Source organism: Shewanella baltica (assembly GCF_900456975.1).
GTDB lineage: Bacteria > Pseudomonadota > Gammaproteobacteria > Enterobacterales > Shewanellaceae > Shewanella > Shewanella baltica.
Genome location: NZ_UGYM01000002.1, coordinates 4,266,722 through 4,324,392, shown reverse-complemented (window position 1 = coordinate 4,324,392; position 57,671 = coordinate 4,266,722). Strand labels below are relative to the sequence as shown.

The following is a 57,671-nucleotide window of genomic DNA, read 5'->3' as shown; positions in this document are numbered from 1 at the left end:
GATAAAGTGGGGGTATTATGTGACTAACTGAAAGTATTAAAAAAAGATCCATTTTTCTCAAAAAAGCCCTTGCGGACTTTCTCAATCTCCCTATAATGCGCATCCACTGACACGGCAGACAGCGTAACGCAAGTTAAGCAAAGAAAGCCAAGCAGTTCATCGGTTAGCGAGCTAAACGATGAGTGTTGAGAAAGTTGAAAAAACTACTTGACGCACTAACGGGAATGCGTAGAATACGCAGCCCTGACCCGCTGAAAACTCAGTGTGTGGTCAACGCTCTTTAACAATTTATCAAGCAAATCTGTGTGGACACTCACAGGTGTTGAGTTAATCGAAACTGCTTAACCTTCGGGTTGGCAGTCAAAAATTTAAATCAATGTAACAATGAGTGTTCATAGCAATATGTACAGTTTGTTTCTTTAGCGAGAAACAAAAAATCAGAATTCATTGAGCCGCTGAAGTCGCAAGACGGAAGCAAAAAACTTTAATTGAAGAGTTTGATCATGGCTCAGATTGAACGCTGGCGGCAGGCCTAACACATGCAAGTCGAGCGGCAGCGGGAAGATAGCTTGCTATCTTTGCCGGCGAGCGGCGGACGGGTGAGTAATGCCTAGGGATCTGCCCAGTCGAGGGGGATAACAGTTGGAAACGACTGCTAATACCGCATACGCCCTACGGGGGAAAGGAGGGGACCTTCGGGCCTTCCGCGATTGGATGAACCTAGGTGGGATTAGCTAGTTGGTGAGGTAATGGCTCACCAAGGCGACGATCCCTAGCTGTTCTGAGAGGATGATCAGCCACACTGGGACTGAGACACGGCCCAGACTCCTACGGGAGGCAGCAGTGGGGAATATTGCACAATGGGGGAAACCCTGATGCAGCCATGCCGCGTGTGTGAAGAAGGCCTTCGGGTTGTAAAGCACTTTCAGTAGGGAGGAAAGGTAATAGTTTAATACGCTATTACTGTGACGTTACCTACAGAAGAAGGACCGGCTAACTCCGTGCCAGCAGCCGCGGTAATACGGAGGGTCCGAGCGTTAATCGGAATTACTGGGCGTAAAGCGTGCGCAGGCGGTTTGTTAAGCGAGATGTGAAAGCCCCGGGCTCAACCTGGGAATTGCATTTCGAACTGGCGAACTAGAGTCTTGTAGAGGGGGGTAGAATTCCAGGTGTAGCGGTGAAATGCGTAGAGATCTGGAGGAATACCGGTGGCGAAGGCGGCCCCCTGGACAAAGACTGACGCTCAGGCACGAAAGCGTGGGGAGCAAACAGGATTAGATACCCTGGTAGTCCACGCCGTAAACGATGTCTACTCGGAGTTTGGTGTCTTGAACACTGGGCTCTCAAGCTAACGCATTAAGTAGACCGCCTGGGGAGTACGGCCGCAAGGTTAAAACTCAAATGAATTGACGGGGGCCCGCACAAGCGGTGGAGCATGTGGTTTAATTCGATGCAACGCGAAGAACCTTACCTACTCTTGACATCCACAGAAGCCAGTAGAGATACAGGTGTGCCTTCGGGAACTGTGAGACAGGTGCTGCATGGCTGTCGTCAGCTCGTGTTGTGAAATGTTGGGTTAAGTCCCGCAACGAGCGCAACCCCTATCCTTATTTGCCAGCACGTAATGGTGGGAACTCTAGGGAGACTGCCGGTGATAAACCGGAGGAAGGTGGGGACGACGTCAAGTCATCATGGCCCTTACGAGTAGGGCTACACACGTGCTACAATGGCGAGTACAGAGGGTTGCAAAGCCGCGAGGTGGAGCTAATCTCACAAAGCTCGTCGTAGTCCGGATTGGAGTCTGCAACTCGACTCCATGAAGTCGGAATCGCTAGTAATCGTGGATCAGAATGCCACGGTGAATACGTTCCCGGGCCTTGTACACACCGCCCGTCACACCATGGGAGTGGGCTGCAAAAGAAGTGGGTAGCTTAACCTTCGGGGGGGCGCTCACCACTTTGTGGTTCATGACTGGGGTGAAGTCGTAACAAGGTAGCCCTAGGGGAACCTGGGGCTGGATCACCTCCTTACCTATACGACTAACTTAATGTTTGTTGAGTGTTCACACAGATTTGCTTGATAGAAGAAAGAGTAAAAGATAAACCTAATTAAATAGGTTCATCAAAGATGGGTCTGTAGCTCAGCTGGTTAGAGCGCACCCCTGATAAGGGTGAGGTCGGTGGTTCAAGTCCACTCTGACCCACCAATCCTTCCTTCTCAGCGTTGGAAAGTGACTCGTTTAGTAAACTAAACGTCGCCACTGTCCGCCTTGATAAGAAATGATTGGCAAACCAATCCTTTTAGAGGTTTGGAACATCTTACTTACTCGCACTGCATGTAAATGGGGCTATAGCTCAGCTGGGAGAGCGCCTGCCTTGCACGCAGGAGGTCTGCGGTTCGATCCCGCATAGCTCCACCATTTACACCTTATTCTGACTTTATTGCAAAGTAATAAGGCATATGCACTATGGATAGAGATGCCAAAGATAAACTTAAAAATTATCTTTGGCTTTTTTAAGCCCGCTCTTTAACAATTTGGAAAGCTGATAGTATTTAATTGCATGAGTCTGTCATGTAATTAATTACAAAACGTTCAATGCGAAAGCATTGAACATGAGTTCTCAAACACTTTATTAAGTGTCTTGAATATTCAAAAGTAAATTATTCTTTGCTGAATAGTTTACGTCTAAGGCGCGTCCACTTCTTTGGTCAGAAGTGAGACAAGTAAAACCAAGCTGGTCGCAATGCGACCCAGGTGAGTGAAACTCATTTGGGTTGTATGGTTAAGCGACTAAGCGTATACGGTGGATGCCTTGGCAGTCAGAGGCGATGAAGGACGTAGTAACTTGCGAAAAGCGTTGGCGAGCTAGTAACAAGCATTTGAGCTAACGATGTCCGAATGGGGGAACCCAGCAGCATAAGCTGTTATCGCAACATGAATACATAGTGTTGCGAGGCGAACCCGGGGAACTGAAACATCTAAGTACCCGGAGGAAAAGAAATCAACCGAGATTCCCCTAGTAGCGGCGAGCGAACGGGGATTAGCCCTTAAGTCAGTGGGGTGTTAGTGGAATGTGTTGGAAAGCACAGCGGCACAGGGTGATAGCCCCGTACATGAAAACTAACCATTGATGAAAACGAGTAAGGCGGGACACGTGACATCCTGTTTGAATATGGGGGGACCATCCTCCAAGGCTAAATACTCCTGACTGACCGATAGTGAACCAGTACCGTGAGGGAAAGGCGAAAAGAACCCCTGTGAGGGGAGTGAAATAGAACCTGAAACCGTATACGTACAAGCAGTGGGAGCGGTTCTTGAGACCGTGACTGCGTACCTTTTGTATAATGGGTCAGCGACTTACATTTTGTAGCGAGGTTAAGCGAATAGCGGAGCCGTAGGGAAACCGAGTGTTAACTGCGCGTTTAGTTGCAAGGTGTAGACCCGAAACCCGGTGATCTAGCCATGGGCAGGTTGAAGGTTGAGTAACATCAACTGGAGGACCGAACCGACTAATGTTGAAAAATTAGCGGATGACTTGTGGCTGGGGGTGAAAGGCCAATCAAACCGGGAGATATCTGGTTCTCCTCGAAAGCTATTTAGGTAGCGCCTCGAGCGAATACCATTGGGGGTAGAGCACTGTTAAGGCTAGGGGGTCATCCCGACTTACCAACCCTTTGCAAACTCCGAATACCAATGAGTACTACTCGGGAGACAGACGGCGGGTGCTAACGTCCGTCGTCAAAAGGGAAACAACCCAGACCGTCAGCTAAGGTCCCAAAGTACTAGCTAAGTGGGAAACGATGTGGGAAGGCTTAGACAGCTAGGATGTTGGCTTAGAAGCAGCCATCATTTAAAGAAAGCGTAATAGCTCACTAGTCGAGTCGGCCTGCGCGGAAGATGTAACGGGGCTAAGCTAGTCACCGAAGCTACGGGTGCATTTCATTAGAGATGCGCGGTAGAGGAGCGTTCTGTAAGCCGTTGAAGGTGAAGGGGTAACCCACGCTGGAGGTATCAGAAGTGCGAATGCTGACATGAGTAACGATAAAGGGGGTGAAAAACCCCCTCGCCGAAAGACCAAGGGTTCCTGTCCAACGTTAATCGGGGCAGGGTGAGTCGACCCCTAAGGTGAGGCCGAAAGGCGTAATCGATGGGAAACAGATTAATATTTCTGTACTTCCGCTAACTGCGATGGAGAGACGGAGAAGGCTAGGCTAGCGCGGCGTTGGTAGTCCGCGTTTAAGGTGGTAGGTTGATTTCTTAGGCAAATCCGGGGAATCGCACTTTAGTGTGCAGACTGAGAGCTGATGACGAGGTCCTAAGGGACTGAAGTAGTTGATGCCATGCTTCCAGGAAAATCTTCTAAGCTTCAGGTTAGTGGGAATCGTACCCCAAACCGACACAGGTGGTCGGGTAGAGAATACCAAGGCGCTTGAGAGAACTCGGCTGAAGGAACTAGGCAAAATGGTACCGTAACTTCGGGAGAAGGTACGCTCCTGTTGGTGATGAGACTTGCTCTCTAAGCTGACGGGAGTCGCAGATACCAGGTGGCTGCAACTGTTTATCAAAAACACAGCACTGTGCAAACTCGCAAGAGGAAGTATACGGTGTGACGCCTGCCCGGTGCCGGAAGGTTAATTGATTGGGTTATCGCAAGAGAAGCTCATGATCGAAGCCCCGGTAAACGGCGGCCGTAACTATAACGGTCCTAAGGTAGCGAAATTCCTTGTCGGGTAAGTTCCGACCTGCACGAATGGCGTAATGATGGCCACGCTGTCTCCAGCCGAGACTCAGTGAAGTTGAAATTGCGGTGAAGATGCCGTATACCCGCGGCTAGACGGAAAGACCCCGTGAACCTTTACTATAGCTTGGCACTGAACATTGAACCTACATGTGTAGGATAGGTGGGAGACTTTGAAGTTGTGACGCTAGTCATGATGGAGTCGTCCTTGAAATACCACCCTTGTAGTTTTGATGTTCTAACCTAGGTCCCTTATCGGGATTAGGGACAGTGCCTGGTGGGTAGTTTGACTGGGGCGGTCTCCTCCCAAAGAGTAACGGAGGAGCACGAAGGTTGGCTAAGTACGGTCGGACATCGTACGGTTAGTGCAATGGCATAAGCCAGCTTAACTGCGAGACATACACGTCGAGCAGGTACGAAAGTAGGTCATAGTGATCCGGTGGTTCTGAATGGAAGGGCCATCGCTCAACGGATAAAAGGTACTCCGGGGATAACAGGCTGATACCGCCCAAGAGTTCATATCGACGGCGGTGTTTGGCACCTCGATGTCGGCTCATCACATCCTGGGGCTGAAGTCGGTCCCAAGGGTATGGCTGTTCGCCATTTAAAGTGGTACGCGAGCTGGGTTCAGAACGTCGTGAGACAGTTCGGTCCCTATCTGCCGTGGGCGTTGGATGATTGAAGGGAGCTGCTCCTAGTACGAGAGGACCGGAGTGGACGAACCGCTGGTGTTCGGGTTGTCATGCCAATGGCATTGCCCGGTAGCTACGTTCGGAATCGATAACCGCTGAAAGCATCTAAGCGGGAAGCGAGCCCTAAGATGAGTCATCCCTAGGAATTTAATTCCTCTAAAGAGCCGTTCGAGACTAGGACGTTGATAGGCATGGTGTGTAAGCGTTGTGAGGCGTTGAGCTAACATGTACTAATGACTCGAGAGGCTTAACCATACAACCCAGATGGGTTTTACTGAAAGCCTTAGACAGAATATCGACACTTGATGAAGTGCGAACTCAAACAAAGCAAATCAGCTTTCCGAATTATTATTAACGTGGTCCAGAGATGGACACGGTAATAAACAGAATTTGCTTGGTGACAATAGCCTTGTGGAACCACCTGATCCCATCCCGAACTCAGAAGTGAAACGCAAACGCGCCGATGGTAGTGTGGGGTCTCCCCATGTGAGAGTAGGTCATCGCCAAGCGCCTAATTTAAATAATCTTAATTGATTAGTATAGAATTGCTGATATGGCTCAGTCGGTAGAGCGCATCCTTGGTAAGGATGAGGTCCCCAGTTCGATTCTGGGTATCAGCACCATTACAATCTAGTGTCATTTCCTAGAATAAAAAATTTGCTTGGTGACAATAGCCTTGTGGAACCACCTGATCCCATCCCGAACTCAGAAGTGAAACGCAAACGCGCCGATGGTAGTGTGGGGTCTCCCCATGTGAGAGTAGGTCATCGCCAAGCGCCTAATTATCTCATTGAGATGTAACGAAGCCAGCTGAATAAGCTGGCTTTTTTGCGTCTGCAATTTGTAAAATTCAGCCTGTTCTTCAATTCATTAGTAAGTCTTTCTCCCGTTATTCTCTCCATAACACCAAATGTGCTGATTTAGTCCCCATAGCTATCAATGACCAGATACAAAAAAGCAGCCATAAGGCTGCTTTCTTCAATTGATACACAGCTATCGCGAGGTCTAAGCTTCTTTAAGCCACTGTGCGGCACGTTTAGCGAAGTAAGTTAAAATACCGTCTGCGCCTGCGCGCTTAAAGCAAAGTAGAGATTCCATGACGATGGCTTTTTCGGCTAACCAACCATTTTGGATGGCGGCCATGTGCATGGCGTATTCACCACTGACTTGATAGGCGAATGTTGGCACGGCAAGTTCAGTTTTAACGCGGTGCACTATATCTAAATACGGCATGCCTGGCTTAACCATAACCATGTCGGCACCTTCTTGAATATCGAGTGCGACTTCATGCAGAGCTTCGTCACTGTTTGCAGGATCCATCTGGTAGCTGTGTTTATTGCCGCCTTTGAGATTGCCTGCTGAGCCTACTGCGTCACGAAACGGGCCGTAGTAGCTTGAAGAGTATTTTGCTGAGTAAGCCATGATTTGGGTGTTTACGTGGCCTGCTGCTTCTAAGGCTTGGCGAATAGCGCCTATGCGGCCATCCATCATGTCCGACGGTGCAACTATGTCTGCACCGGCTTCGGCGTGTGACAATGCTTGCTTCACTAAGATCTCGGTGGTGATGTCATTTAGGATGTAGCCAGTCTCATCTATGATGCCGTCTTGACCATGAGTGGTGAAGGGGTCCAATGCTACGTCTGTCATGATGCCAAGCTGTGGAAAGGCTTTTTTAAGCTCACGTACAGCACGCTGCACTAAGGCATCGGCATTATAAGCTTCTTCTGCCATTAAGGTCTTTTTCTCTGCAGGCGTCACAGGGAAGAGCGCAATTAATGGGATGCCTAACTCAACCAGTTCTTCGGCTTCTTTTAGTAGTAAATCGATTGAGTAACGTTCAATACCTGGCATAGAGGCTATCTTTTCACTGCGATTGGTGCCCTCTAGAACAAACATGGGATAAATCAAGTCATTGACCGTTAGTTGATTTTCGGCCATGAGACGACGGCTAAAATCATGTTTACGCATGCGGCGCATTCTACGCTGAGGGAAGGCACTGGTAATGATATTCACATTTGACTCCTAATTAGGTACTGGTCCTGCTTAAACTGATGAAAATAAGCTGACTTGATTACGTCCACCATTTTTCGCTTGGTAGAGGGCTTTATCCGCTTGTTCTAATAATTTGGTGCTGTGCTGATCGTTAGTGACGATATCGGCACTGACTCCGATACTGATAGTCAAAGGTATCGCTACACCTTCCCATTCGAAATGGAGAGAGGCAACTGCGTCTCTTATCGTTTCAGCGACTTGGAGTGCACCATCTTCTGCTGTATTAGGCAGGATGATAGCAAACTCCTCGCCTCCATAACGTGATACGAGATCCGTTGGCCGCTTTAAATGTTGCTGTAATGTTTGGGCTATGGTTCGTAAGGCTTCATCGCCTGCAAGATGGCCAAATCTATCGTTGATCAGCTTGAAGCGATCGATATCGAGCATCAACAGGGCTATGGGTGTTTCTTGCCTGCGGCTGATCCGGCTTTCAGCGATCAAACGTTTATCGAAAGCACTGCGGTTTTTAACCCCAGTTAAACTGTCGATAGTGCTTTGTTCGGTTAGCTTTTGGTTTACCTCATGTAATTCTCTGAGGGTGATTTCAAGTTCTAAGGTGCGCTCTTGCACCATTTGCTCGAGTTTCTCATTGCTCTCGGCTTCCGCTTTTAGGGCTTCTTCCCGCGCGCTGCGAATTTTCTGTGCTTGCTTCAAGGCCTCTTGCTGAATACGTAGCTTAGCTTTGCGTTCATCGTTATAGCGGATGGCTAGCACCAAAGACATAAAGATGATTTCAAATGTCAGGCCGAGCATGACAGGCGTTTGCGGTTTTAAATTGAGGTCAATCACGCTGAGATACAACAAGCTACTGATGCAAGCTCCTGTCAGCATACTCACCCAGCCAATAGTGTACATACGTGCCAGTTTATGGCCATTGATGGCCTGAGTAATAGCAAAGACCATCAGTACCAGGCTGAGCACTGCAACGGAAATGATCTCGATATAGAGCGCAGTTCCATATTGGATAAAAGGCGTGGCGAGTCCAATACATAGGATATACACAGCGCTATAGCGACAAGTCAGCAGCATGCGGCGGTTTAAATATTTGAGCTGTAATATTTTTTCGGTAAACATCAGCGCAAATGCCATAACGATTGGTAGTAAAAACGGCACCATAACTTGCTGTAATATTGGCCAATTTGGCCAGAGGAATCGAAAGGCAAAACCGTTGATGGTAGCGACGAGCAAGGTCATGCTCAGGACGTAGCCGGAATAATAGCTGTAACTGAATGAGCCCGATGCAATCGCAATAAAGAGGCTAAAGATACCAATCGCGGCCAGTACGCCGAGTTGGAAACCATGTTCGACGGCGGTTGATTCAGCAATCTTGGCTAAGTCGTTAGATGACCAGAGATTCAACGATACCGCAGCGCTGCCTTCGGTCTGAATATGCAAATAAAAAGTATGGGTATCATCCATGTTGAGTTTAAAAGGATACAGGAAGATATTGCTCAAAAATGGCCGTTCGTTATAGGGAAAGGTGTCGCCCATAAGCACAGTTTTAGCGAGCTTATTATTGACTAAATGATAGATAGTCACCTTGTCTAACAAGGGGTTATCTAACGCTAAAATACGTGAAAGTGCATCGTCTGGGCTGGTTAAGCTGAAACTCAGCCAAAAATCATGGCCGCTGAGTTTTTGAATGTCTTTATTGGTGAAGTTATGCCAATCCGTTTTTGGCAAGGCTTGGATCTCGGTAAATTCCTTCGCCGAAGTGGGGTGGCTCACCATCAACCAAGGCGTAAGGTTTAACGGGGTCGCCGTTGATTCATCAATGCTTAATAGGGTTGCGAATGAAGGTGTTGAACACATCCATAGCCACAGCAAGAGTATGAGTGACGAGTTTCGTTTAAGCATGGACTCGGTCCAAATTAAAAAAAGCTACGCTATTCTGGTAGCAACGCGCTGCAAACTCATCAGCATTTTCACCGCGCAAGTTTGCAATATAACTCGCGATGTAGGGGAGATATTCGGGCTTGTTCTTACTCGATTTAGGCTTAGGCCTCATGCTGCGAGGCAATAAGTACGGGCTATCGGTTTCGATTAAAATGCGGTTCTGCGGAATAAATGGCACGAGTTGCGCTAACTCTTGGCCACGTCTTTCATCGCAAACCCAGCCTGTAATGCCTAAATGCAAATCGAGGTCGATATAGGCTTCCATTTGGGCGTGAGTGCCAGTGAAACAATGTAAAAGCGCGCCACTAAGCTGTGGGCGATATTCCCGCAGGATAGCAATAAAGTCTTCGTGAGCTTCGCGCTCGTGCATCAGTACGGGCATTTGCAGTTCAACGGCTAAGGCGAGTTGGGCAATAAATGCTTGGCGCTGGATGGGGCGAGGAGATAAATCACGATTGTAGTCTAAGCCACATTCGCCAACGGCAACCACTTGCGGTGCTTGGCAGAGTTCGGCTTGTTGCTTGCTTGAGTCAGCTTGCCAGCCACTGGCATGGTGAGGGTGTACGCCAGCAGTGCAATAAAGTTGATTGGGATATTGTTGGCAAATCGCGATGGCAGCTGCACTTTCAGTTAAATCGCTGCCAATAACAATTAACGGCGAAACCCCTTGGTCCGCCGCCGCTTGTATTATCGATGCTGTGTCTGGCTCGAGTGCGCTGCCAAGTAAATTGACAGCGATATCTATGTATGAGGGCATTAGTTTAGGCGTTTTACCCGTGCCTTGGCATTGCGCTCATCAGTGCCCATTAAGAAAGAGCCTAGGGCTGCTTTTTCAATGTAGACTTTTTCGCCTTGCTTTAAGTTGAACTTACGGCCGTCGGTTTGTTTCCATACCTGACCATTAGTGAATGTTACTTTGATAGCACCGTAGGGATCTTCAGTCATAGACTGTACTTCAAGATAAATCTTATCGACCGTATTTTCTTGAACGCGCTTAGCTTCCATCCCAAAGTCATCGACAATATTAGCGGCTGGTGCTTGGGGCGCGGTGGCCGCTACTGCTACAGCAGTCGGGGCTGCAACGGTTGCTACAGTCGCAGGCGCAACTTGAGTGCTCGCCAAAGCTGGTGTTACGCTTTTGACGTTTTCTGCTAGCTTGTCATAGCAAATCAAGCGGTCGAGTTTATCGGCTGTTGCTGCACATTGGGTTAACTGTTGTTCAATGCTGGCATTTGCTTGGACTGATACCAGCATAATTGCTGCTGCCATAAGAGTTAAGCGCATGAGAATGTTCCTTATTATATTATTCCCCTAACGCCATCGAGGACGTTAGTCGTTTGTTTGTTCGCTATCTTCGTCTGACTCGTCGTCACCTTGCTTGCTGTAGAAACGAGCCGCTAATAAACCGCCTTCGAACAATAACAGCATTGGTACGGCAAGCATAGTCTGGGAAATTACATCGGGTGGGGTTAACAGCATGCCCACAACGAAGGCGCCTACGACGATATAAGGACGTTTTTGCTTAAGTTCTTCAGGTGTTGTCACACCCGCCCAGCAAAGTAAAACAACGGCTATAGGGATTTCAAAGGATAGACCAAAGGCAAAGAACAGCTTCAGAATGAAGTTAAGGTAACTGGTAATGTCGGTCGCAACTTGAACGCCCTCTGGGGCATTGTTAGCAAAGAAGCCAAAAACGACGGGGAATACTATGTAATAAGCGAAGGCGATACCGAGATAAAACAATAAGGTACTGCTAAATAGCAGTGGCATCACTAAACGTTTTTCATGTTTGTATAAACCCGGTGCGACAAAGGACCAGATCTGGAACAACACATAGGGCACAGCCACAAAAAACGATAATACTAGGGTCAATTTAAAAGGCGCGAAGAAAGGGGCAGCGACATCGGTCGCAATCATGCTGCCACCAAGGGGTAAAGACTGCATTAAAGGTATTGCCATGTAATGGTAGATATCATTTGCCCAGTACACGCTGCAAATGAACACTGATAACACGCTGGCAATGGATTTTAGCAGCTTGGACCTAAGTTCAAGCAAATGGCTGATAAGTGGCTGCTGTTGCGACATGAATTATCCGTTGGCTTTCGGGTTAGAACGGGTATCCGCGCCCTGAGATGGCTCACTTGGAGTAGCGGGAGATGCCGACGTTGGACTCGCCTCTACAGTGGCAGTCGGATTAGCTTGGCTCGCTTGAGCTGGACTAGTGTGAACCTGGCTAGTTTGAACTGTGCTCGAAACTGGAGAATGTATTTGATTCTCTGGCGCAGGCGTATCTTTTACCGGATCCTGAACTTGATAAGGACGGTTCACCGACTGTGCCGCTTGCTTCAGTTGTTCAATAGACTCTTTGAGTTCAGGTGAGAGGTTAGATAAACCTTTGCTCTCGGCTTTTTTAAGATCTGCATGTAATTGCTCGATCTTCAGCTCCTGCTCAAGTTCTTCTTTTACCGAGTTAGCCATGCGTTTCATCGCACGGATCCAACTCGTTATCGAACGCACCGCAACCGGTAGACGTTCGGGGCCAAGAACCACTAGCCCCAAAACACCGATCAGCAGCAGCTCCATAAAGCCGATACCGTCAAACATAAAGAGTTACGCCTGTTCTTTGTTAGACTCAGGTTTCTTTTCAGTCGCCTGTTGAGTCGTTTGTGCTGTTTTAGCCGCTTCGGTGTCTTCTAATGCCTTTTTATCTTCTTCTGAAGACATGGCGTTTTTGAAGCCTTTCACCGCACCACCTAAATCACCGCCTAAAGAGCGTAATTTTTTAGTTCCAAACAACAAGACAACGATTAATGCAACGATAAGAAGTTGCCAAATACTAATACCACCCATGAAGGTATCCTCTTAATTGATATCGGTTCTATTATGAACCTATGATTTATTAGTGCTAGCTAAAATTTGCGATTCTTTGGCCTAGATCGCCATCCGACAAACCACAATATAATGCCTGAAACTAGACAAACATAAGGGGTCCATAGTGTAGCGTCTCTATTGATCAATAACGTGCCACAGATCAATAAAACTGCAGAAGTGATAAGCAAGTAGTTACTCTTGTGAGCCTGCTGCTGGTATTTCAAATACTTATCTAGCATTTGTTGCTGAGAACTCAGCAATTTCCTGCCTAACTTAAGGTTATCGTAAATCAGTTCAGGGAATTCTGGTAGTTTATCAGCCCAATATGGCAGTTTTGTGGATACCTTTTTAAACATAGCCTTAGGACCTACTTGGTCGGCCATCCACTGCTCTAAAAACGGTTTAGCTGTTTGCCATAAATCCAACTGCGGATACAGCTGACGACCTAAGCCTTCGATATAAAGTAAGGTCTTTTCCAGCAATACCAACTGCGGTTGTACCACGATATCGAAGTGGCGTGCAGTGCGGAATAATTCCAGTAACACATGACCAAAGGAAATCTCGTCGAGTGGCTTGTTGAACATAGGTTCGCACACTACTTTGATGGCCTGTTCAAAGGCCTGTAGATCGGTTTTTTCAGATACCCAACCTGATTCAATATAGAGCTGGGCAATTCGGTGATAATCGCGATTAAAGAAGGCGAGGAAATTCTCGGCGAGATAGCGTTTATCGACTTCGCTGAGTGTGCCCATAATGCCGCAATCGAGCCCAATGTAATAAGGGTTCTCTGGATGATCGCGGGAAATAAAGATATTGCCCGGATGCATGTCGGCATGGAAAAAGTTATCGCGGAACACTTGGGTGAAAAACAGCTCTACTCCGCGCTCAGCTAATAACTTAAAGTTGGTGCCTTGCGCTTTAAGGGCGGCAATATCCGAGACCGAAATACCGTAAATTCGTTCCATCACCATTAAGCGCGGATAGCAAAATTCTTCATACACATAAGGCACATAGAGCGCATCTGAGTCGAGGAAGTTGTTGCGTAACTTGACTGCGTTTAATGCTTCGAGCTTAAGGTTTAACTCACCTAAAATGGTCACTCGGTAATCTTCGATCACTTCGGCAGGGCGCAGGCGGTTGCCTTCACCGAGGAGGTATTCAATCAACTTGGCGGTTTGCGACATCAACTGCAGATCGGCCTGAATCTTGGTTTCTACATTCGGCCGTAGCACCTTAAGTACGACGTCTTTGCCGTTAGATTTTAAGGTCGCTGTATGCACTTGAGAAATAGAGGCTGATGCCAGCGGGGTTTCATTAAAGTCATCGAATAGGGATTCAATCGGCGCTTTTAGTTCAGCTTCAATCGCTTGGCGGGCGAGCGCACCATCAAAGGGCGGCACCTTGTCCTGTAGCATGGCTAATTCACTGGCCCATTCATCGCTGAGTAAATCGCGGCGGGTCGAGAGCATTTGCCCAAGCTTGATATAAACGGGGCCCAGTTCCTGCATCGCCAATTTTAAGCGTTCGCCACCGGGCTTATTTTTATGCTTATTGCGGATCCAGAACAGGCTATTACGGGCGAGTTTAAAGTACCAAGGTGTCATCTTTGGCGGCAATACGTCATCTAACCCGTACTGAAGCAAGGTCTTGATGACATGGTAACCGCGGCGGATACTGGCAAGGGTCATGGCTTAATTTGATCTCTTAATTGGGCAATCCGTTGTTCAATCGCGCGGGTATCGGCAACTAAATCATCCATTTGATCGCGAAAATGAAGTAACTCAATTGGGTGCGGTGCGAGGCGATACTCTTCAACGGCGAGTTGCCCTAAGTGGGAGCGCGTTTTACGCAACACTTCGAGTGCAAAACCCTTTGCCTGATGGCCTGTGCTGATGAGCTTGTGGGTGGGACCATCGCCTAAATAACGCGAAATTGGCTCGGCAAAATCAAACTCGATGCCGCGTAGATATTGGCTAAAGCTTTGTAATAAATTGAGATCGCCCTCAAGCTTGAGCTTATCTTGCTTGATAAGTTCAGTCAGGTTTGCGCCTTCGGACACGCGATAAAGCGTGGTCGCATCGGCATGCAGACTGACATCGACATCGCCTTCATAGCGGCTCAGTACTTGGATCTCTTTGGCAAACACCAAATAGAGTGGCCAGCTGAGCTGCGACAATTGGATGCGGAACACTTTGCCATGCAACTGGCGCTGGCGCGAATAGTAGTCACCCGCTTGAGCCTGAAGTTTTTTCAGGCCCGTTTCAATTGCGGCGCAGACAAGCAGCACAACTTCTTGCGGCATCATTAGAATTTATAACCGCGGTGCAATGCGACAATGCCGTCGGTCATGTTGGTGTAGTCGACTTGTTCAAAGCCTGCATCTACCATCATTTGCTTTAATGTGTCTTGATCTGGATGCATACGAATCGATTCAGCCAGATACTCGTAGCTGTCGGCATCTTTAGTTATGAGCTCGCCCATCTTAGGTAAGACTTTGAAGCTATATAAATCATACACTTTGCGCATAATTTCATGCTGAGGCTTAGAAAACTCTAGCACTAATAACTTGCCACCTGGCTTAAGCACGCGGTTCATTGAACGCAGCGCCGCATCTTTATCGGTCACGTTACGCAGACCAAAGGCGATGGTAATGATGTCGAAGTGGTTATCGGGAAACGGCAGTGCTTCGGCGTTGGCTTGCACATAACTGACATTGTTGACTATGCCCTTATCGCGCAACTTAGTGCGACCGACTTTCAACATGGAATCGTTAATGTCAGCTAAAACCACTTCACCTTTATCGCCCACTAAGTGAGAGAATTTTGCGGTTAAGTCGCCGGTGCCGCCAGCCAAATCGAGCACTTTCATGCCAGGGCGTGCGCCAGATACTTCAATGGTGTAACGCTTCCAAAAACGGTGAATGCCGAAGGACATCACATCGTTCATTATGTCGTACTTAGCGGCAACAGAATGAAACACGCCGGCAACGAGTTCGGCCTTTTTATCGGCCTCTACGGTTTTGTAACCAAAGTGGGTACTTTTAGATTCGCCCTCAGACATCAATGTGTTCCTATTGTTTTGCAATGTATTAGTTGCGAGTGTAAGCCATCGCCTGCATTTGCTGAATCTTTGATCTATCACTCTGTGATCGAGCTAGTAAACTAACTGCAATGCCTTAGCTTGAGGCACACCCTAACAGTCGTAGGATTAAGTGCTTGTCGACCACGTAAAATGGACTGGCATTAGACCACAATATCAGGATTTGGTGAATAGCTTAGCGCCCAGTTGGCTATAACTGATGGCGCTCATTGCGCCAAAAACTGTATTCGAGCCTGCACATAAGCGTAGATAAGCTCGCTGAGGCTTTGGCCAACATCCCTAAATCCAGCTTCAATTCCCGCTTCGTGGCAACTTGGCGCGGCCTCGGCTAAATGCAAATATGCGCAAGGGCAGTGGCGGGCGATGTAACTGACATAATGCGCCGCATCGAGCAGCGGTACCCCCGCTGCCGTTGAGGCGCTACTGGGCATTTTAGCGATAGCATCGACGTCGAGCTCAAGTCCTACGGGCAAACCTGAGTCATTCAGTTTGGCGGCGATCTCAAGCAAGGCTTGGCTGAGGCGGATTTCGCGGCGAATCCAAATTTGTTGAAAACTATGCCAAGTGCCGCCAAATTCAGTAAGTTGGCTTAAGTTTACTTCGCTGTTTTTTAACTCGTGTAAACCCAATACATGGTAATAACCTAAGGCGCCGCGATCGGCCGCGTAACTAAAACCATTGCCGCTGTGACGACCTTCAAGCAGACGAAAATCCGAATGAGGATCGAGATTCACTGCGGCCACTTGGCGTTGGTAGTGGCCGTAGGTCGCCATCAATAAACCATAGGCATTGTTGTGACCGCCGCCGATGAGTATGGGTTCTAAACCCGCTTTCAAAATCGCACTAACGATACGGATAACGCGCTCATCGAGTTGCTCCACCGCATCGCGTAATTCATCTAAGGTGACGTTAGTGTTAGCTGTTGTATTACCCGCGGTTTGTTGCTGCAGATCGGCGGTGTTCACTTGGCCTAATACTAGGCATTCGGCACCGGAAAGAAAGCGATTAGATTGCAGATTGAGCCATTGGCGCATGCTGGTAGTGAACGCATCGGTCGCGCCGCCGCGGCCCAAATTGGCGCGTGGGCCGATATCTTCGCCAACGCCGAAAATGGCAAAGTTTGCCCCGTGGGCTTTGGCTGTCGCAAGTATGGTCTCTAACGTATGTTCGTGATTAGCCAGATGGACGCATTGGCCTAACTTAGTTTCGCCGGTTCTTGGGCTGACTAATGAGGCAATATCTGTCTGGGTAAAGGGAATAAATTCAGGCATAGATTGATATTCTTATTCGGCCGGAGTCGAGCTATTGTGGCCAGTGTGGCGCGAGGATTCAATGGGGAAACGCTGAAAATAGTGAATAAAAAAGCCAGCTTAGCTGGCTTTCTTGGCTGAACAGTGAGATTACTCAATGTCGAGTGGTTCAGGTGATAAAATCACACCTGTGTTATCAGCATAAATGTGATCGCCGGGTAAGAAAGTCACACCGCCAAAATTGACCGGAATTTCCACTTCGCCCACTGAATTGCCATCAGCACCCACTGGAATTGAGGCAAGAGCCTGAATACCAATGTCTAACTCTTCCAATGCATCCACATCGCGTACAGAACCGTAAACGATAATGCCTTCCCAGTTGTTGCTAACCGCAAGTTCAGCGATAGCACCATCGATCAGCGCACGGCGTAATGAGCCACCGCCATCAACGAGTAAGACTTTACCTTGACCATCCTCTTGTAGGACTTCGGTGATTAGGCCGTTGTCTTCAAAGCACTTGATGGTGCTAATAGAACCGCCAAAAGAGCTACAACCACCGTAGTTACTGAACATGGGCTCGACTACATCTACGACATCTAAGTACATGTCACATAATTCTGAGGTGTTGTATTCCATATTTACACTCCTATTGATCCGCGTTGCGTACAGTTTAGCGAGTTTACGCCAGTATAAAAGGGATTCTTGAAAAGAAAAGTGTTATCAATCACGGTATTGTTGCCATTGGGCTGTTAACACATCTGTAGTAAATTTTCGTCGCACTTTAGAAGTTATGCGGTAAAACTTGATATTAGTCATTAAATAACGGTTTTTTATTACAACTCTGTTGCGTGCTTTGGTATTATATCCCAAGTTTAAATTAACTTACTTAACTTAATTTGCTTTAGGGGCATGGACCCCCCGTTACGCTTATGGACGGTAGAGGGCCTTCGAGAGGTGCCTATGGAAGCTGTAAATACGATTGAAATTATTGGTTATTTTGCCTCTGTAATGGTGGCGATCTCTCTAATGATGAAGAATATCATTTGGTTGCGATGGTTGAATTTTGTGGGATGTACCCTGTTTGTTGTTTATGGGGTGTTTATTTCTGCTTGGCCTGTGGCCGGTATGAATGCGTTTGTTGCTTGTATTAATATTTACCATTTGACGAAAATTTACCGTGCTAAGGCAAATACTCCCGCCGCAGCCTAAGTTTATTTGATTGTGTTGCTCTTGGAATTCACGTTTAGAGCAACACAATATCCTGTCTCAGTCCTATCACTATTCCTAAATAAATCCCTTAGCTCCAGCATAACCTCCCTAGAATCCTTCTAGATCAAAGCCCAAGCCATGCTTCTTGTCATAAAACCTTCGAGCAGATGTCACTTAGCCGTCACAGGTCTTTCTTAGTCTCAAGTTATCTAATAGTGCTTTAGCTAATTCGATTCGGGTTTGACCATTAGCAAACTTTAAATTAGCCAGCAAACGGTAAATAACGAATTCAATCGTGAGTAGGGCCTTGGTGAGTCGGTTGTGTGATACCAAGCACTCTAAGCGTCGTCGAGAGAATGCACAGATTAACATCGCAGTAAAACTCGCTGGCATGCCAGCAAGGAGCCTGTTTTATGTTGAGTTACGTTGCAGACTTAGATAAGCGAATGTTTTGTCATATCGTGAGTTTCACCCAACGTCATGGTTTATATGCCCATGCAAAGCGGGTATCAGCGAGTGGCGATGGGCATGTGTATTTATATTTGTCCGTGGGCTTGATGCTGACACATGCTCAAGGGCAAGTTTTATTCAACTTGATGTTAGCGAGTTTTTTGGTTGAGTTGCCGCTGTATTTAGTGTTGAAAAATAGCATTCGCCGTACACGACCCTGCCATGCGCTAGTGGGATTTGAGAGTGGTTTTGAACCATCTGATCGCTTCAGTTTACCGTCGGGACATACGGCCGCCGCCTTTGTGATGGCAATGAGTGTGGCGCAAGTTTATCCCGTTGCGGCTCCTATCGCGTTTTTATGGGCTTTTAGCATAGGGGGCTCACGTATCGCACTCGGCGTGCATTATCCCTTAGATATTTTGGCGGGAGCCTCATTGGGGAGCGGGGCGGTATTACTGGTTCATCCGGTGATTTAATTCAAGCAAGCGCACGTTAATCATTTCATCTCATTAGTTGGAATTCTCCTTCACTCATCAGTTTAAGGATACGTAATGCGAATACTCTACGGAGTTCAAGGCACAGGGAATGGCCACTTAAGTCGTGCACGCGTCATGGCTAAAGCACTGATGAAACAAGATATTGAAGTGGACTTTTTATTTTCGGGGCGTAAGCCTGATCAGTTTTTCGATATGGAATGCTTTGGCGATTATCGCGTACAAGCGGGCATGACGTTTGCGACTCACTCTGGGCGCGTGAATGTGCCGCAAACGGTTCGGCAGAATTTGTCCTTGTCGTTATTTAAAGATATTAAAGCCTTAGATCTCAGTTGCTACGATCTCGTGCTCAACGACTTTGAGCCAGTATCGGCTTGGGCGGCGCGGCGCCAAGGCGTGCCATCCATTGGCATTAGCCATCAGGCGGCGTTGACTCATCCTGTGCCGAAACTCGGTAGCACTTGGTTTAATGAAATGCTGCTCAATAACTTTGCCCCTGTGGATATCGCGCTGGGTTGTCATTGGCACCACTTTGGTTTCCCTATCTTGCCGCCTTTTGTCGAAGTGGATGCCAGCCCATTCGAACACACGCATCAAATCTTAGTGTATTTGCCATTTGAGGATGCGGATGTGATTGCCCGTTTCCTGTCGCATTTTAGTGACTATCAGTTTTTGGTGTATCACAGCCAACAGCCGACGGGACAAGTTGCGGAACACATTAAGTGGCATGGCTTTAATCGTGAGGGCTTTAAGCAACATCTTGCCAGCTGCGGTGGTGTTATCGGCAATGCGGGCTTTGAGCTTGCCAGCGAAGCATTAACCTTAGGTAAAAAGTTGTTAGTGAAACCACTGATTGGCCAGTTTGAGCAACTATCGAATGTGGCGGCGCTGCAACTCTTGGCGGCCGCAGACAGCATGATGAGTCTCGATGTGAACGTCGTTAAGCGCTGGCTGAAAACCGCATCACCTAATCCGATTGCCTATCCTCAGGTTGGGGATGCGCTGGTTAAATGGATTGATGGCGGCGATTGGCACGATAGCCAGCCGCTATGTAAAGAGCTGTGGAGCCAAGTTACGCTGCCTGATACTTGGCGTTAAATCAGCTCATAAGCTGTGGTGAAAAGCGATTTAGGCACTAGCTGGGTCAATGGGGTTAGCGTATAATTTCGGCACTTTTGCTGTTAGCCCCTTTCAGCACGTCTATTTTGGCCTAGCTTGGCCGTTAATTATGTTGTTATAAATGAGCCTGAAAAAGTTTACCCAGTACAAGTTACTGTTTTTAATGTTGTTGTCGCTTTGTGTCTTACTCCCTTTTATTCCTGATCAGGCTTACCACATTCCCGGCCCAGATATCGCGAAGCAAAACTTCCATGTGATTGAGTTTAATGATCAAGGCCAGCCCCATGACGAAAGGCAATGGCAAGGTCTAGAGGCGCGCATATCCCAGCCTGAGCCTGCTCAAATCCCTGAACTATTGATCTTTGTCCACGGCTGGCACCACAGTGCAGAGCCTAAAGATGAAAACTTTATCGCCTTCGAGCAGTTTTATCAGCAGATGGCGGCGTCAGATACGCAGCGCAACTTATTGGGTTTGTATATTGGCTGGCGCGGCGATAAATACGATCCCTTTTGGCTCGATGGCTCAGATGATGCGAAAAGCTGGATTGAACCCTTAGATTTTCCTACCATTTTACAGCGTAAACGGGTTGCTAAACGCATAGGTCAACTAGGTTTATCCCAACTGCTTGATAAGCTCGATGGCTTAGTCGCCGAGCATAAACTGCTGCGTTATACCGTGATTGGTCATAGTCTTGGCGGGGCAGTTGTTTTGCATGCCAGCAAAGATCGCATCAAGGCGGCTATCGATCATCAGCAGGATAATCCTAATTTATTCTTACTGTTAAACCCTGCCGTGCCCGCTAAGGAGTATCAGCCACTCGATACCTTGGTGAGCTTAGATAGGCAAAAACCGAGTATGGTGGTATTGCAGTCGAAGGGCGATTTTGCGGTGAAAGAAGCCTTCAATTACATCAAGGATGGCGAGCGTGCTGTCGGTAATTCTTGGGCGATTACCCACGATATCGACAAATGCTCAGGTGGTAATTGTACTACGCCAATGAAGATGCCGTCGGCTTTGATGGCGCATGATCAAATCCCTGGCTGTATGATGACCTTGCCCCATTCTGGCTGGAAAATTCGTGCTCGTCTGCAGGCCCGTCGTACCGTGCAAACCTGTCCCGATGCCAATATGCAGGCCGTGTGGGTGCTGGCGGTGTCGGATGAAATCGTCTCAGGACACAATGGTATTCTGACGCCGGATCATGCCAAAGCCTTGTCTGAAGTGATGAGTATGATTGATTTGTATCGAAATCAATTACCTAAACATGCGGTGGAAAGTCCCGCCAACCAAGATCTCGGTACTTTAGCCCCAGAGTCAGAAGCTGCAACATCCACACAAGGTGAAGCGCCTGTGCCACAAGAGCCGGTGATGATTGTCGAGCCTTTACCTGAAGAACAAGGTTCACCGACGCCTAAGGTCAACGCACCATTGCAGGAACCAAACGTATCACAGGAACAAGCTAAGTCTGCCGTTACTGAGGTACCGCCCTCGCCAATCAAAGCGCCAGAACTAGAATCAAAACCAGATGCCAAGCCAAATGACGGCGCAGAGTCTCAACCTAAGGTTGAGACTGAAGGTATAAAGTGATCGGTAGTGCTGAGAAGCATGTCGAATTCAGCTAGTGATGTTACTTGCTATGCAGAGCCCTCAGGGCATTTTCTTGAAACCAAAATTGGCCGAGCTTAGAAAGCAATAGGCATATACATCAAGTGTTGTATGTCATTGGAAATAATAAGCTGGCCAATATACTTTGTGAGTCAATATGAGAGCTGAGTTAAGAGCAAAAATCATCACGGTTTGTCATAAAAAAATTGAGACTAAAGGCGATAATGTCGGTGTCTCATTTTACGCCTTCTTTGCGAACAAGAATGATAATCCAGAGTTGCTTATGGAAGCGGCGACTTGGTGGATTCAAACTCATCGCTTAGATCATTTTGTTAAGGCTCATAAGGTGATAGAAATAATCCAAAAGGAATCGGAAGAATAGATCCTAAATCGCTTACTGCGGATTTTTGGTTTGCCACCTTCGCCAAGTAAAAGTGATTAGCGCGGCGAGTATAAGGCTGACAATGGCCCATGTGGGGTATTTGTGCTGGTGGTAAAACGTCAGCATAGGAGCAATTTCATCGCGGATTAACACTGGGCCTAACCCAAAAAGTGCCACCCAAATGCTGGTGGCTAGGGCATTACCTATTACAAATTGCTTAAGTGGCATTTTAGCCAAGCCGCAGCCGATAAACATAAATTGTTTTAATCCCTCAACAAAACGACTCAGCACTAAGGCTGCAATACCATATTGGCCAATAACGCCATGGATTTTGTCTTCCAATTGCGGTTTTATCCAGCCCTTCTTAAGCAATACATCACCAAAGCGCCAACCGATAAAATATCCCAAGCTGTTACCGCTGAGTGCAGCGCAAGCTGCGACGATCAACACCAATGGCAGTGACATTTGCCCTGCAGCAGCTAATAAACTTGCAACAATCAATAAGGATTGCCCTGGCGCTGGAATGCCAAAACCCTCGACGGCAATCGCGACAAATAGCAGCACATAGCCGTATTGCTGCAGCCAAGGAGTGAGTTCGGTGATGATATGTTGTAGCGCTTCTGGCATGGATGAAAGTGATCAAATCAGTGTGACGATTGGCCCATCATACTCGCCAACTTCTCTGGCTGGATAGATTTATGAGCAAAGTTTCATGCCTGTTTTAGTTAGCGGCGGTGAATAGGCGTAAGGCAGGGGTTAAGTTTTTACCTGAAATATAAAAAAGGCCGAACTTAGTTCGGCCTTAATATCAGTACTACTGTCGCGACGATAAAACGACTATGCGAATGCCGCTTGTAACTGTGGAACGACTTGTTTCTTACGGCTTAATACGCCGTCTAACCAGACTTTGCCATCGACGGTATCTTTACCGTAGGCGCGTTGGGTCAGGTCGCTATCGTCAGATACGATTAACAGCTCTGAGCCTTCTTTCATGATATCAGTCAGCAGTAACAATACGCTGTGGCGATTGCCTTCCACTTTCAGTGCTTTGATATCGGCTTCTAACTCGGCCTTGATATCGTCAAATACTGACAGGTCGATCACTTCTAGCTGGCCGATACCGACTAAGTTACCGTTCATGTTGAAGTCTTTAAAATCGCGCATAACGAGGTCGCGTGCTGGCGTGCCTTGCACAGCTGATTTCACTTTGAACATTTCCATGCCCAGTTCTTTGAAATCTTCAACGCCCGCGATTTCAGCTAAAGCTTCAACGCAACGAATGTCGGCAGTGGTACAAGTCGGTGATTTGAAAATCACGGTATCGCTCAGAATAGCGCACATCATGATGCCAGCGATATTTTTAGGGATAGCGACTTGGTAAAAGTCGAACATCATCTTGATCACTGTGTTGCTGCAACCTACTGGGCGGATCCAGCACTCTAACGGGGTATCTGTGGTCAGATCGCCAAGTTTGTGGTGATCGACAATCCCGACGATCGTCGCTTGGGCGATATCATCCGGTGCTTGAGTCAGTTCTGAATGGTCAACGATATACACTTGCTCGCCAGCGTAGCTGGTTTTGTATTCCGGTGCTTCGAAGCCGAAACGTTCCAGAATAAAAGCGGTTTCGGGTGACAATTCACCTAAACGTGCGGCAATGGCTTCTTCACCGATTTGGTTTTTTAAATAGGCTAACGCGATAGCACCGCAGATTGAATCAGAATCGGGGATCTTGTGACCGACAACGTAAATAGGCATTTCAGGGACTCTCCTTTAAATTTGTGACAATTTTAGCAATATTTGGCTCGGATCGGAAATAGCCAAAGCGCATATCACTGCGCGCTTAAGACGCTATAACGCTAAAAATCCCGAGCTGAGGTTCGGCAAAAATTGCTTAAGGGTTAGATCTTTACTTTTATCACGACTTTACGCACTGCTGTGGCGATATCGCCCGTGCCAGGCATATGCATGTCACCGGGGAAAAATAGCGCAAACATACCCGCTTTGAGTTGCACAAAAGAGGCATTGGCTTTGTTTACCTCGTAATCAAACTCGGCGTAATCGTGTTTGTCAAAATAGGGTTTTGAGGGTGTTTGGCCCGCTAGTGGTAAGTAACCAAACTCTTCTTCACCACTGAACACATATTGCACATCAATATATTTTTGATGCACTTCAAAGGGTTCTGTCGATCTATGCTTAGTGTGGTAGTCGTTGACTATCACAAAAATGTTGTCGCCATCGAGGGGATAATTGCCCACGGGCAGCTGACTAAAATCTGTGGTGGCAAGATGTTCTAATGCTGTGGCAAGCCGAGGGCTTAGGGATTGATAAATATGGCGGTTTGCTAAGGTATCGACGATCATCGGTTACTCGACATGGCGGATGTGAATGAGTGAATTGTAAAGATTATAATCAGATAGCCGCCGTTAGGACATAAGCTTTAGACATAAAAAAACAGGCCATTGCATGGCCTGTTTTTATATCAAGTGTCACTTTGTTCGCTAAGACTCGCTTAGTAAGTGTATTTAACTTCTAAGAAGTAATAGCCACCATTAAAACCAAACGGGGTGTTGGTTAATGGGTAGACGAAAATGCCTCCGAAGTTATTGTCCTCAGGGCGTTTTTCTGGATATACATCAAACAGGTTTTGTACCCCAGCGGTGAAACTTAGCGCATCGGTTGCCGCGTATCTCACCGACAGATCCATCACCCATTGATCGCTGTAATTCACATCGCCCGTTGAATAGCCGACAGTGTAATCACCAAAATAGCTGAGGCGAATATTGGTCTTAAAGTCGCCTAGCTCATGGGTCAAGCCCAAGTTACCTGTGTTATGCGGCGTCGCCGAGGTCATGCGAGTTTGTTCAATGCTATCGAATAGCTTTTTGCCTAACCCATCTAAAATTTGTGGGAAATGAATATCTTGGATTTCAGTCTTATTGTAGGCATAGGCTAAGTTAGCCCGTAAATCACCCCATGAGCCGATATCAAAATCTTGGCTCACCACAAGGTCTACGCCACGGGTGCGGGTATCGACGGCGTTGATAAAGAAGCGCGCCGATTCTGCATTGGTGCCCGCTAACGCCGCCGCTACGGCGGGCGAATCATTAGGCGTCACAGAGCTCGACAGAATAATGCGATCATCGATGGAAATTTGATAGGCATCTAATGTCAGTGCTAAGCCCGTGTCATTGGTGTACACCAAGCCTAAGCTAAATGATTGGGATAGTTCGGGATCTAACTCATTAATACCCAGTGCTTTGGTCACTGGCGATAGGGTGTTAAAAGTGCCTGACTCAATAGGCACCAGCTGACCAGTCACAGGATCGGGATTAAACAGCGTCGAGATATTGCTGAAGTACAGTTGTTGTACGCTCGGCGCTCTAAAGCCAGTGTTGATGGTACCGCGCAGGGCCAAGTTATCGGTGAAGTCGTAACGGCCCGCTAACTTCCAACTGGTGTTGCCACCAAAGTCAGAATAGTTTTCATAACGCAGCGCCGCCGCCCAGTAAAACTCATTGGTTAACTGGTTTTCGAGTTCCATATAAACGCCGGTGTTATCACGGGTTTCATCCACTTGCGACTCAGGGGTAAAACCGGTGAAACCTTGGCTACCCGCAGCGCGGTTGTCGTAACCCCCATTGATGTATGAACCCGTTTCGCCAGCTTCAATTTGATAGCCGTTTTGGCGCCACGACACACCCGTCGCAAACAGGATTTCAGAGTCATTGGCAAAGGCAAAGTAGCGCGAGGCATCGAGATTAAGATTGGTTTCACGGGTCGTGAGTGTGCCCGCGTCAAACTCGGTTGGGCTATCTGGGCCTAAAGAGGCGTTTAAGGTATTAACAATATTGTAGTTAAATGAGTTTTCACCATGACCAGCCGAAGTATCGATATTCCACTCGCCTAGGCTGAATTCATACCCCAGCACTAAGGAAGCATCGATAATTTTAGGATTGATCTGCGGCAAGAAACCATCTGGATAGATTTCAGTTAAGTTACGGGCGTCGAGTGCGCGGCGGTAAAAGGCGCCTGACTTAGTTTCACGTTGGCTGATGCCACCAAACGCATAGAGCTTGCCATCTTTTGTGATGGGCTGGGCAGCGTTGATGAATAGACCTAAGTTGTCATATTCGGCATCGCCGACCTGGTGACTCTTACGGTTAAATGTGGCTTCGCGGGGATCGGCTGATCCATCGGGTAAATCATTATATTGTTTACGCTCATCTAATCCGGCTCGGTTAGTGCTGTCTTTATGATGGGCTTCTAGTGAGACATTCACAAAGCCATCGTCACTTAAGCTGATGCCGTGGTTTACACCCACACGCCACTGCTCGCCATCACCTATGTAGGTCTGCCCTGCTTGAGCCGAGAGGCTACCGCCTTGGTCGCTGTCCTTAAGCACCACGTTGATAACGCCAGCAATGGCATCCGAGCCGTATTGTGCCGAGGCACCATCACGCAGGATTTCGATACGCTTAATCGCCGTCATAGGGATAGCGTTTAAGTCGACGTTAGATGAACCTTTACCCACAGTGCCACTTAAATGCACTAGCGCTGAGCCGTGACGACGTTTGCCGTTAACGAGTACTAAGGTGTGGTCGGGTGACAGGCCGCGCAAACTCGCGGGGCGCACCGCATCTGAACCGTCAGTCACTGAGGAAAATGGGAAGCTGTAGCTTGGCGCGGCAAATTGCAGTGCTTTAGCGGTTTCAGTCATGCCAGTCGATTCGAGCTGCTCGGCAGTGATAATGTCTACAGGGGCAACACTGTCAGTTGCCGTGCGCAGCGCTATGCGTGAACCTATGATCTCGATTTTCTCGAAGCCAGGCTGTAGTTCTTCAGCTTGAACAGCTGGAATGGCCTGTGTGGATGACACTGCCAATGCGATAATCCCTAGACGCATAAAAACCTCTCAATGATGTTTGTAACCCGATACTCGAATTAGGAGTGCAGATTAAAGATAACGTAACAATTCAATGTGGAGAAGGTTATCACTGTAACAATTGTTACATCTAGACATAAATGTGCTAACTCAGAGCCGAGTGTTCTAGTTAATGTTTAAAATGCAGTTGAATATATGGATGAAACCTTGTTATCGGCAGATGTGCTTTGGGTGTTTTGAAGACTTAACTCGCTCGCTATATATTTATGGCGAGCGAGTTAAGTCAATGATATGAATTGTTTATTGACGTGCGCCATTGTGGTTTAATGCGTTATTTCGCTTTGATGGCATTTGTTTGAAGGAACACAGATTTGTCAGCGTTACGATTTCTCGCGGGAGCAACGGCATTTAATACCTTGGCAGAACAAGGTCTTAAATCTGAACATTTTACCCAGCTACTTGCCGCCTCTGGTGGACCCAAATGGCTTGGTATCGCTGGGTTAGATAAGTATCTGTTTTCTGAGTTTTTCAAAGCCAGACAAAAGCCGCTTTATACACTCGGCGCGTCTTCTGGGGCGTGGCGTTTAGCGTGTTTGGCGCAGCAAGATCCCTTTGCAGCCTATGGCCGCTTAGAGGATTTTTATATTGGTCAGCGTTACGACAGCATGCCAACCCCGCAGGAAGTCAGTGCACAAGTTAAAGGCGTAGTGCAGGGGATTTTAGGCGCCAGTGGTGGTAGTGAGATCGTCAATAACGCTCATATCCACAGTCATTTAGTAGTGTGCCGCGGCAAACATTTAAATCGTTTAACGGCTAAGTTACCTCTCGCTGCCGGATTGGCGATGACGGCGGCGACTAACTTATTGAGCCGCCGAAGTTTAGGCTGGCATTTTGAACGTGTGGTCTTTAGTCAACAAGCTGCAGCATCCCCCTTTTTGCAGCTCAATGATTTACCCAGTCAGCAGGTCGAATTAACCGAGGCCAATGTCGATGCTGTGATGTTAGCAACGGGGTCGATTCCTTTGTTGCTAGCCCCAGTGCCGCAAATTGAGGGCGTTGCCGATGGGCAATATTACGATGGCGGCATTACCGACTATCACTTCGACTTGCCTTTATCCCACGCAACCGGCTTGACGCTGTATCCACATTTTTATCCAACGATCAGCCCAGGATGGTTTGATAAATCCTTGAAGTGGCGTCAAGGTCGAGCCAATTATCACAATGCACTCGTGTTGGCGCCAACGGCCGAATTTGTGGCTTCATTACCCTTTGGCAAAATCCCCGATCGCGAAGATTTTAAACAACTGGATACGGCGCAGCGGATGCAATATTGGCGAACAGCTGTGGCCTTGAGTGAACGTCTGGCCGAGGAGTTTGCCGAGGTTGTTGCTAAGGGAAATGTGCTGGAGCGACTAGAGTGCTTTTAGTTTTAAGTGAGGTGATCCAGAAAACGGGCTTTAAAATGGCTGGTTTGAAATGACGGGTTTGAAATGCCCTGATTTAACATTGTTGGGTCGCTAATTTATTTTGCACTCAAGGGCTTCAGGAAGGAAATTATTCCACCTGCTACACTCTAAGGTAATAGGGAATACGAATGCATTGATGTTCGTTTCCTTTTATTTGAGGGGCAGGAGGTTGCTATGCAAACACGAGAAATGGCGTTACTCATGCGCGATGCCTTGTTGCTGCCACAGGGACGGGTAGAAGTTCGTGTGGTCGACCCCGGTCATCTGCGCATGGTGGCCGATGTCTTTAAAGGAAAGTATGCGCTCGCCTTTGCCACCATCAGACCCCGCGGCAGTCCGCCCTGTTATCCCACCGCTACCCAGTGCGACATTATCGATTTTAATCAGCTAGAAGACGATTCACTCAGCATAGTGCTCGAAGGGCGCCAGCGCGTCAGTATCCTCTCGGCGGCGCAGGCCAAAGATAAGTTATGGATGGCGCGCACTTTACCCTGCCGTAACTGGCAAGAAGAGCCGATTAAAGGTGAATTTGAGCTAATAAGCGCTGCATTAGAGCAGTTTTATGAGGTGAATCCCGATCTGTTTGAGCTCTATTCTCAAGTGCATTTAGAAGATGCTGCATGGGTAAGCCAACGCTGGCTCGAGGTTTTACCCATGTATAATAAAGACAAATTAGTGTTAGTGAATCAGCCCGATTGCCACAAAACCTTGGATTTCGTGCTGCAACTTATCAAGTCCCATGTGGACTGAAAAACCACAAAAAGGCTAGAATAGCGGCTTTCTATAGCCGCTTTTTTTGTGATATGACTGCATCTGCCCGCGCCGCCCAACCTTCTTACATAGTGCTCCCTGTGAATGTCACAGATATACCCACAGTGTTTGCCTTTCTCGCGCAGCATTTTGCCCGCATAGGTGAAGATGTGTGGCGTCAGCGGATCCTCGATGGAAAAGTGCATTGGCGCGATGGCAGTTTGATCGCCTTGGACACCGAATATCGTCCTGCAGCACGGGTGTATTACTACCGTGAAGTGCCGGTCGAAGCGAAAATTCCCTTTGAAGAACAGATCCTATTCCAAGATGACAATGTCATTTTGGCCTATAAGCCACACTTTTTACCTGTGACTCCAAGCGGTAATTATGTGAACGAATGTCTGGTACATAGACTGAGATTACGCACCGGCATAGACACTATCGCGCCTGCTCATAGGCTTGATCGTGAAACCGCAGGGGTGATCTTGATGACAGTCGCTCCCGAAACCCGCGCCCTTTATCATCAATTATTTATCGACGATGCTATTCGTAAAGACTATCAAGCGATTGCCAAGCTGACACCTGAGATTATTGAACAATATCAACAGGGAAACTTAACGTTACCCCTGCATTGGACGGTAAAAAATCGCATGCAGCCGAGCGACCCGAGTTTTACCATGAAAATCGTTGAAGGCGAGGCAAATACCCATTCCGAAATCAGTCTGGTGGCCATAAAAGGCGATCTTGGTTTGTTCCACCTGAGCCCAATTACCGGCAAAACTCACCAGTTGCGGGTGCATATGCAAAGCTTAGGTATGCCATTGTTAAACGACAGATTTTATCCAAGCTTATTACCCAAAGGGCCGGATAAATTTGCGACGCCTCTTAAGTTGATGGCGCAGCGTTTACGTTTCATTGACCCTGTGAGTGGGATCCATCACGACGTGCAATGTGAGGGTTTTGCGTTTTAGTCAGCGGAAAGCATTATTTCCAGTCTGCTTGAAGGAAATGATCGGGTGCAATTGTGCGCTTGGCCCTGTGATGGTATGAATACAAGCTGCAGTATCTGAGTCTCTGCCATAGGGAGCCATATTACGATTGTTTGAAGGAAGTCCATTATGACCAAATCTGCGATGATCTCTATCTTACTTTGCGCTGCGGTATTGGTGGCGGCCATGTTTTTTGGCGACTGGACGAAACAACCTTATTTGAAGGATATTGCCGCTGAGATCCGTAAGGGGGCTGCGGTGATTGAACCGAAGAAACCGAGCTCGTCTGCTGCATCGGTCGTTGAGGCTGATGATGTGGACCAAGACTCGAAGGTGATTTGGGATCAAATGGTACATGAGAAACCAGCAGGTAAGCCGCAGTCAGAGGCGTTGATTTTCAATCAAGTACAGCCGAAGAAAGTCGAAACCGATGAGGTATTATCTAAAAATATTCCACCGCTGGATTCGGGTTCGGGCGCCACTCAGCCTGAGACGGTTAAACATAATAAACCTGTTTAAGCTATTATTCCTGTTTGGGAGGTTCGAACAAGGTTTCGCTCATATCACCATGTAAAACAGCAATTTTTGTTGGCGCACCATCATCCGCAAGTTCCAAAATCCCAATACCGCTTTTATTCACTAAACGTTTGCTTGGTGCACCATTCGGTCGTCTACCGCGCAGCGACATACGTTTTCGTTTTGTCAGTAAATTCAGTGGCGAAAAGTGGCCGTAAAACCAACCGTTGAGTTTATCGAAAATCGGTAACAACTTCTCGGGGAAGTGATTTTTAATGCCGCTGCAGGTGATTTGGTAGATGTTAGGACTGCTGCGCCTAAAGCGAATACTAATGTCGTAACTAAAGGAGTAATGCACATCGCCGGAGAGGATCACAAATTCCTCAGGGGTTTTACGGTGCATAAAAATACTCAGTAGTGCATTGGCGGCACCGGGGTGGGCCATCCAGTTTTCGGCGTCCACCAACAAAGAAGCGCCCATCAGCGTGGCTGTACGCTGCACAGCCTCAATCAGTTTGACCCCAAACATAGGGGCAGGCGAGACGATAATGACCTTCGACTGGCCGAGCAATTCTTGCTGCAAATCCATTAACGCCTCCCAATCCATTAAGCCGGAAGGTTTTGCGAGATTGGATTCACTGCGCCAGCGGCGGGTGCGGGTATCGAGCACCACAAGTTTGGGCGAGGTCGCTAAGGTGTAATGCCATTGCTCAAATTTAAGTAATTCGTCGATGAGCAGATCCTGACTTTCACTCTGTGGCTGTGCAAAAAAAGCATCGAGCAGCGGGCGGATTTCATCAAAAAATTTATCGGGCGCATTGCCAAGCCCTTGGAATAAGGTATAGCCAATCAGTGCATTACCTATAATGCGTTTCGAAAATGCATGCTCGTAGGCAGCGAGTTCCCATTTGGCGGTGAGGTTCCAGTCGTCGGTGACGTCGTGGTCGTCAAACATCATGTAAACGGGAATGTGCGCCATAAAGCGCCTCACCTGCGTCAGCCCAGCTTTAAAGCCGAGCAAATGTTGCCATTCATTCTGCCAGCGGGCGTTATTGGCGGGTGTTAAGCCATCGACATCCTTGGGGATATTGACTAATTCCCACAGCTCTGGCGACCAAGTAAGTAAATACAAGGCGATGATTTCATTCAGGCTGACAAGATGATTCTCAGCGATGGAGGAAGTGAAAATCGGGTGATTGCGATACCAACGCCATAGCGCGGTTTTAGCTGGATATTGAGTGTGCGGCAGCAGGTTTTTATGGCGCTGATACAAATCGGCCGGTTGATAATGCAGTGCCTCACTACTGGCTATGTTCGCCCCTTCAAATTGTTCATGCTGAAGGCCAAGCAAGTCGATGACTTGTCCTATGGCGTTTAACATAGGGCCTGCCACATCATCGATATACACTTGATCGCCACTCATCACGATAAGTGCGGGGCGATCGTCCGCTACACCCGTGTCGATTATTTGGGCTAAATGGGTATCGGCGGCGACGAGCGCATCGTCACTGTGGTGATGCGGATTGCGGCAAGAACCATGAAATACTTGGGTTAATTCTGGGGTAAAACGCACACTTGGTGTTGATGCATCGCCATAGTTCAACTGATGGATAGCGGCAAAAATATCCCCATGTTGGGCGGCGGAAACTTGGTAATTTGTGACTCGATTCGGCGTGAGTAACTCTGGTCGCGACAGCATGATCAGATATTGATGGGCGTGCTGTCCGAGTGGCACATAATGCACATCGGCATCCTGCAACGGAAACTCATGTTCCCCTAGACGCAACATAAGCTCAGTTAATGGCTCACGACTCACAAACCACAAGGTAAGATGGGTGGCATCGCAGTGGCGCAGCATAGGGCCTGCCAATATCAGAGGAAGTGTCGGAGTCAAATTCAGCCTATTGGTGCTCAGGTTAATCTCAAGTGAGTTAACCCTAAGTAAGTTTGGTTTAAAAGAGTAAACAAGTGCGTTGAATATGAAAAGCTTTTAGAATTGTCAGCCATATACATGAGTTGAAACTGAATGGGGCAATATGGCTAAGGTCATGGTAACTGGCGCGACAGGGCTACTCGGCCGAGCTGTCGTAAAACAGCTTGAATTAACGGGGCATGAGGTTGTGGCCACAGGTTTTAGCCGCGCAAGTGAGCGAGTGCATAGACTCGATCTCACAGCCCCTTTGGCTGTCGAGGCATTTATCGCCCGCGAACAACCGCAAGTCATAGTGCACTGCGCCGCCGAGCGTCGCCCCGATGTGTCGGAGCAAAATCCGCAGGCGGCATTGGCACTTAACTTAACTGCTAGCCAAGCCTTAGCTATGGCAGCCAAGGCCAATAATGCTTGGCTTATCTATATCTCCACCGACTATGTGTTCGATGGCACTCAGCCTAAGTACGCCGAAGATGCCGCCACTCATCCGGTTAATTTTTATGGAGAATCTAAGCTAAAGGGAGAAGAAATAGTGCTCAACACTCGTGCTGATTTTGCCGTGCTACGCTTGCCAATCCTTTACGGCCAAGTAGAGAAGCTGAGTGAATCTGCTGTGTTAGTGCTGATCAATCAACTGATTGAACGTAGGGCTAAGGGTGTCGATCATTGGGCCGTGCGAAGTCCAACCTCGACCGCCGATATTGCCCAAGCCATAGACAAGATGATCGCACAGCATATTGAAGCACCTATCGTGCAGGGGATTTATCACTTTAGCGCCGCAGAGACCATGACTAAGTATCAGATGCTGCTGACCTTAGGGGAGATTCTCCAACTCAGCACGGCACACTTAACGCCTGAGTCGACACCGACGGATAATGCCAAACGGCCAAGCTTGAGTTGTGCACGTTTAGCGGTGCTCGGTATTCGCTCCGATATTGATTTCGCCACTGGCGTGCGCCAAGCATTAACGCAATCGAGTGGTGCATTGGCCGCACTCGGACTCACTCTGTAGGAATCGCCATGGCTAAGATCTTAGGGACCAGTCTACAGGCTGCCGACCAAGTCGCATTACTGCGAACCTTAGGTTTGCTGCTGCAAATAGGCTTAACCACGTTTGCCGCCGATACTTTTGGTCTTAGCCTGCAAATGGAGCCGTTAGTGCATGTGTTAGTGCTGGAGGTGTTATACCTGTCACTCACATTGGCGCTACGTAAACCTTTGTTTGCCAAGGAGCGTGGCCTCTTTATTGCGCTTAGTTTAGACACGCTGTTTTGGATCTCTTGGCTGCACTTTTCCGGCGGCGCGACTAATGCGTTTATCTCGTTATTACTGTTGCCGATTGCACTTGCGGCTGTGACTTTGCCAATCTGGGCGCCTTGGGCGCTGACGGCTATTTCAACTCTTGCTTACAGCTTGATGATTTTTACTGTGCCCGAATCCCCCATGCAGCACCACGGTATGGACATGAGTTCCCACTATTTAGGCATGTGGTTTAACTTTGTGATTTCAGCTTTGGTGATGACAACCAGCGTGGCGCTGATTACTAAACGTATGCGCCGCCAAGACGCGCAGTTAGCTTATATGCGCGAAGGACAATTACGTCAGGAACAACTTTTAGCCCTAGGTACGGCATCGGCGCAGATGGCACATCAATTGGCCACACCGCTTTCGAGCCTGAGGTTGTTACTCGATGAAGTCAAAGAAGATATGAGCGGCACTTCGATAACGGTTGTCGAGATGGAGACTGCGTTAGGCCGCTGTGAACATACGCTCACCGAGCTGCGATTAGCGACAGAGTCGATCCGCGATCGCCGCCAGCGGCCACAAAAGATCGCTGAGCTGGTGGACGGTTTAAAGCAGAAAACCTTACTGCTCATGCCGCAGACCGAACTGAACTGGCTGTTTACCTGTGCGCCTGAGCAACTGGCAGAGCAAAGCATTCTGACTGATATGAGTCTAACGCCTGCGATCATGGCTTTGATTGAAAATGCCGCCCGCGCCAGTGTCGAAACTCTAGGTGCGCCGCAGGTGGGTATCAGCTTAGATATCGCGCCAAGTGAAGCTCAGATCTACTTGCAGATCCGCGATTATGGCGCTGGTATCGCGCCTTCTTTATTACCGCAATTGGGCACCTTATTAATTGAGAGTCCCAAGGGCTTAGGGGTTGCGCTGCTGCTCAGTCACGCCAGCCTAGAGCGTTTGGGCGCAGAATTAATTCTGGCCAATCATCCCCAAGGCGGTACTGTGGCACAAATTCGCTTTACGATTCTAAAGGACAATGCGGCATCGTTATCGCCCAAGACTCAGGCCGCTGACGGAGTCAGATCATGAAACGTTTATTGATTGTCGAGGATGATCTTTCTCTGGCGAGTATTTTAGGCCGACGGCTCACGCGCCACGGCTTTGAGTGCCGCCTAACCCATGATGCCAGCGATGCCCTGCTGGTGGCGCGGGAGTTTCGCCCTAGCCACATTTTGTTGGACATGAAGCTGGCCGAAGCTAACGGCCTAGGGCTAATTGTGCCTCTACGTAACCTGCTGCCCAAGGTGACCATGGTGTTGCTCACAGGCTACGCCAGTATTGCCACTGCGGTGGAAGCGATTCGCCTCGGCGCCGATAATTATTTAGCTAAACCTGTGGATACTCAAACCTTGCTCGCCGCGTTGGAAATGGAAGGGCATTCCCATACCCTTCAAGAAGATGAAGTCGATGACTCGCCCCTCAATCCTAAGCGTTTGGAGTGGGAGCATATTCAGCAAGTGCTTAATGCTAACCAAGGCAATGTGTCCGCCACCGCCCGACAACTCGGAATGCATCGCCGCACCTTACAACGTAAGTTACTCAAAAAACCTGTGGGTGAAAGTGGACATTTGAAGTAACGCTTTATTTTCATAAGTTGGCAAGTGACGCCGACTCAAGCACATGAAATAAGGATACTAACGGGATTGAGGCCGGCTTAGTGCGCCGCATTTGAGCATAAAAAATGCCACTCAAAAAAGGCTGAGTGGCATTAACAAGAAACGAGAAGTTTATCGATAAATTGGCGCTAGGATTTTACGCTAGCGCCACGATACGATTATCTTATGCGATTAAAAGTTAACGGTTTCTTCGTTTGAGCAAGGGCCGTTAGTTTCACACACTTTATAGCTGAAGCTAGTGCCAGCTAGGTCGGTGAAACGGTCAATAAACGATGAATTGCTTGAAGTACCGACAGCAACGCCGTTACGGAAGATAGTGTACTCATCAGCGTTATGGCCTTCCCATGCGAGTGCAACACGAATGCTACCGCGACGAGATTTATTAGCGTTTTTCACTGTCATTTCTAACGCCACTTCTGGCACTTCAACTGCAAATTCTTCAGAAGTGCTTGCTGTTGCGCCATCGTTGTCAGTCACAGTCAATGTCACTGTGTAGTTGCCTGACTGAGCATACTGATGATTTACACTTGCGCCTGAAGCAGTTGTGCCATCACCGAAGCTCCAGCTCCATGCAACGACATCACCATCGCTGTCAGTACTGGTGCTAGTGAAGCTACCGTTACCGTTGGCAAAGCTTGCCGTAAAGCCCGCTGTTGGATCTTGGTTTGGTATCTCATCGCCACCGTCATAAGCACCCACTAGGCTCACACCTGTGTAGCTGCTATAGCCACTGACCATGACCCAATAAGTCCCCGTTTGGGCTGGATCGATAGGGCAGCTTTCGGCATTACCGGCTTTGTATGGACGGCAATCATAGCTACTAGAGGTAGGAGCTTGGCCGAATTTAACATACATGTCCGCATCACCCGTGCCGCCTGACATATTAAAGCTCAGGTTAGTTGCACCGTTTGCTACGTCGAGTTTGTAGTATTGTTTGCTACCAGATGCGCCCGCTAAACCCGTCACAGCGACACCGTTCGCGAGTTCAGTCGCTTCTGGTGGTGGCGGTGGTGGTGGCGTTTCACAAGGTGTGATACCCACAGCAGCAAAGGCAGTAACCACATCGTCAGCACTTAAGCCTAAGTCAGTTGCCGCAGATTTAACGCCACATGCGCCTTGCCAGAACAAGCTGTCAGCCGTCCAATATAATTGGTTAGCAACCACAAATGTTTGGAATGCTTTGCGTGTATCCCAACCCGGTAAGTTTGCGAGTGTGTAGAAGGCTTTATTGAAGACACCTGAACTGTGGTGTACGTCGATGCCATCATAGTAATCGTCAATATGACCGATTGAGATACCGTCTAAGGTTGGATCTGCCATATAACGCAGTGCGCCATTGCCTTTAAAGATATCTGCACCGACTAACCAGTCGTTCGTGCCGTGCATGTAAAATTCAGCAGCTTCACCCGCCATATCTGAGAAGGCTTCGTTCATGCCACCAGATTGAGCATCGTAAATCAGGCCTGAGTTTTGCTCAGTGAAACCATGGCTCACTTCGTGTGCCGAGACATCTAAGCTCACTAATGGGTAGAAGGTCGTTGCGCCATCACCGAAGGTCATAGCACTGCCGTCCCAGAAGGCGTTTTCGTAGTTGCTGCTGTAGTGAACCCGCATGGTTAACTGGAACGTTAACGGCGCAGTGTTGTACCACTCGCTATACATGTTGTAGATCACGTTACCGAAATAGTGCGCATCGTTTAATGGCGAGTAAGCACCGTTGATCTCTTTAACTGTATTGCGTGGGCAAGTATAAGAGAAGGCTGTTGCGCCTGATGTGGCACCGTTTAAGTTAACGGTTTTTACGTTAGGTGAGTTCATGGTGCAGGTGTCACCGCTCACTTCAACGTCTAAGTAAGAGAAATCTGTACCGTATTCGTATTGGCCAGTCTTGATGTTACCGCCTGGACCTGTACCGCTCGCTGCGTGGTTAATCCCTTCCCAACGCTTGAGCACTTCACCTGAGTGCGCGTCAATCATAGTGAATGGACGGCTTGGCTCATCGCCATATACCACAAAAGACGTCACATAAACGAGGCGAGTTTTAGCCGCATCATCAAGGTAAAGCCATAATTTAGCTTGTTTGTTTTCAGCTTTTAGGCCTGTAACAGCTTTCTCAGACTTGCCACGAATGGCAATATCTAACGCTTTGTTAGCCGTTAAAGTGGGTTTGACAAAATCAGCCGACTTTTCAATATTTTTTAATACGCGGCCAGACATGTCGCTGTAGAAGCCCATGCTTGATTGTGACGTTGCAACAGAGAAACCATAAACAGGCACGTCATGGAAATATTGTTGTAAACGTTGCTTCTGCTTGCCTTGACCTAGGTCGAGTTTTTTCTCGACTTTGAGTTGGCTACCTGCGTCTAAGTTGAACTGAGACACTAGATTATTGCTTGAAGACGCACTTCTGAGTGTACCGACATCGACAACATCAGCAGCAAATGCTGATGTGCCTAACGTAGCCGACACTGCAATGAAGAGTAGCGACAGTTTTTTGTTTAGCATCATGCTTAAAATCCTTTTTCCGTTTGTCATTAACGTTGGAATGCCATACTGCTTAACTGGCTCGGGCGAGCGTTTTTTATTGTGATTTCTACAGGGTCGTCGGCATACCTCTGCCATGGCCGAATAGAATGAGCTGTTGCTCAGGCGGAAATTCTCAGATTTTTATTCTGTGTAAAGCGTGAATGACCGCATGACCTTAGATGTTATTTAAATGTAAAATTGTTAACAATCGTACAAAGGAACTATCTTCAGCGTTCATTTAGACGCTTTTAAATCTGAATTAGGACTTTTGGGTAATAGCGATTTAGCCTAGTCAAATGGCGGGTTTTGTGAGTCGTAAAAAGTACTTTATTGATTGATTTTCATTGGGTTAGGTTGGAGCCAGTGGCGAGGTTAAGCGGGTGTTTTTAGGCGAGTGATTTTTTAAGTTGGTAGATTTAAGGATTAGCGGGGCTTCTGGGCATAACCCTTTTTTAAGGGCAAAGATCCATAGCTTTGCCGGATTCATTTTGAAACGCCCTTTGAAATATGCATTTTGCAAGAGCCCTCCCGCATCGCGCTATTAGGCTCACTGTTTAACTCATTTCACCAAGGTAACTCAGTGCCATCGTAGGCGAAAAAGCACCCTGTTTGTGCGGGAGTGGCATTAGCAATGATGGGCAGCAAACAGTTGGCGACATACTCAGGTGTAAACAGTTTGTCTTTAGGTACACTCTGTTGAAAGGGCTGAGACAATGGCGTGTCAGTTGTGCCCGGATGCAGGGATAACACCACGCAGTGTTTCATGTTCCGCTGCCACTCAATCGACAGTGTTTTGAGAAACATATTCAGCGCGGCTTTTGAGGCGCGATAGCTGTACCAACCACCTAATCTATTATCGGAAATACTGCCGACTTTCGCCGATATCACGGCAAACCTTGCCGAGCTACTTTGTTTTAAGGCATGGCAAAAGTGTTTAGCCAGCATGACACTGGGTAGGGTATTGAGCGTTAAATTGTGCTGGAAAAAGGCGATATCTAGTGACTGTAGGCTTTTCTCTGGCCCTTTATCTTGGGTGTGTAAAATCCCGACACAGTTAATCAGCCAATCTAATTCAGTGAGTTGTTCACTCAACTGTTTAATCTCGGCCTCATTGGTCACATCTAACTGATGCCATTGGATATTATTCTGCCTGTCTTGTGGAAGATGATGCCTGTAGGTGGCGTGCACAGTGGCGTTGGGATATGCCTCTTGGACTCGCTTAACCATGGCTTGGCCAATACCTCCACTCCCGCCGACGATAAGTACTTTCATAGCAAACTCTCCCTATCCAAATCTCTATATCAAACTCTCTATATCCAAGAGTCACGCTTAGGCCCAGTACTAATGCTAAGTACTAACAATCAGTACTAATGCTAAGTACTAACAATCAGTACAAATGCTAAGCACTAACACTCAGTGCTAATGGTTCAGCTATAAACGGTTTAGATGAACGAGGTTGTGTTCGGCCGTGGCTAATATGGCGTGCCTTACGGACTCGTCCATCTTGTCCCAAGTCTGGTACAACATGCCGATCCTTGGGTTTTGCGACAATTTTGCGCGGTGTTTGTCCATAAAGCGCCAATAAAAGCTATTGAACGGGCAGGCGAGTACGCCGCTGCGCTCTTTTATCTTGTAATGACAGCCGCTGCAGTAATCACTCATTTTATTGATGTAGGAACCGCTAGCGGCGTAGGGTTTAGTACCGACAATACCGCCGTCGGCAAACAAGGCCATGCCGCGAGTGTTGGGCATTTCAACCCATTCGATGGCGTCAACATATACGCCTAAATACCACTCATCGACTTGATTTGGCTCGATTTCGGTTAATAAACAGAAATTGCCGATCACCATTAAGCGCTGAATATGATGGGCGTAGGCAAAATCTAATGATTGGGATAACGCTTGTCGCATGCAGTTCATTTTAGTGTCGCCATGCCAAAAATAATCGGGCAGCGTCCTATGGGCATTGAGCGCGTTAGTGCTGGCGTACTGCGGCATATTGGCCCAGTAAATGCCGCGAACGTATTCTCGCCAACCTAATATCTGCCGCACAAATCCTTCGACTTGGGCGATATCAATTTCAGCATCTGTTTGATAACTTTCGATGGCCGCATTGATGACTTCTAATGGACTGATTAATTTACTGTTAAGGCTGAAGGATAGCCGACTATGGTACAAGCTCCACTTGGCATGATGTTGCGCTGTCATGGCATCTTGAAAGCGGCCAAAGGAAGGCAAGCAAACCTGACAAAAATACGCTAATAATTCGAGGCTTTGCGCACGGTTTATAGGCCACAGCAATGGCCCATCAATGCGACCCATGGTTGGGATTTGGTGACCCTCAAGCCTAGCGAGAATTTCCGTCACATCGAGGCTAAACATTAATGGCTCAGGCAAGACTTTTATATCCTGAGGTTTAAGCTTTTGACGGTTGCTTGCATCAAAGTTCCATTGCCCGCCGAGTGGCTTTCCTTCTTGCATCAAGATGTTGAAGCGTTTACGCATACGGCGATAAAAGTGCTCCATCATAATGTGTTTGCCGACGGGGAACTGCGTATCGATTTCGTCAAACGGCAATATAAAGTGTTCTGTATCGACACAGTTCACCACGGCGGTGTTGAGTTTAAGCTGACTCAATTGCTCAAGCAGGCGGTATTCATCTGGCCTTTGGTATTCAAACTTGATCGCGCCAACCTGCGTCACTTGATGTTGAATGAGCCCCAGTAGATCGCTATAGCCCTGAGTGTTATTGAAGGTGTCATCAAGGGTGAGATAGAGCACTTGATGCCCTTGCGCCCGCAGCTCTTGAGCAAATTGCGCCATTGCCGCAAAGAAGGCACATATCTTTTGCACATGATGCGTCACATAAGTGTTTTCTTGGTGCAGTTCTGCAATCACATACAGTACTTGATCATCAACGCGGTTAAACCAAGAATGCTGGGCATTGAGTTGATCGCCTAAAATTAACCTGACTGTATGGAATTGCTGTAATTGCTGCTGTGGTTGCATTAACTGGGCTCTGGTGAATGACTTTCGCGGTTAAGCATTTCGCGATGGGATATTGCCGGACATTACGAATTGGGTTGCAGTGAGGATCACAAGGCTGGGTATTTGTCGTGATTTCGACAAGGAGATTTATCTAAACTTGGTTTGATAGCTTTTAAAGCAAAGTCAAAGTCGTGGGGCTTCACCCCCTGATTTTTTAATAAAGAGTCGACCAAAGAGGACTGCTCGTCCTATCCTCCTTGCCTATTGTTTTCACATCAGCCAAGACGTCCCTAACGGAGTTACATGCATTAGTGACTGGCTTCGTGCTTATTCGAAAATCGCTAACGCTTCCGATGGGGCGTCCCTTCCCCCCGAAAGCTACGCAGACGTTCTGTCTGCGTCACGCTATTTTCTTCAACGCCCTTCAGCAACTTCGCAGGGGAAGGTTTATTTCCTTCGTCTTTGTGGTATTCGTTAGTAATGGGAAAATAAAGATGTATACATATCTAGTTTTTTTACTATATGGTAGCTTAGATTATTTATATTCGGTTTCAAACTCATCAGTGACTCAACAGTAATGAATGACTTGATAAAAAATAATTTAACGAAAGAGTTAAATGAAAAATATGAGTTGTATCCGTTTTGGATAATTATATTTTTTATAAATGGTGCTCACATTTTGTTTTATGATGTATATGGTTTTTGGCCTGTAATAGAGGTTGTTTTAACTGCTTTTTTAATTGTGACATTCCTTTATGATAAAAGACGGAAAGTTACAATTTTAAGCTTTGATTTAGATGCTAGTTTTATTATGGTGCATAATGATTTTGTCAGTTCAATATCATGCTTAATGTTGTCTGATAAACAGCTTTTTCGTAAAAATGATCTTGGTAAAGTGTCAGACTTTGAAAGAGTCAGAGATATAAAGGTCAAGAATTATTTGTTTGAGTCTGATATCAGCATCCCTTCTATTAATTGTCAGTCAATAGTCTTTCATTTTCTTCCAAACTGCATTGTTATTTTTGAAAAAAATGAATATCGCTATGTGAATTATCAAGATGTTAAAATATCTACTTCGAAAGTAGATATGCTCAGTTACAGTTGTCACCCAAAAGACTCTGAGGTTGTAGGTTATGGGTGGCAACATCAACGGATTGATGGAACAAGGGATAGGCGTTTTAAGGTGAATAGAGAAGTTCCACGTTATAGATTTGAGAGAATAACACTCAAGCATAATACGTTTGAAATAGACTTTGTTTTTTCTAAGGAAGGCCGTGGGCTTAATTTTCAAGTGGCAATTAATTCATTGGTTAAAGCATTAATGGGAAAATATAAGGTTGAATTTGAAATTATAGAGAGCTGATGTTCTTACTATTTGTATTGTTTTGATTTATCTATCAATCCAAAGTTATAACTTTTTTGGTTATGGTTAAATTATCTATCTTTAGAGTTAATGGATACGCAGAGATTAGCTGAATTAAGCATTGGTATGGAAGTTGGCGGCATGGCCGCTCTTTCACATCCATGTGATTGCGGCATTCGCACTTCCATATGCAGCAGATGCCGCCGTCGAGCCTATAGGGATATATTTACGGCGAGTCACTGGAGTAGCAGTGCTTAATGGCTAGATTAATAAATTGAAAATTGCTGTTAGCTGTAATGCCACTCAATTTTACTCGCCACCAATTGTTTAAATCCTACAATTAAGTGCCCGCGTTACCTAACGTATTAGTTGTACTTTATATTCATCGCAATCAGCGGTTCGCGGGAGGCTTTTTCGGCGCGTAGACGGGCGAGGTATTTTTCCCATAGATCCACTTGGTGGGTGGCGAGATCGTAGAGTACTTTCCACGAGAATAGGCCTGTGTCGTGGCCGTCATCGAAGACGATTTTTACTGCATAGTTACCGACGGGTTCTATGGCACTGATGTTGACGTTTTTCTTGTGGGTGACCAGCTTAGGGTTGCCGTGACCATGCACTTCGGCTGAGGGCGAGTAGACTCTGAGCATCTCGCAGCTGAGCTGATATTGCTCACCATTGTCGAAACTGACTTCTAGAATGCGTGATTTACGTTTCAGTTTAATATCGGTGACATTCGGCGTTGTTGTGGTCATAGGTTGGCTACCAAGAAAATGCTAAGGATAGGATAACGACTCATTAAAATAACACCTGACTAATGTAACTGCTGGCGGCTAAGGATACAAAGGGAATGCTCGAGCTGCCTAGCGTTTGGAGCCGACTTTTCGGTTGAGTCACACTTTTGTATTTGAGTCGCCGTTCACCGCCAAGTCGTTTGGGCTTGGCGGTGAACGGGTTTTGCACTAGAGGATAAAGCGGCTGAGATCTTCGTCTTGGACTAAGTTATCTAAGTGGGCGCTGACATAGTCGGCGTCGATAACAAAGGCGGAGCCCGATTTTTCCGATGCCTCGTAGGAGATATCTTCCATCAGTTTTTCCATCACAGTGTGTAAACGACGGGCGCCGATGTTTTCGGTGCGCTCGTTCACTTGCCATGCGGCTTTTGCAATGCTGTCGATACCCGATTCGCTGAATTCAACTTTCACGCCTTCTGTGTTCATCAGCGCGATATATTGCTCGGTGAGTGAGGCGTGTGGCTCGGTTAAAATGCGTTTAAAATCATTGGCTGACAGCGCATCTAACTCAACACGAATAGGCAAACGACCCTGTAATTCAGGAATTAAATCCGACGGTTTAGACATCTGGAATGCGCCCGAGGCGATAAACAGAATGTGATCGGTTTTTACCATGCCGTGTTTAGTGGTGACAGTGCAGCCTTCGATTAGCGGCAGTAAGTCACGTTGCACGCCTTCACGGGAAACGTCTGGGCCTGAGGTTTCGCCACGCTTACAGATTTTGTCGATTTCGTCGAGGAACACTATGCCGTGTTGCTCAACCATTTCAATGGCTTGCTCTTTTAAATCTTCTTGATTAACTAGTTTGGCCGCTTCTTCTTCGATCAATAGCTTAAAGGCTTCTTTGATCTTCATCTTGCGACGTTTTGCCGGTGCTTGGCCCATGTTTTTAAACAGGCTTTGCAGCTGGTTGGTCATTTCTTCCATGCCAGGAGGCGACATGATTTCGACGCCGACCTGTGGTTGTGCCACATCGATATCGATTTCTTTATCGTCTAATTGGCCTTCGCGCAGCTTCTTGCGGAACACTTGGCGGGTGTTTGAGCTGGAATCGGTTTCTGTGCTTTCCCAGTCGTTTTTCGGCTTAGGCAACAGGGCATCGAGAATGCGCTCTTCGGCATTTTCTTCGGCGCGTTGGCGGCACTTACCCATTTGCTGTTCACGGGTCAGCTTGATGGCGATATCGGTCAAGTCGCGGATGATTTGCTCGACTTCTTTACCGACATAACCCACTTCTGTGTATTTAGTCGCTTCGACCTTGATAAAAGGCGCGTTGGCAAGCTTGGCTAAACGGCGGGCAATTTCAGTTTTACCTACGCCAGTGGGGCCAATCATCAGGATGTTTTTTGGGGTGACTTCTTGACGGAAATCCACATCCAGTTGCATCCGGCGCCAGCGGTTACGCAGGGCAACAGCAACAGAACGTTTGGCCTTTTGTTGGCCAATAATGTGTGCATCCAGCTCGTGGACAATCTCACGGGGGGTCATTTCAGACATAATATTCCTCACGGGCTGTTTAGTAATTGAGTTCTTCAATCGTCTTGAATTGATTGGTGAATACGCAGATATCCGCGGCAATGGTCAGGGATTTTTCAGCGATTTCTAGGGCCGACAGCTCGGTATTTTGCAATAACGCAAGGGCCGCCGCTTGGGCATAGTTGCCGCCTGAACCAATGGCGACTAAGTCGTGTTCTGGCTGAACGACATCACCATTACCTGTGATGATCAGCGAGGTTTCGGCATCGGCCACGACGAGTAGGGCTTCGAGTTTGCGCAGCATACGGTCGGTACGCCAATCTTTGGCTAGCTCAACGGCCGAGCGCAATAAATGGCCTTGGTGCATTTCGAGTTTGGCCTCAAAACGCTCGAATAGGGTGAAAGCATCGGCGGTGCCGCCTGCAAAACCTGCCAGTACCTTGTTGTGATATAAGCGACGCACTTTTTTGGCGTTACCTTTCATCACGGTATTGCCTAGGGAGACTTGGCCATCGCCGGCGATGACAACTTGATTATTACGGCGTACTGATACGATAGTGGTCACAATGAATCCTCTTCTCTGGCCCGCAATGACAAATCATGCGGTGGATGATGGAGTAGATATGGGGATAGATGACAATAATTCAAGTTATAGCGAGAAAAGCCAAAGGAGTTTGCGATCTTTCGCGCACCTTTGGCTGCAAAAATAAGCGCTTACTGGGGAAGGGTTGAGCGACCGACTTCAGTCTTTCCACTATAGGGATAGTATTTAAAATCCCAGTTTTCACTGCCGAAGCTGCGATCGTCCGAGACATAGTTGAAAATACAGTAAGCATTGGGATCGGTAATGTCGACGGCACCATACCAGTAAACAATGTCGACATTGGGAACTGTGCGCCAACTATATTGAGTCGCAATGATAAATTCATTATTAGCCAAAAGACCTTGCCATAACTGACCGCAATAATCGCCCTGCAATTTAACACCGGCATCAGCGGTTGCAGTCTCTGTTCCCAGTGGAAATCCTGTCGTGCTCGAGTCGAGTTTACCATCGCCATAGCAGGCGAGATCTTGGGTATAACCTGAGTGACCGCCTGCAAGCCAGCAGCTGTGGTAAAGCTTAACGCCAGAGGCAAAGGCCGCAAATGCGGTTTTGGCTCTAGCATCGTGGGCATCTTGGCCTAGGTTTAAAAACTTAGGTGCCGCAACGACGGCCAAGATCCCAAGGATAATAATGACCACAACCAGTTCTATTAATGTAAAACCCTTCGATGACTGCAAACGACTCATATTGCTCACCTATCTGTTAGAGGGGGATATTCTAACGGAACTTCGATTCGCAATCAGTAAGTCATTGATAGTATTTATTTGTTTAACATTCTGCTTAACGTTTTGGTTACATGAACTCAAATAGAAGCGGGCAAGCCGCAAAATGGTAGGGGTTAGCTTCGTCATTAATGTCATCGCCCGCAGGTAAACGACTTATAAAGTGGTGTCGTCTATCACTTGGTAGCGGGTTTGTACGTAGCCATTGTCATACTGCTGCGTGTGAATTGGCATTAATTGAAGCGCTTGAGCTAAGTCGCCAAAGAGCGGAATGCCTTTACCCAGTAAAGTGGGGATACGAGTGAGCGTGAGTTCTTGAATTAGCCCCGCCGCTAAAAAGCCTTGGATCGTTTGGCCACCATCGATATAGAGATGCTTAAAGCCACGGGTTTTAAGTTGTTCGCTAATGCTTGCCGCATCGCCATTTAGCACTTGTACGTGCTCACTTAACGCCGATGGCACAGTTACGCCGCTGCGACTTAATACAAACACTGGGATATTTACATAGGGCCAATCACAATCGAAGGAGAGGACTTTTTCAAAGCTTTTACGTCCCATCACTATCGCATCGACAGTGTCAATAAAGGCATGATAACCAAAGTCTTCATCGGGATTTGTACTGGGATGCTGGTTTAAAAAGTCGATATCCCCATCGGGAGTGGCGATATAGCCGTCGAGGGTCGCGGCAATAAAAACGGAGGCTTTCATTTATCTTCCTTAATGCTATTTTCGAGCGTGTTTCTCTAGTGATTCTTTTAGTGCCTGTTGCTGAGCGAGGCAGTCTTGTTTTGCTTTGCCCGACATATCGTTACACGTTTGACCTTTATCTGGGCCTTCTAATATGGCGGCTGCAACATAAACAGCGGCATCGGCTGCATTGCATTCTTGTTTGCTGTAGGGGGAATTTGTATCACATTTTGAATTAAGCGGCCCAACGCAGCCACTCATACAGGTCAAGGCTAAGGCGCTAAAACTGAGTAATATTAAAGGTTTGAACATTCGCTCTTCCATGATTCTTATTATTTGAGACGGTTGGAAAGTATATAACTGCTTTACAGACGGAGCTAGAACTGGATCGTTCAATTTCCACTTTGGTTGTTATCTCGGAGTTAGGCATTCGCGGATGGGAGAAAAAATACCCGAGGGCATAGTTACCCTCGGGTGGAGGTTCAAAAAGCAGTGGATTTCTTGAGCGCCTGCGGGGCACAAAGGAAGGAACCTATGGCGTGATTGTGCGGGCTGATACGATATTTAACAAAGCCAAATGCACAAACTGCGACAGCTTGTCGCAGGTAGGATGAAAACTGTGTAGTTACGGTATCTTGAATGGTCTGGGTAAAAAGGGTTTAACGGTTAAATCCTTATGCGTGGCGAGAAGGCGTCGCGATTGTTTAGCGACTATGGGTCACTGACTTATAAGACTGAATGCAAATTCCCTAAGTGCTGCACTAACTCTGCCATATTATTTACTTCGAGTTTCTTCATGATTTTTGCGCGGTGTACTTCAATCGTGCGCAGGGATAAAAACATCGCCTCCGAGATTTGCTTATTGGTCATGCCTTGGATCACATGGGCTAACACTTGCTGCTCGCGCTCGGTCAGTTGGTCAAACTTATGTTGCAGACTTTGCTGCTCGAAGGCCGCCTGGCTTTCACGCTGTGCTTTTTCTATCGCTTGTACTAATGCCTTGCCGGACACAGGTTTTTGAAAAAAGTCGCAGGCTCCCTTACGAAAGGCGCTCAGCGCCATAGGTAAGTCGCCGTGGCCAGTGAGAAAGATGACGCCAAGCGGGCTGTGGGTTTCGAGCAGTTTTTGCTGCACTTCTTGGCCGGTGATCTCCGGCATTCTGCTATCTAAAATCACGCAGCCTGCCTGCGATAATGCACAGTGCGTAAGGAAGTCGCGGCCGCTGTTGAAGGTTTGCACTTGGTAGCCAAATTGTCCGAGCATAAAACCCAGCGAATCCAGAATCGCTTCATCGTCATCAACTAAATATAGTGGCAATTTTGTAGACATGGATTTCCTTGTGGGCATGTGTGGATCGCTATATCAGCTTAAGCCGCGTCTGTGTCAGGCTCAATTTTAAGCCTAGGTCTTGGGAGGTTCATCACTAAATTAGCCGATTATCTTAGGGCAGAAACCAGAGTTTGGCGGCATTTCACAGCTTGATTTTTATCTGCGAGTTAAAGTCGTTTAATAGCATACAAGACAGGGTAATAGCGGTGATGACGACGGGCTCTTGGTGTAAAGCGGTAGTGATGGGATTATGCCTAAGTGTCATTGGGCTCAATCAGTCCTATGCCGATGACGTGCCGCAGGTGAATCACTTTAAAGTCGGAGTGTTGGCCAACCACGGCGTATTACAAGCCAAGCAGCGTTGGCAACCTATGATGGATTATCTGACTGAACAAGTGCCCAATAGCCATTTTGAAGTGGTGCCCGTCGACTTTAATGGCATGCGTAGCCAGTTACTCGGCCATGATTTGCAGTTTATCGTCACCAACCCCGGGCAATATCTACATCTAAGCAATAACTTCCCGCTGTCTTGGCTCGCGACGATGAAAAGCCGCAAGCATCAGGGCAGTACTTTTACCATAGGCGCGACTATTATTGTCCGCGCCGATAGCCCTATCCGCACCCTGCAGGATTTGCGCGGGCGCAATGTGGTCGCCAGTGATCCGCAGGCATTAGGCGGGTATCAGGCGGCCATGGGGTTGCTTCATAAAATGGGCTTTTTACCCGAACAGTTTTTTGGGCAAGTGCGCTTCCTCGGTTTTCCATTGGAGCCGCTTGTTTATCAAGTCCGTGACGGCAGCGCCGATGCTGCCATCGCGCCTTTTTGCACCTTAGAGGAAATGATCGCAACTGGCCTAGTTAATCAGGCCGATTATCGCGTGATCCATCCGACTAAACCGGCAGGATATGATTGTGAGGTGAGCACTCAGTTATACCCCAATTGGTCATTCGCAGCTGCGGATACGGTTGCTCCTAAGCTGACGATGGCGATCACCCGCGCCTTATTTGATTTACCCGCCGACCATGTCGCTGCCATTACCGCCGATACCTTGGGCTGGACGGCACCGGTGAGTCAGTTGAAAGTCATTGAGTTATTTAAGGAATTACAACTTCAAGGTGCGTCGCCGCCACTCTATCAAACTGTATACAAATGGATGGCGAAAAATAAAGAGTGGGGTGGTGTGCTGCTATTAATCTTCATTATTTCGACTATTTATCACCTGTGGCTCGAATATAAATTTCGCCAGAAAAGTGAGTTTTTAGTTAGCACTGAGCGGCAGTTAAAGGATAAGGCATTGCAGCTTGAGCGACTGCAAAGTGCGGCAATTCTGGGGGAAATTGGCGCTGGCCTTGCCCATGAACTCAATCAACCCATAGCCGCCATTACCCAATACAGCGAAGGCGCCATGCTGCAATTGGAAAGGCTTGGGCAAGATAATCCCGAACTTTATGATGTGCTTGGGAAAATTAATGCGCAGTCGATTCGCGCGGGTGCGGTTGTGCACCGTATTCGCGGTTTACTCAAGCGGCGTCAGGCCAAGACAGAGCCGTTAGATATCGTGCTGGTGGTGAAGGAGGCGTTAGCTTTACTGCGGCGCGAGTTAGACCGGGCCAATGTGCAAGTGAATGTGCGAGTGCAGGGTGAGCCCTTTGAGCTGATGGGGGATAGCGTTGGCTTAAGTCAAATGTGGGTCAATCTCGTGAAAAATAGCTTAGATGCGCTAGAGACCTGCGGCGATAACCGCGTGCGGCAATTATGGATCGAAATCTATTTTCAACCGCATGAAATCAAAGTATTAGTGATTGATAATGGCGAAGGGCTACAGGGGCAGGCGAGTGAGTTGATGGCATCTTTTGCCTCAACCAAAGATGCAGGATTAGGCCTAGGTTTAGCCATCTGTAAGGATGTGGTCACCCGCCATCACGGCAGCATTCAAATCGAAAACTGTCAGCAATCCACGCAAGCTTTACTACCTTGGCAGCAGGGCTGTGTGGTCACGGTGGTCTTACCTAAAGGCTAATGTGCATAGTTCCACTTAGCTGCAGATCAATTGCATTAGGGCAGTGGATAGTCTTGGGCGAATTGACCAAGTTTTTCCACTAAAAACTCTATGGTGCGCCGTATTTTATGGCTGGGATAATCGGTTTGCAGGTACACCAATTGCAGTGGGATCGGCGGTGCGATTTTATCGGTTAACACTAGGTTGAGTCTGCCTTCAGTGACATCCTGCGCCACATCGAGCCAGCTTTTGTAGGCAATCCCACGGCCTTCGATCGCCCAGTCGCGGATTACTGCACCATCGTTACAAAAACGTTTACCCCTGACTTCGATTTCAACGGGCGCGCCGTTATGGCTGAATTTCCATTTCTGCCACGGCTCACCGCCGCGATTTAAAATCAGCACAGCATGTTGGCTGAGTTCATTTAGTGTGCTTGGTGTGCCATGTTGTGCCAGATAAGTGGGTGAGGCGACCAGTACTCTTGGGGTCATGGCGAGCTGACGCCTTTTCAGATTTGAGTCGTCAAGCTGGCCATAGCGCAAAGCCAAATGGATATTTTGGTCGATTAAGTCTGTCATATGATCGCCAAAATACAGCTGCACTGTCAGTTCTGGGGCGCTGTCCATCAATTCATCGAGCCAAGCACGGATCTGGCTGCGGCCAATATCCGAAGGTAAGGCGAGGCGTACTTCGCCCTTAAGCTCACCCCTGTGTTCGGCTAAATTGGCGCTGGCGGTTTCGAGAATCGCCAGTGCGGGTTTCGCCGAATCGAGAAAGATCCGCCCTTCTTCTGTGAGCTGTAAGCGCCGCGTCGAGCGAGCAAATAGCTGACATCCTAGCTTTTTCTCTAATCTTTGCAGCGCGGCACTTGCCGCTGCCGGCGTCATGCCTATTTCTTTACTGGCTGCCGAGAGACTCTCTAAGGCTGCGATACGCAGCGCTAATTGCAGATCGTTTAAATGATACATATCAAATTATTTTTGAAAATGATTTTAATAATAGCCTGATTATCAATATAGATTAACTAATGCACAATTGCACCACTGATGTTTCATCTTAATTTCTGGTTCGGAGTGTGTATGAGTCTTTTCATGTCTTATAAATTAGCGTCACTGGCATTAAACAATCGCATTGTGATGGCCCCTATGACTCGGGCGCGTACTACGCAGCCAGGCAATATTCCGAATGATCTGATGGCGCAATATTATGCCCAGCGCGCCTCGGCGGGGTTAATCATCACAGAAGCGACACAAATCTCCGATGACAGCCAAGGTTATTCATTTACGCCGGGCGTGTATACCGCTGAGCAAATTGAGGGCTGGAAAAAAGTCACAGCGGCAGTGCATCAGGCTGGTGGTAAAATCTTCAATCAAATTTGGCATGTTGGCCGTGTATCGCACCCGATTTTTCAGCAGGGTAATGCCCCGATTGCGCCATCAGCTATTGCGCCCGTTGGCACTAAAGTATGGATTGTGGATGAAGCGCATCCTGAAGGGCAAATGGTGGATTGCCCAGAACCTAGGGCTATGGTGCAAGCCGATATCGACCGCGTTGTGGCCGATTTTGCACAGGCGGGAGTGAATGCGGTTGCGGCGGGTTTTGATGGCATCGAAATTCACGGCGGCAATGGTTATCTGATTGACCAGTTTTTACGCACCAATTCAAACCACAGAACTGATGCCTACGGCGGTTCTCAGGAAAATCGCATTCGTTTTTTACTCGAAATTGTCCAAGCCGTGAGTGCGAAAATTGGTGCCGATAAAGTCGGGGTTCGCCTCGCCCCTTACGTGACGTTTAAAGATATGGCGTGTCCTGAAATTGTAGACACTATTCTGTTAGCGGCTAAGCATTTATCGGCATTGGGCGTGGCATATTTACATCTTTCAGAGGCGGATTGGGATGATGCGCCGCAGGTGCCAGAGTCCTTTAGAGTCGAGCTGCGTAAAGTCTTTAAGGGCAGCATTATTGTTGCGGGTCGCTATGATGTGGCGCGTGCCAATGAGGTGATTGATAGCGGTTATGCGGACTTAGTCGCCTTCGGTCGTCCTTTTATTGCCAATCCTGATTTGCCTTACCGTTTAATGCATCAATTGCCTTTATCTGCATTCGACAAAGGGCCCTTGTTTGGCGGTAGTGCGGCGGGTTATACCGATTATCCTACACACAACGAAGCATTGAGAGCCGTTATCCGTTCGGATGACGATGAGGTGGCATAATGGATCGGGTTAACCGTTTATCTGTGCAGCGATATCCCGCATGGCTCAGTCTAAGTTTATGGTTTTCAGACGTTATTGGTATCGTAATTGTGGGTTTTAGCTTAGCCAGTCTGAGCATGGATGCGATGGCCGACCAAGTCGGCGCGACCCCAGAAATCACTAAAGTACGAGCGGCGTTAGTACCTAAAGTCTCGGCAATGGAAACGATTTCTGATGAATCACCGCAGGCACAAGTTATCGCCCGCGCCGCCTTGTTATATGCCAGTTTTTGGCACACGGGCGATGCAAGTTTTGCCCACGGCGCATTGGCGACTGGTTTTATCGACCGTACTCTGCCCGCTGGCCGCGCACAGGGAATCACGGGTCCACTCGAAGCCTCAAAGGCATTTAGGGCAGCGGTCCCCGATCTCTCTGTTTCAGTTGAGCATTTGCTAGTCGTTGGCGATCGTGCAGTGGTGCGGCTGCGTTTTAATGGCCGCTTCACTGGTGTCTTTGGTGAGCAAAAAGACCAAGGGCAGAAAATCGATTTTCGTGCTGTTGACATGTATCGAGTACGGGATGGTTTCATCACAGATAACTGGCACCTCGAAGATTATCAAACGCTATTTTCTCAATTAGCTGCAGGGACTTAATCATGAATCAACGTCGACGATTTCTAATGGCAGGTGGCGCCATCGCTGCTGGGTTCGGCCTAAGCCAAACTGCGCTGGCTATTGGTTTACCCTCATTAGATACCTTAGAAAATGACTCCAAAAGTTCAGGCGGCAGTGGTATGAACAAAATATTTTGGCCAAGTGGTGAGCAGTTAGTGATTTCAATCTCAATGCAGTTTGAAGCAGGTGCTCAAGATAAAAATGCCGAAGGGCCGTTTCCGCCTTAGATAAGTTTATCCAGTACGTGAAAGGTCACGACAGCGTTGGCTTTATGCGTAAAGATGCCATTGCTAAATGGGCGCTGGCGCAAAAGGACACGCCGACCAATCCTGCAAGAACCTTTTAGCCTGCTATAACTCTCGTTCTCGTTGATGGCAGTTGGAAGAGGTGTAATGGTTAACAAAAAGCGCGTTGTTTAACGCGCTGTTTGATTTTGGGAACCTTATTACTGCGGGTCGGAAGCGATTAACGCGTGGCCAACATGGCCCAAGTGCGGCGACCTTGCTCTAGAATAATCCCCACTGCGAGCCCTGCGGCGGCATTGATGGCAAGGCAAGTGACGGCTGTGGATAAAATCACAAAGATACAGAAGGGCTTACCATCGATTAAGCGTTTCGACCATGCCAGTTGCAGCCCCGCAGTGGTTAGCAAACTGCCGAGAATAGCCATAGGAATAAGGCTTAATAGCCAAGCGATATGACTGCCCCAGCACAGGGCGATCACTAAACAGGTACTGCCAAAAATTAACGGCGCTAGGTAAGTGCGGGCGCCAAAATGGTATTGCACCGCAAGCCCCCCCGCGCCGTGGCACATTGCTGAGGCACCAAAGGGCGCGAGCAGTAAATTAGCAAGACCTGAGCTAATAGCGAAGTTTTTGGGTGTGAGTTTGGCTGCATCTTCAGGGAATTTCTCCTGTGCCATTACAGATGTGGCAATGACTGCATTGGTTAAGGTTAATGCCAGTTGTGGCAAAACCAACAAAAGGGCGGCAGAGGTCCACTCAACAGACGTCGGCCAAGCCAATTGAAACGGCGCTGTCATGGTTTGGATATCAAGATTAGTGGCTAAATCCGTTTGAGTACTTGCCTGCCAAATCATCCCCGCGGCTATGACTAAGGGCATGGCAAGGTAGCGAAACGGCAAAAATTTACTGATAAAAAGCAGTATAAAAGCGCCTACTCCAACCAGCCAAAACTCACTCATCATCTTAGTGCCCATCCACATCAATTGCAGACCGATGGCGAGTTGAATACCCACACTCACAGCTTGGGATAACTGTCTTGCTAACCAAGTAATGGCGCCGCTAAAGGCCAGAATTAACAGGATAATGCCCATCAACATGGCGCTTGCCTGCAACATACCTGGCGTCAAGCCTTGGGCGATCACCAGTGCGGCGATGACTTTCATCGGTTGTACGGGAATAGGGCGACGGTAAAACAGTGCGCTTAAGATGGCGAATAAACCAAAGCCCAAAAAAATCCCTTGGGGTGAAAATTGATTAAGGGCAATCAGCCCCAGCACTAAAGGTAAAAAAGTGCCCAAGTCGGCAAAGGCACCACTGGTTTCACCTAGTAAACGGTTGAATGAAGGATGGGATACTGTTTGGGGGATTTTGCCCGAGGTCATATAGGTTGCCGCAATTGAACACGTTATGACTACGCAAAATAAATGCCATAAAAATCAGGTGATTTGGCGGGTAGACAGAGTCAAACTACCGTACGGCGTCACTCAGTGAGACAAACTGGGGCAAGGCTGAAGAATGGCTGAGTCTAAATGTCTGTGTTTGTGCCAGAGTGGCAACATCATAAAAAAGAGATCTTAGTGAAACACTAAGATCTCAAAGGGTATTGCAGGGAACGGGCTAGTTAAGGCTGTTTATGTTTCGGTCCTTGTTTAGTTTTCATTGGGTCACCTTGATAACCTAGGGCTTGCCAATCGAGTCTTGAGCCTTTGTTATGGCAGTCGTTGCAATTTAAGGCTTGTGCTTTAGGTGAAACCATATGGTTGATACGCCACCACATTTCCGTTTCAGCAAAGCCATATTCGCCACTGTATTTCAGGCCTTTTTCTACCATAGTCGGGTTGGCTTCCATTCCAAGTTTGGCAGCTAAGTTCCAATCGAAATCGTTCCAGTAACCCCCTTTGCCATAGACTTTAGCGGTCACAAAGACATTGAGTTTTTTGTCGTAAATTTGCTTACCAGTGTGAACTTTGAAGGGATAAATTTTAGCCTTAGCATCATTAATATCGCCTATGGGGTAGGTGAGTTTAGTGATGGCATTCGGGTCCATTTTATCGCCTGTCATGTACGCATTGGCTGTACCGTTGTACCAAGCATATTGAGGTTTCACCATTTTCTCCCAGACAAAGTTGCCTTTTTTCTTCTGGTAAGTGTGTTTGCCGTATTGGTCTACGGCTTCTGGTTTATCCTCACCTGCGGTTGACCAATCCCAACGCATTTTAGTGGGTTCATTCTTAGCAAAGTAGGGGATATGGCAGGTTTGACAGGCAACCGTTGCCGTATGAGTGTTGAGCTTCTTATTGCTGTGCGGTGCGCTGTCGTGGCAGTTTTCACAACCAATATGGTCTACACCACCGGGAGATACGCCCATCGCATTGCCCGATATCTGATGTTTTTCAGTGGTGTGGCAGTTCTGACATTGAAAGTCATTACCGTCGCTATCCATGTGTACATCAGTTGCTTTGTCTGGGTAAGACATGGAAGAGTCAAGATCGCCATGTTTCACCGCATCGCCACCACCGCCATAGAAGTGGCAACTGCCGCAGTTGTCGCGAACTGGCTTACCGACATTTTGGGCGATTTTAGCTAAGTCGAGTTTTGCCATTGGCTCGCCCGCGCCTGCAGGATCTTTTACATAAGTTCCAGTCGTATCGTGGCAGACAAGACAATCAACTTTAGTTTTATCTTTAAAATCAAAGTCATTGTCTTTCCAACCGTAGCCTGCGTGACAGCTAGTACAGCGAGGTTCGTTACCTGAAATTGAGGTGCAGAAGTTATTGATACTGTTCTTTTTGCCCCTAAGTACGGTTCTGTCGGGCAGCTTTTGTTCTAACTCCCAAGTCCAGTGGGAGGTTTTCATTACGTCTGTGGCTTGGTCTTCATGGCACACTAAACATTGTGCCGTGACTTGCGTACCCGTCGCAAAGGGGCCCTCGAGCACTTCTTTATGTGGATTGGCGGCATAGGTATTTAATGTCATACCCGCCAAGGCAATGAGTAAGAGTCTTTTCATTTTGTACTCCCGCCCTCGGCTTGACCGAGGGCTAATGGCTGTTATCTATGACGGATTAGAAGTTAATTGTGAGTGAGGCGTTCACGTCGAAGGCGGTATCAACCACAGGCAACATGGAATAAGCCGTACCGGCTAATACATCATCAATTTTTTGCGGAGCACCCACAGGTGTGCCGCTACCTGTGTATTCATAGTCGTAGTAAAGCCCGGCCAGTTTGATAAACATTTTGGGATTGATATCAAAGATGTAATAGGCTTCGGCCACATGACCACGGGTGGCAAGTTTGCTACCGATAGGGTCGTCTTGGGCTTGGGTGAAGGGTGTCCAATATTTAGAACCATAGTTATATTCCAGACCAAACTTACCGTAGGGTGCAGGAATTTGTACGCCGACATAGATGCCGTAACCGTCTTTGGTATCACTATCGTCACTGGTTTTAGGCACCATAATGATCTCAGTACCAGTGCTATTTAACTCAGCCTCGAAGATAGCATCGGATAACATGCCACCAAACATACCTGCGTTGCCATTGGGCTCGGCGCGAGTCCAGCCGAGTGAGGCAAACCATTTAATATCGTTTGCTTCTTCCCGTGCAAAGCCAATCCCGCCTAAGTACATGTCACCAATCACACCGCTGGGTTGTACTCGGGTAACAAAGTTAAAGTTGTCGAACTTTTGCATATCTTGGTACATGGTCGGAGCAAAAATTCCCGCTAATTGGGTTGGAAAGGCCATAGTGCCTTTAAAGCCGTCATTTACGTTTTTCGCGCCAAACAAGGTGAATTGCAGGAAGTTAGTTCCATCGTTGATGGCATCGATATTAAAACCACCTAGGTGGGTATCTTTAGTGACTATGTCACCAAACATTTCGCCATTGCCCCATTGTGATTCAAAGCCTTGGCCGTAACAAAAACGGACAACTTGCCCTTCAACCCCGGTGATTTCCCCTAGGTTATAACCTAAGGTGGCGCCATCGAAGTTGAAGTTAACTAAATGGCCTGAAGGCGTGCCGCCACGTAGCTCGTTTTCACGGTAGTGGCTTGGTGGGCCATAGGTGGAAGGGCGACGGCCAATGGAGAGATAAAACTCGGAGCCGTTGATTTTTTTCCAGTCAAAATAGGCGCGTTCGACCCGCAGCCAGTCGCCACTGGTATTGCCGCTGCTGGTGCCATCCATAGTGAAAGATCGCCAAGAGTCAAACACTTGCACTCCTGTGGAGTCGCCCCAGTTTTTGAACATACTGAGACGGCCAGCAAAGCTGACGTTATCCCATACTTTTGCCTTGAGGTTGAGGCGCAGACGAGTGGTGTAGTAGATGTCGTTATCTATGTCCTGCACGCTTTTGGGGGCGAGCACATAGGGCATCACGCCCTGCAACATGCCATTTTGGAAGGCGGCGGCAAGGTCTGGATTGGCTTGCATCATTTTGCCAAGTGGCGAATTTAGATCGTTGGGCATGCCGAAGGCGCCAGACATAGCTTTGGCGCCAAAGTCGTTGAAGTTAACCTTCATCGCTGGGCTCCAGACTACATCTTGGTAATGCAATGAATGGGCTTTAGTGCGGAAATCACCTGTAATTTCAAGTCGATCTAAGGATGTGTGTCGCTCGGTTTTATCTACGCGATCATTAAGATTATCCAATTGCTCGGTAATATCGGCAAGTTGCTGCTTGAGTTCGGTAATTTTTTGCGTTTCATTTTGCACATCGTTCGGTGCAGCAAGGGCTTGGCCCGACATAAACAAGGCAT

The 57,671-nt window shown here is 47.7% G+C and carries 47 protein-coding genes, 3 tRNA genes, 4 rRNA genes and 1 pseudogene (1 of these 55 cut by a window edge); 24 read left to right on the top strand and 31 right to left on the bottom strand.

From position 1 onward, the window contains the following. The first annotated feature begins 485 nt into the window (after window positions 1-485). The 7 genes from DYH48_RS19315 (at window position 486) to rrf (DYH48_RS19285) (ending at window position 6,207) form a co-directional block, all read left to right on the top strand. A 16S ribosomal RNA gene (locus DYH48_RS19315) occupies window positions 486-2,030 on the top strand. Window positions 2,031-2,129: 99 nt separating this feature from the next. Next, window positions 2,130-2,206 (top strand) — tRNA-Ile (locus DYH48_RS19310). A gap of 137 nt (window positions 2,207-2,343) precedes the next feature. Next, a tRNA-Ala gene (locus DYH48_RS19305) sits at window positions 2,344-2,419 on the top strand. A gap of 362 nt (window positions 2,420-2,781) precedes the next feature. Beyond that, window positions 2,782-5,686, top strand: a 23S ribosomal RNA gene (locus DYH48_RS19300). A gap of 138 nt (window positions 5,687-5,824) precedes the next feature. Next, window positions 5,825-5,940: ribosomal RNA gene (gene rrf / locus DYH48_RS19295) — 5S ribosomal RNA — on the top strand. A 38-nt stretch (window positions 5,941-5,978) separates the two neighbouring features. Then, window positions 5,979-6,054: transfer RNA gene (locus DYH48_RS19290), tRNA-Thr, on the top strand. Window positions 6,055-6,091: 37 nt separating this feature from the next. Continuing rightward, window positions 6,092-6,207, top strand: a 5S ribosomal RNA gene (rrf, locus tag DYH48_RS19285). Together the 16S, 23S and 5S rRNA genes with 3 tRNA genes alongside form the textbook arrangement of a ribosomal RNA operon. A 229-nt stretch (window positions 6,208-6,436) precedes the next feature. Here the strand turns inward: rrf (DYH48_RS19285) and hemB are convergent. From hemB to rraA, 12 genes are all read right to left on the bottom strand, one after another. Beyond that, window positions 6,437-7,444 carry a porphobilinogen synthase gene (gene hemB, locus DYH48_RS19280; RefSeq protein WP_006087116.1) on the bottom strand — a complete coding sequence of 336 codons (1,008 nt, stop codon included), beginning with the start codon at window positions 7,442-7,444 and terminating at the stop codon, window positions 6,437-6,439. Window positions 7,445-7,474: 30 nt separating this feature from the next. Further along, window positions 7,475-9,340: a sensor domain-containing diguanylate cyclase gene (locus DYH48_RS19275; RefSeq protein WP_115335671.1), complete on the bottom strand. Its 1,866-nt coding sequence runs from the start codon at window positions 9,338-9,340 to the stop codon at window positions 7,475-7,477. Then, complete coding sequence (locus tag DYH48_RS19270; RefSeq protein ID WP_115335670.1) at window positions 9,333-10,136, bottom strand: TatD family hydrolase; 804 nt, start codon at window positions 10,134-10,136, stop codon at window positions 9,333-9,335. The genes DYH48_RS19275 and DYH48_RS19270 overlap by 8 nt, the downstream gene beginning before the upstream one ends. After that, window positions 10,136-10,663 (bottom strand): hypothetical protein, encoded by a 528-nt coding sequence (locus DYH48_RS19265; RefSeq protein ID WP_006087113.1) that lies wholly within the window; start codon window positions 10,661-10,663, stop codon window positions 10,136-10,138. The genes DYH48_RS19270 and DYH48_RS19265 overlap by 1 nt, the downstream gene beginning before the upstream one ends. 45 nt (window positions 10,664-10,708) lie before the next feature. Further along, window positions 10,709-11,464 carry a twin-arginine translocase subunit TatC gene (tatC, locus tag DYH48_RS19260; protein WP_115335669.1) on the bottom strand — a complete coding sequence of 252 codons (756 nt, stop codon included), beginning with the start codon at window positions 11,462-11,464 and terminating at the stop codon, window positions 10,709-10,711. 3 nt (window positions 11,465-11,467) lie between these two features. Next, complete coding sequence (tatB, locus tag DYH48_RS19255; protein WP_006087112.1) at window positions 11,468-11,983, bottom strand: Sec-independent protein translocase protein TatB; 516 nt, start codon at window positions 11,981-11,983, stop codon at window positions 11,468-11,470. 6 nt (window positions 11,984-11,989) lie between these two features. After that, window positions 11,990-12,229: a Sec-independent protein translocase subunit TatA gene (tatA, locus tag DYH48_RS19250; RefSeq protein WP_006083329.1), complete on the bottom strand. Its 240-nt coding sequence runs from the start codon at window positions 12,227-12,229 to the stop codon at window positions 11,990-11,992. 59 nt (window positions 12,230-12,288) lie between these two features. Continuing rightward, window positions 12,289-13,938 (bottom strand): ubiquinone biosynthesis regulatory protein kinase UbiB, encoded by a 1,650-nt coding sequence (gene ubiB / locus DYH48_RS19245; protein WP_006087111.1) that lies wholly within the window; start codon window positions 13,936-13,938, stop codon window positions 12,289-12,291. Then, a complete protein-coding gene (locus tag DYH48_RS19240) occupies window positions 13,935-14,555 on the bottom strand; it encodes a ubiquinone biosynthesis accessory factor UbiJ (protein ID WP_011982231.1) in 621 nt (206 codons plus the stop codon). Before DYH48_RS19240 ends, ubiB begins: the two co-directional genes overlap by 4 nt. Further along, complete coding sequence (ubiE, locus tag DYH48_RS19235; protein ID WP_006083326.1) at window positions 14,555-15,310, bottom strand: bifunctional demethylmenaquinone methyltransferase/2-methoxy-6-polyprenyl-1,4-benzoquinol methylase UbiE; 756 nt, start codon at window positions 15,308-15,310, stop codon at window positions 14,555-14,557. The genes DYH48_RS19240 and ubiE overlap by 1 nt, the downstream gene beginning before the upstream one ends. 245 nt (window positions 15,311-15,555) lie before the next feature. Then, window positions 15,556-16,620 carry a formimidoylglutamase gene (locus tag DYH48_RS19230; protein ID WP_115335668.1) on the bottom strand — a complete coding sequence of 355 codons (1,065 nt, stop codon included), beginning with the start codon at window positions 16,618-16,620 and terminating at the stop codon, window positions 15,556-15,558. Window positions 16,621-16,749: 129 nt separating this feature from the next. Next, complete coding sequence (gene rraA / locus DYH48_RS19225; protein ID WP_006083324.1) at window positions 16,750-17,235, bottom strand: ribonuclease E activity regulator RraA; 486 nt, start codon at window positions 17,233-17,235, stop codon at window positions 16,750-16,752. A gap of 324 nt (window positions 17,236-17,559) precedes the next feature. Here rraA and DYH48_RS19220 point away from each other — a divergent pair, with 324 nt between their 5' ends. From DYH48_RS19220 to DYH48_RS19200, 5 genes are all read left to right on the top strand, one after another. After that, window positions 17,560-17,808, top strand: coding sequence for a YgjV family protein (locus tag DYH48_RS19220; protein WP_006083323.1), 249 nt, complete (start codon window positions 17,560-17,562; stop codon window positions 17,806-17,808). Between the two features lie 413 nt (window positions 17,809-18,221). Further along, entirely contained in the window at window positions 18,222-18,734 is a 513-nt protein-coding gene (locus DYH48_RS19215; RefSeq protein WP_063884286.1) for a phosphatase PAP2 family protein, read from the top strand. Between the two features lie 75 nt (window positions 18,735-18,809). Then, a complete protein-coding gene (locus DYH48_RS19210) occupies window positions 18,810-19,850 on the top strand; it encodes an MJ1255/VC2487 family glycosyltransferase (RefSeq protein WP_115335667.1) in 1,041 nt (346 codons plus the stop codon). A 142-nt stretch (window positions 19,851-19,992) separates the two neighbouring features. Then, on the top strand, window positions 19,993-21,459 hold the full coding sequence (locus DYH48_RS19205; protein WP_115335666.1) for a thioesterase: 1,467 nt from the start codon (window positions 19,993-19,995) through the stop codon (window positions 21,457-21,459). Between the two features lie 175 nt (window positions 21,460-21,634). Further along, window positions 21,635-21,859 (top strand): DUF6500 family protein, encoded by a 225-nt coding sequence (locus DYH48_RS19200; protein WP_006087105.1) that lies wholly within the window; start codon window positions 21,635-21,637, stop codon window positions 21,857-21,859. 12 nt (window positions 21,860-21,871) lie between these two features. On the opposite strand, the gene DYH48_RS19195 is transcribed toward DYH48_RS19200, so the two are convergent. The 4 genes from DYH48_RS19195 to DYH48_RS19180 all read right to left on the bottom strand — a co-directional run bounded on the left by DYH48_RS19195 (window position 21,872) and on the right by DYH48_RS19180 (window position 26,765). Then, complete coding sequence (locus DYH48_RS19195) at window positions 21,872-22,486, bottom strand: DedA family protein (RefSeq protein WP_115335665.1); 615 nt, start codon at window positions 22,484-22,486, stop codon at window positions 21,872-21,874. A gap of 210 nt (window positions 22,487-22,696) precedes the next feature. After that, complete coding sequence (locus DYH48_RS19190) at window positions 22,697-23,617, bottom strand: manganese-dependent inorganic pyrophosphatase (RefSeq protein ID WP_006083317.1); 921 nt, start codon at window positions 23,615-23,617, stop codon at window positions 22,697-22,699. A 143-nt stretch (window positions 23,618-23,760) separates the two neighbouring features. Further along, window positions 23,761-24,222, bottom strand: coding sequence for a NanQ anomerase/TabA/YiaL family protein (locus DYH48_RS19185; RefSeq protein WP_115335664.1), 462 nt, complete (start codon window positions 24,220-24,222; stop codon window positions 23,761-23,763). Between the two features lie 149 nt (window positions 24,223-24,371). Further along, a complete protein-coding gene (locus DYH48_RS19180; protein ID WP_115335663.1) occupies window positions 24,372-26,765 on the bottom strand; it encodes a TonB-dependent receptor plug domain-containing protein in 2,394 nt (797 codons plus the stop codon). Between the two features lie 350 nt (window positions 26,766-27,115). On the opposite strand from DYH48_RS19180, the gene DYH48_RS19175 reads away from it, so the two are divergent. The 4 genes from DYH48_RS19175 (at window position 27,116) to DYH48_RS19160 (ending at window position 30,468) form a co-directional block, all read left to right on the top strand. Next, window positions 27,116-28,171, top strand: a complete 1,056-nt coding sequence (locus tag DYH48_RS19175; protein WP_115335662.1) for an alpha/beta hydrolase — start codon at window positions 27,116-27,118, stop codon at window positions 28,169-28,171. Between the two features lie 213 nt (window positions 28,172-28,384). Beyond that, entirely contained in the window at window positions 28,385-28,960 is a 576-nt protein-coding gene (locus DYH48_RS19170; protein ID WP_006083313.1) for an LON peptidase substrate-binding domain-containing protein, read from the top strand. Window positions 28,961-29,013: 53 nt separating this feature from the next. After that, on the top strand, window positions 29,014-29,931 hold the full coding sequence (locus DYH48_RS19165) for a pseudouridine synthase (RefSeq protein ID WP_115335661.1): 918 nt from the start codon (window positions 29,014-29,016) through the stop codon (window positions 29,929-29,931). A gap of 147 nt (window positions 29,932-30,078) precedes the next feature. Then, on the top strand, window positions 30,079-30,468 hold the full coding sequence (locus DYH48_RS19160) for a hypothetical protein (RefSeq protein WP_115335660.1): 390 nt from the start codon (window positions 30,079-30,081) through the stop codon (window positions 30,466-30,468). Between the two features lie 4 nt (window positions 30,469-30,472). Here DYH48_RS19160 and DYH48_RS19155 read toward each other — a convergent pair whose 3' ends face one another. Further along, the gene (locus DYH48_RS19155) at window positions 30,473-32,323 is read right to left on the bottom strand and encodes an alkaline phosphatase D family protein (protein WP_115335659.1); all 1,851 of its coding nucleotides are present in this window, start codon (window positions 32,321-32,323) and stop codon (window positions 30,473-30,475) included. 178 nt (window positions 32,324-32,501) lie between these two features. Here DYH48_RS19155 and DYH48_RS19150 point away from each other — a divergent pair, with 178 nt between their 5' ends. From DYH48_RS19150 to DYH48_RS19140, 3 genes are read left to right on the top strand one after another with little or no spacing between them, the layout of a single operon-like run. Next, the gene (locus tag DYH48_RS19150; RefSeq protein WP_115335658.1) at window positions 32,502-33,407 is read left to right on the top strand and encodes a dTDP-4-dehydrorhamnose reductase family protein; all 906 of its coding nucleotides are present in this window, start codon (window positions 32,502-32,504) and stop codon (window positions 33,405-33,407) included. Window positions 33,408-33,415: 8 nt separating this feature from the next. Beyond that, window positions 33,416-34,726 carry a sensor histidine kinase gene (locus DYH48_RS19145; protein ID WP_115335657.1) on the top strand — a complete coding sequence of 437 codons (1,311 nt, stop codon included), beginning with the start codon at window positions 33,416-33,418 and terminating at the stop codon, window positions 34,724-34,726. After that, entirely contained in the window at window positions 34,723-35,274 is a 552-nt protein-coding gene (locus DYH48_RS19140; protein WP_011847973.1) for a response regulator transcription factor, read from the top strand. The genes DYH48_RS19145 and DYH48_RS19140 overlap by 4 nt, the downstream gene beginning before the upstream one ends. Before the next feature lie 210 nt (window positions 35,275-35,484). Here the strand turns inward: DYH48_RS19140 and DYH48_RS19135 are convergent, their stop codons facing one another. From DYH48_RS19135 to DYH48_RS19125, 3 genes are all read right to left on the bottom strand, one after another. Then, window positions 35,485-37,821 carry a M4 family metallopeptidase gene (locus tag DYH48_RS19135; protein WP_115335656.1) on the bottom strand — a complete coding sequence of 779 codons (2,337 nt, stop codon included), beginning with the start codon at window positions 37,819-37,821 and terminating at the stop codon, window positions 35,485-35,487. Between the two features lie 582 nt (window positions 37,822-38,403). Beyond that, window positions 38,404-39,111, bottom strand: coding sequence for an SDR family oxidoreductase (locus DYH48_RS19130; protein ID WP_115335655.1), 708 nt, complete (start codon window positions 39,109-39,111; stop codon window positions 38,404-38,406). A gap of 159 nt (window positions 39,112-39,270) precedes the next feature. After that, window positions 39,271-40,848, bottom strand: coding sequence for a cryptochrome/photolyase family protein (locus DYH48_RS19125; protein ID WP_115335654.1), 1,578 nt, complete (start codon window positions 40,846-40,848; stop codon window positions 39,271-39,273). Window positions 40,849-41,404: 556 nt separating this feature from the next. On the opposite strand from DYH48_RS19125, the gene DYH48_RS19120 reads away from it, so the two are divergent. Then, on the top strand, window positions 41,405-42,190 hold the full coding sequence (locus DYH48_RS19120) for a hypothetical protein (RefSeq protein WP_115335653.1): 786 nt from the start codon (window positions 41,405-41,407) through the stop codon (window positions 42,188-42,190). 365 nt (window positions 42,191-42,555) lie between these two features. On the opposite strand, the gene DYH48_RS19115 is transcribed toward DYH48_RS19120, so the two are convergent. The 7 genes from DYH48_RS19115 to DYH48_RS19085 form a co-directional block, all read right to left on the bottom strand. After that, complete coding sequence (locus tag DYH48_RS19115) at window positions 42,556-42,942, bottom strand: gamma-butyrobetaine hydroxylase family protein (protein WP_115335652.1); 387 nt, start codon at window positions 42,940-42,942, stop codon at window positions 42,556-42,558. Between the two features lie 207 nt (window positions 42,943-43,149). Beyond that, window positions 43,150-44,478 (bottom strand): ATP-dependent protease ATPase subunit HslU, encoded by a 1,329-nt coding sequence (gene hslU / locus DYH48_RS19110; RefSeq protein WP_006083301.1) that lies wholly within the window; start codon window positions 44,476-44,478, stop codon window positions 43,150-43,152. Between the two features lie 19 nt (window positions 44,479-44,497). Further along, window positions 44,498-45,022 (bottom strand): ATP-dependent protease subunit HslV, encoded by a 525-nt coding sequence (gene hslV / locus DYH48_RS19105; protein WP_006083300.1) that lies wholly within the window; start codon window positions 45,020-45,022, stop codon window positions 44,498-44,500. 149 nt (window positions 45,023-45,171) lie between these two features. Continuing rightward, on the bottom strand, window positions 45,172-45,747 hold the full coding sequence (locus DYH48_RS19100; RefSeq protein ID WP_115335651.1) for a type II secretion system protein: 576 nt from the start codon (window positions 45,745-45,747) through the stop codon (window positions 45,172-45,174). Between the two features lie 192 nt (window positions 45,748-45,939). After that, window positions 45,940-46,491 (bottom strand): dihydrofolate reductase family protein, encoded by a 552-nt coding sequence (locus DYH48_RS19095; RefSeq protein WP_115335650.1) that lies wholly within the window; start codon window positions 46,489-46,491, stop codon window positions 45,940-45,942. A gap of 15 nt (window positions 46,492-46,506) precedes the next feature. Next, window positions 46,507-46,782 (bottom strand): hypothetical protein, encoded by a 276-nt coding sequence (locus DYH48_RS19090; protein WP_006087082.1) that lies wholly within the window; start codon window positions 46,780-46,782, stop codon window positions 46,507-46,509. 414 nt (window positions 46,783-47,196) lie between these two features. Next, the gene (locus DYH48_RS19085) at window positions 47,197-47,799 is read right to left on the bottom strand and encodes a response regulator transcription factor (protein WP_115335649.1); all 603 of its coding nucleotides are present in this window, start codon (window positions 47,797-47,799) and stop codon (window positions 47,197-47,199) included. Between the two features lie 209 nt (window positions 47,800-48,008). On the opposite strand from DYH48_RS19085, the gene DYH48_RS19080 reads away from it, so the two are divergent. Next, window positions 48,009-49,820 carry a sensor histidine kinase gene (locus tag DYH48_RS19080; RefSeq protein ID WP_115335648.1) on the top strand — a complete coding sequence of 604 codons (1,812 nt, stop codon included), beginning with the start codon at window positions 48,009-48,011 and terminating at the stop codon, window positions 49,818-49,820. Between the two features lie 35 nt (window positions 49,821-49,855). On the opposite strand, the gene DYH48_RS19075 is transcribed toward DYH48_RS19080, so the two are convergent. After that, window positions 49,856-50,767: a LysR family transcriptional regulator gene (locus tag DYH48_RS19075; RefSeq protein WP_115335647.1), complete on the bottom strand. Its 912-nt coding sequence runs from the start codon at window positions 50,765-50,767 to the stop codon at window positions 49,856-49,858. Window positions 50,768-50,878: 111 nt separating this feature from the next. On the opposite strand from DYH48_RS19075, the gene DYH48_RS19070 reads away from it, so the two are divergent. From DYH48_RS19070 to DYH48_RS19060, 3 genes and pseudogenes are all read left to right on the top strand, one after another. After that, the gene (locus DYH48_RS19070; RefSeq protein ID WP_115335646.1) at window positions 50,879-52,015 is read left to right on the top strand and encodes an alkene reductase; all 1,137 of its coding nucleotides are present in this window, start codon (window positions 50,879-50,881) and stop codon (window positions 52,013-52,015) included. Then, window positions 52,015-52,647: an ester cyclase gene (locus DYH48_RS19065; RefSeq protein ID WP_115335645.1), complete on the top strand. Its 633-nt coding sequence runs from the start codon at window positions 52,015-52,017 to the stop codon at window positions 52,645-52,647. The genes DYH48_RS19070 and DYH48_RS19065 overlap by 1 nt, the downstream gene beginning before the upstream one ends. A 2-nt stretch (window positions 52,648-52,649) precedes the next feature. Next, window positions 52,650-52,892, top strand: a pseudogene (locus DYH48_RS19060) (polysaccharide deacetylase family protein); the annotation flags it as partial. 241 nt (window positions 52,893-53,133) lie between these two features. Here DYH48_RS19060 and DYH48_RS19050 read toward each other — a convergent pair. From DYH48_RS19050 to DYH48_RS19040, 3 genes are all read right to left on the bottom strand, one after another. Beyond that, window positions 53,134-54,294, bottom strand: coding sequence for a putative sulfate/molybdate transporter (locus DYH48_RS19050; RefSeq protein ID WP_115335644.1), 1,161 nt, complete (start codon window positions 54,292-54,294; stop codon window positions 53,134-53,136). 239 nt (window positions 54,295-54,533) lie between these two features. After that, on the bottom strand, window positions 54,534-55,922 hold the full coding sequence (locus tag DYH48_RS19045) for a tetrathionate reductase family octaheme c-type cytochrome (RefSeq protein WP_115335643.1): 1,389 nt from the start codon (window positions 55,920-55,922) through the stop codon (window positions 54,534-54,536). 55 nt (window positions 55,923-55,977) lie between these two features. Beyond that, window positions 55,978-57,671 carry the 3' portion of a DUF3373 domain-containing protein gene (locus DYH48_RS19040; RefSeq protein ID WP_115335642.1) on the bottom strand. The gene runs 31 nt beyond the window's last position, so only the last 1,694 of its 1,725 coding nucleotides appear in the window; its start codon lies off the right edge, out of view; it ends in the stop codon at window positions 55,978-55,980.

Excerpts from the sequence above, each read along its gene's own strand:
- DYH48_RS19275 (WP_115335671.1), bottom strand. The coding sequence starts at position 9,340 with ATGCTTAAACGAAACTCGTCACTCATACTCTTGCTGTGGCTATGGATG.
- DYH48_RS19270 (WP_115335670.1), bottom strand. The coding sequence starts at position 10,136 with ATGCCCTCATACATAGATATCGCTGTCAATTTACTTGGCAGCGCACTC.
- DYH48_RS19265 (WP_006087113.1), bottom strand. The coding sequence starts at position 10,663 with ATGCGCTTAACTCTTATGGCAGCAGCAATTATGCTGGTATCAGTCCAA.
- tatC (WP_115335669.1), bottom strand. The coding sequence starts at position 11,464 with ATGTCGCAACAGCAGCCACTTATCAGCCATTTGCTTGAACTTAGGTCC.
- tatB (WP_006087112.1), bottom strand. The coding sequence starts at position 11,983 with ATGTTTGACGGTATCGGCTTTATGGAGCTGCTGCTGATCGGTGTTTTG.
- tatA (WP_006083329.1), bottom strand. The coding sequence starts at position 12,229 with ATGGGTGGTATTAGTATTTGGCAACTTCTTATCGTTGCATTAATCGTT.
- ubiB (WP_006087111.1), bottom strand. The coding sequence starts at position 13,938 with ATGACCCTTGCCAGTATCCGCCGCGGTTACCATGTCATCAAGACCTTG.
- DYH48_RS19240 (WP_011982231.1), bottom strand. The coding sequence starts at position 14,555 with ATGATGCCGCAAGAAGTTGTGCTGCTTGTCTGCGCCGCAATTGAAACG.
- ubiE (WP_006083326.1), bottom strand. The coding sequence starts at position 15,310 with ATGTCTGAGGGCGAATCTAAAAGTACCCACTTTGGTTACAAAACCGTA.
- DYH48_RS19230 (WP_115335668.1), bottom strand. The coding sequence starts at position 16,620 with ATGCCTGAATTTATTCCCTTTACCCAGACAGATATTGCCTCATTAGTC.
- rraA (WP_006083324.1), bottom strand. The coding sequence starts at position 17,235 with ATGGAATACAACACCTCAGAATTATGTGACATGTACTTAGATGTCGTA.
- DYH48_RS19220 (WP_006083323.1), top strand. The coding sequence starts at position 17,560 with ATGGAAGCTGTAAATACGATTGAAATTATTGGTTATTTTGCCTCTGTA.
- DYH48_RS19215 (WP_063884286.1), top strand. The coding sequence starts at position 18,222 with ATGTTGAGTTACGTTGCAGACTTAGATAAGCGAATGTTTTGTCATATC.
- DYH48_RS19210 (WP_115335667.1), top strand. The coding sequence starts at position 18,810 with ATGCGAATACTCTACGGAGTTCAAGGCACAGGGAATGGCCACTTAAGT.
- DYH48_RS19205 (WP_115335666.1), top strand. The coding sequence starts at position 19,993 with ATGAGCCTGAAAAAGTTTACCCAGTACAAGTTACTGTTTTTAATGTTG.
- DYH48_RS19200 (WP_006087105.1), top strand. The coding sequence starts at position 21,635 with ATGAGAGCTGAGTTAAGAGCAAAAATCATCACGGTTTGTCATAAAAAA.
- DYH48_RS19195 (WP_115335665.1), bottom strand. The coding sequence starts at position 22,486 with ATGCCAGAAGCGCTACAACATATCATCACCGAACTCACTCCTTGGCTG.
- DYH48_RS19190 (WP_006083317.1), bottom strand. The coding sequence starts at position 23,617 with ATGCCTATTTACGTTGTCGGTCACAAGATCCCCGATTCTGATTCAATC.
- DYH48_RS19185 (WP_115335664.1), bottom strand. The coding sequence starts at position 24,222 with ATGATCGTCGATACCTTAGCAAACCGCCATATTTATCAATCCCTAAGC.
- DYH48_RS19180 (WP_115335663.1), bottom strand. The coding sequence starts at position 26,765 with ATGCGTCTAGGGATTATCGCATTGGCAGTGTCATCCACACAGGCCATT.
- DYH48_RS19170 (WP_006083313.1), top strand. The coding sequence starts at position 28,385 with ATGCAAACACGAGAAATGGCGTTACTCATGCGCGATGCCTTGTTGCTG.
- DYH48_RS19165 (WP_115335661.1), top strand. The coding sequence starts at position 29,014 with ATGACTGCATCTGCCCGCGCCGCCCAACCTTCTTACATAGTGCTCCCT.
- DYH48_RS19160 (WP_115335660.1), top strand. The coding sequence starts at position 30,079 with ATGACCAAATCTGCGATGATCTCTATCTTACTTTGCGCTGCGGTATTG.
- DYH48_RS19155 (WP_115335659.1), bottom strand. The coding sequence starts at position 32,323 with ATGCTGCGCCACTGCGATGCCACCCATCTTACCTTGTGGTTTGTGAGT.
- DYH48_RS19150 (WP_115335658.1), top strand. The coding sequence starts at position 32,502 with ATGGCTAAGGTCATGGTAACTGGCGCGACAGGGCTACTCGGCCGAGCT.
- DYH48_RS19145 (WP_115335657.1), top strand. The coding sequence starts at position 33,416 with ATGGCTAAGATCTTAGGGACCAGTCTACAGGCTGCCGACCAAGTCGCA.
- DYH48_RS19140 (WP_011847973.1), top strand. The coding sequence starts at position 34,723 with ATGAAACGTTTATTGATTGTCGAGGATGATCTTTCTCTGGCGAGTATT.
- DYH48_RS19135 (WP_115335656.1), bottom strand. The coding sequence starts at position 37,821 with ATGATGCTAAACAAAAAACTGTCGCTACTCTTCATTGCAGTGTCGGCT.
- DYH48_RS19130 (WP_115335655.1), bottom strand. The coding sequence starts at position 39,111 with ATGAAAGTACTTATCGTCGGCGGGAGTGGAGGTATTGGCCAAGCCATG.
- DYH48_RS19125 (WP_115335654.1), bottom strand. The coding sequence starts at position 40,848 with ATGCAACCACAGCAGCAATTACAGCAATTCCATACAGTCAGGTTAATT.
- DYH48_RS19120 (WP_115335653.1), top strand. The coding sequence starts at position 41,405 with ATGAATGACTTGATAAAAAATAATTTAACGAAAGAGTTAAATGAAAAA.
- DYH48_RS19115 (WP_115335652.1), bottom strand. The coding sequence starts at position 42,942 with ATGACCACAACAACGCCGAATGTCACCGATATTAAACTGAAACGTAAA.
- hslU (WP_006083301.1), bottom strand. The coding sequence starts at position 44,478 with ATGTCTGAAATGACCCCCCGTGAGATTGTCCACGAGCTGGATGCACAC.
- DYH48_RS19100 (WP_115335651.1), bottom strand. The coding sequence starts at position 45,747 with ATGAGTCGTTTGCAGTCATCGAAGGGTTTTACATTAATAGAACTGGTT.
- DYH48_RS19095 (WP_115335650.1), bottom strand. The coding sequence starts at position 46,491 with ATGAAAGCCTCCGTTTTTATTGCCGCGACCCTCGACGGCTATATCGCC.
- DYH48_RS19090 (WP_006087082.1), bottom strand. The coding sequence starts at position 46,782 with ATGTTCAAACCTTTAATATTACTCAGTTTTAGCGCCTTAGCCTTGACC.
- DYH48_RS19085 (WP_115335649.1), bottom strand. The coding sequence starts at position 47,799 with ATGTCTACAAAATTGCCACTATATTTAGTTGATGACGATGAAGCGATT.
- DYH48_RS19080 (WP_115335648.1), top strand. The coding sequence starts at position 48,009 with ATGACGACGGGCTCTTGGTGTAAAGCGGTAGTGATGGGATTATGCCTA.
- DYH48_RS19075 (WP_115335647.1), bottom strand. The coding sequence starts at position 50,767 with ATGTATCATTTAAACGATCTGCAATTAGCGCTGCGTATCGCAGCCTTA.
- DYH48_RS19070 (WP_115335646.1), top strand. The coding sequence starts at position 50,879 with ATGAGTCTTTTCATGTCTTATAAATTAGCGTCACTGGCATTAAACAAT.
- DYH48_RS19065 (WP_115335645.1), top strand. The coding sequence starts at position 52,015 with ATGGATCGGGTTAACCGTTTATCTGTGCAGCGATATCCCGCATGGCTC.
- DYH48_RS19050 (WP_115335644.1), bottom strand. The coding sequence starts at position 54,294 with ATGACCTCGGGCAAAATCCCCCAAACAGTATCCCATCCTTCATTCAAC.
- DYH48_RS19045 (WP_115335643.1), bottom strand. The coding sequence starts at position 55,922 with ATGAAAAGACTCTTACTCATTGCCTTGGCGGGTATGACATTAAATACC.